The organism is Kitasatospora sp. NPDC059577 (genome assembly GCF_042735475.1).
In the GTDB taxonomy this organism is placed as follows: Bacteria; Actinomycetota; Actinomycetes; order Streptomycetales; family Streptomycetaceae; genus Kitasatospora.
This window is the reverse complement of record NZ_JBHWBZ010000024.1, coordinates 61208-114104: the sequence shown is the minus strand read 5'-3', so window position 1 is coordinate 114104 and position 52897 is coordinate 61208. Positions and strand designations below refer to the sequence as shown.

The following is a 52897-nucleotide window of genomic DNA, read 5'->3' as shown; positions in this document are numbered from 1 at the left end:
CGCCGGCGCCCCCCCAAATGTAAAAGACCGCCACGGCCACAACAACTAACACAAAAACCCCCCCCCCCCACACAACACCCCACGCCAGGCCCTGCGCCCGGCCAAGGCACAAACCACCCCAACCCCCCACCCCCCCCCAACCCCCGTGCAGGCCCGTGCGCCGACCGGTCTCAGCGCAACAGCACGCCGAGCAGCTCGGCGATGGTCGGACCGGCGTCGGCCGGGTGCCGCAGCTGCTTGCCGTCCATCACGCTGTAGTGGTTGGCGCGGCCGCGCCGCTCGTGCGTGAGGTAGCCGGCCTGCTCCAGGTCGGCGATGATCCGCTGCACGGCGCGCTCGGTGAGCAGGCACTGAGCGGCGATGTCACGCACCCGGATGCCGGGGTCGCGCGCGATCTGGACGAGGACGCGGGCGTGGTTCGTCAGGAAGGTCCACTGCCGCGCCGTGGCCGGGCCGTTTTCCACGGTTCAAGGATAGGGGCGTCGGACCGTGCCCCGGATCCGCCGCCGGGGTCGGCCGTCAGGGGCACTCCTCGTGCAGCCCGCAGAGCCAGGCCAGCGCCTGGTGGGCGCCGAGGACGTAGGCGTGGTCCGTTCCCTGGGTCAGGGCCCGGCGCAGTCGTACGGCGGCGGCCTGGCACTCCGTCAGCAGCTGCGCCCGGCAGGGTTCGGCCGTGCCGACGGCGGCGGTGGCGGTGACGGGTGCGGCGATCTGGGCCCCGGCGGCCCACCGGTAGGCCCCCAGCACGCCGTGCTCGAACCCGGTCCACGGCCGGGGGCGCCGGTTGGCCGTGTCGATCGCGGCGAACACCTCGTCCAGCGGGCGCACCCCCACGGCCGGGATCGTCTCGTCACTGGTCATGTGCGCAACCTACGTCCGCCCGGGGCCGCCCGCCCCCGGTGACGCCGCCCGGCCCGGTGCGGCAGCCGTCCGGTCCACCCGAGCGGCGGCGGGCCGTCGCGGCGCGGGGCCGGACCGGCGCGGGGCCCGGCGGGTGCGCCCGCCCCCGCCCGGTAGTCTGACCGGGTCGTGCCCGGCCGGTGAGGTGGCCGGGCCGGATGGACGGTGCGGGCCGGCGGCCCGCCGGTGGAGAACCCTGATGACTCGTCGTTTTGACTGCTCGGACGCGTCCGAGCGCGCAGCCGGGCTGCGCGAGGCCGTGGCCGCGGTGCGCCGCGGCGAACTCGTCGTGCTGCCCACGGACACCGTGTACGGGGTGGGTGCGGACGCGTTCGCGCCGGAGGCCGTGGCCCGTCTGCTCGCGGCCAAGGGCCGGGGACGCAACATGCCCTCGCCGGTGCTGGTCGGCTCCCCGGAGGGCCTGGACGGCCTGGTCGAGGTGACGTCGCGCGCCCGGGACCTGGTGGCCGCGTTCTGGCCGGGCGGGCTGACCGTGGTCGCCCGTCACCTGGCATCGGTCGAGCTGGACCTCGGCGAGACCGGCGGCACGGTCGCGGTCCGGATGCCCGCGCACCCGGTCGCCATCGAACTCCTCGGCGCCACCGGTCCGTTGGCGGTCTCCAGCGCCAACCTGACCGGGCACGACTCCCCGCAGGACTGCGACGCCGCCCAGGGCATGCTGGGCGACTCGGTGGCCGTCTACCTCGACGGCGGCCCGACCGCCGCCGCCGTGCCGTCCTCGATCGTCGACGTCACCGGCGAGGTGCCCGTCCTGCTGCGTGCGGGCGCGATCAGCGCCGAGCGGCTTCGCGAGGTCGTCCCCGACCTGCGGGAGCGCTGAGCCTCCCGGCCGGCGCGCGGCGGCTGATCCCGCCCGCGCCCGGGCCCCGGCCGTCCGGCGGCCGGTCAGTCGTCCGAGAGCAGTCGGATGAGCGCGGACTCGACGTCCAGGTGCTCGGACTCGGATCCGGCGGGCACCAGGGTGAAGGACTCCGAGAGGAAGGCCGTGACGTCCTCCTCCTGGGCGCTGAGGACGGCCTCGCCGGTGGGCCCGCGCAGGGTGATGAGCACCTGGCCGTCATGCCCCGGGCTCACCCGGACGTCACCGCTGCCGGCAGGGGCGTGCCGGCCCTCGTTCAGCAGTTCGCGGCTGAAGTACCAGCACACCCCGGCGTCCACGGCCACGCACTCGCACGGGGCCAGCGGGAACGCCAGGCAGGCCGCGTACGGCAGGTCCGGATCGAACCGCAGCTCAGCGACGACCGGCACGTCGGGCAGTGGGCTGTCGGGGAAGGTGACGGGCACCGAGTGGACGGGCATCTGCATCGAACGACCCTCCTGAGGTCCTGACGCCGGCCCCGCGCGGGCCGGCGCCCCTGTTCGGCGCCTACCCGGCACCCCCCTGCGCAGTCCGCGGTCGTGGAACTTCCACAACTTCCCCGCACACCGGCGTGCATCACCCGGCGCGGAGCGTGCCGACGGGCGCGTCGGCAGTGGCAGTGGCAGTGGCAGTGGCAGTGGCAGTGGCACCGGCACCGGCACCGGCAGTGGGCGGTCAGGCCCCGCAGAGCCTCCCGAGCTGCGCCGAGTCCGCGTCGATGTCCGTGATCACCGGGTCGGGGTCGGCCATGACCATGCCGTTCAACCGGAAGCCCAGCTCCTGGAACTCGGCGGCCAGGCGGCGGATCGTCGCGCCGACCGCGCCCTGTGCGTCCAGGCCGGCGCCCATCAGGTCCTGGTAGGCCTGGCCGGCCGCGGCCGCCCGGCTGCCGCGGCTGCTCCCGGCGTTGCGGCGGTACGCGGCCAGCGCCGCCTCCGCCACGTCGCAGCCGCCGGGCCGGACCGCCGGGAGCGGCGGCTGGGAGACGGGGTCGGGGGTAGGGCTCCGGACCGGTGTCGGGCTCGGTGCCGGGGAGGGGGTGTCGGGCTCCGGTGACGCGGTGGGCGTCGGGACCGGGGACGGGACCGGTGTCGGGCTCGGGTCCGGCCGGGGTGCCGGGGCGGGGAGCGGGTCCGGTGGCGTCGGGTCCGTGGTGGTGGCCACCGGGGTGGCCGGGGGCGGCGCCGGTGCGTCCGGCGGCATCAGGTAGGCGACGAGGGCCACGACCGCGGCCACCGCGCCCGCGATCGCCCCCACCGCTCCCCAGTCCGGGCGCGGGGTCCGCGCGGGGCCCGGGCCGGGCGGCCGCGCGGGTGGCTCCGTCGTTTCGCTGTCCGTCATGTCCTCATCGTGGGGCGCCGCTCCGGGCCTCGTCCAGGACACCGCGCGCTGACCTTCCTGAACCCGAACTCCTGCTCGTGCCGGGTCCGTTCGTCGCGCCCAGGCGCGGCGGCGCACGGTCACGGCGGCGCCGGGGGGGCTCAGACGGTGACGGCCGCGGGCCGGGCCAGCCACTCCTTCCAGGACACCTGGTGGCCGATCAGGCAGGGCTCCCGGAACGGCCACTCCTCGGCGATCCAGCGCGGGACGAGCGCGTCCAGCGCCCGCTCAAGCTCGGTGCCCACCCGGTCGTCCACCACCCACCAGGAGATCTCGGCGTCCGCGCCGGCCTTCTGCGGCGGGTCGATGTAGACGCAGCCGAGCAGGACCGTCTCCGCCTCGTCGAACAGCGCGTAGTTGAACGACTCGTGGGCGGCGATCTCCCGCTCGTGCCGGATCAGGTCGTCGAGGTCCTGCTGGTAGGTCATGGTGGCGGCCGGCCAGCCCCAGGCCTCGCCGTAGACGGACCAGAGGCGCTCCCGGGAGCCCATCACGGCGGGGTAGTCGAGCTCGGTGTCCGTCCCGGCGATCGGGCGCAGGTGGTGGCCGCCGCCGGGGAGCGGCACGTGGACGGGGTGGACGAAATCGGCAGGCAACCAAGTCATGGGGCCGGAGACTAGCCCAGCGGGGCCGTCGCCCGCCGCGAATATCGTGACGTGCACGAGCGGCCGGGGTGACGCCGGGTCGGCCGCCGGGGCATCATCGCCGGATGACGACGATCAGGACCAGGTGGGGGCGCCTCGGGATGCCGGCGGTGGCGGCCCTGGCCGTACTGGCGGCGGGGTGCGGGACGGAGCACGTGGACGCGCCCGGCGGGGCGGGCGCGCCGCCGCCGACGAGCGCGGGCGCGGTGCCCGGCGGGGCGGCCGACTTCCCCTGTCCCGGGGAGACCCCGACCAGGACCCCGGCGCCGAGCACGAGCAGCGCCGCCCCGACCGGCCCGCCCCTCGACCACTACGCCGAGAACCACGCCTTCAAGGCGCCGCTCCCGTTGCACGGTCGGTACCGCTGCGACGGCTTGGCGGCCGTGCGGCGGATCGAGGCCGCCCTCGAACCCGTCCGGGCCGGCCGGCGGGCCGACCCGGAGACGATCCGCGGGGCGCTCGTCGGCCTCGGCTATCCGGCCGGGAAGGTGAAGGTCCAGCCCGGGGGCGACTTCCTGGTCGACGCCACCGGGCTCTGTCTGTCGGGCTCGACGAGCGGCGGGAGGACGACGGTGCAGGCCTTCGCGGGCTACGCGGACGGCACCGGCTGCGAGGAGCCGCGCGGCGGCCACTGACCGGAGCCGTCCGACCTCTCAACGCCCCTGCGGCGGAACGCCGTTGTCGCCTGCGCCTGCGCCCGCGCCCTTGTCCAGCGACAGCGGCGGCCGCACGTCGGTGTCGGCAGCCTCCGCCTCGACGGCCGGCGTCGCTTCGGGATCGGTCTGCTCGATGCGCCGCAGCAGCCGGGCGACGGAGTCGGTGCGTTCGCGCAGGACCACGACCCGGGCGGCGTCGGTGGGCTCGGCGAGCTCGTCGACGGGGAGTACCGGGATGCCGCGGCTGCGGGCGGTGGCGATGAGGCTCTCGCCGGCCCGGTCGCTCACGACGAGTGTCGCGGCGGCGAACGCGCCCGCGTCCAGGGTGCGCTGCCGTCCGAGCAGGCCGCGGTACACGATGCGTGCCGGGACGGTCAGTTCGTCCAGGCGCTGGTCGGCCGCGCCGCGTTCGAGGGCGGCGAGGACGACGGTGGCCAGCGCCTCGGCGGCCTTGGTGACGACCCATTTGCGGCCGGGCACCGGCGGGAGGAACTCGCGGATCCGGTCCACCTCGTGCTCCAGGGCGGTGGTGGTCAGCACCTCGAAGGCGTTGCGGGTGCGGATCTCGGCGACCTTGTCCCACTCGACCTCCTCGCCGTCGAAGCCGACCTTCGACGGCCCGAGGTGGACGGCGCCGAGGCCGTCGAGGAGCCCGAGCAGCTTGTGCACGACCGCCGGGGTCAGGGGGTGGCGCCCGATCAGGGTGCCCACCGACAACTTCCACGGCTCGGTGGCGGGCACCAGGGGCGGCGGGACGGACGTGAGGGCGGTGTGCGCCCACCGCCCGCCCGCCGCCGCTCCGCGTCCGCCCCGCAGCACGGCCTGCCGGCCCGCCTCGCCCAACCCGGCCGCCGCCCCCGTCGCCGCCCCGACCAACCGTCCCAGACCGCCCACCAGCTCGCCCCCGCGCACGTCCCGTTCCTCTCCCCGTACCGCTGTTCCGGAGCTCGATGCTACGGGTCGCGCGGCCCCGTCCCGCCCCGGCCGTCGACGGTGACGTTTGTCATGCGGTTCCGGCCACAGAACTCACTGACACCGGGTCGGTGCCCTGCGGCAGGCTCGACCCGTACCGGGAGGACCGGCGGGACGCACGAGCGGACGCACGGCCGGGCGCAGGACCGGACGGAATCAGGGGAGCGGACATGAAGGTACTGGTGGCCGGGGCCGGACTCGGCGGGCTCTGCCTCGCACACGGGCTGCTGCGGGCGGGCGTGGACGTCCGGGTCCACGAGCGGGAGGACGGCCCGCACAGCCGCTACCAGGGCTTCCGGATCGCCCTGAACGCACACGGCCTGGCCGCTCTGCACGCGTGCCTGCCGGAGCGGCTGCACGCCCTGCTGGCGGCCGTCTCCGGTCCGATGGCGGGCGAGCGGCGCGTCGTGGACGGGCAGTTGCGGGAGATCCGCCGGCTCGGCGCGGTGGACGAGGGCACGGCCACCGACCGGTACGTGCTGCGCCAACTGCTGCTGGCCGGCCTCGGCGACCGGGTCGAGTTCGGCAAGCCCGTGGTCGGCTACACCGAGCGGGCCGACGGTACCGTCGAGGCGCACTTCGGCGACGGCACGGGCGCGGTCGGCGACCTGCTCGTGGGTGCGGACGGCGTGGGCTCCGCGGTGCGCCGGCAACTGCTGCCCGGGGCCGAGGTGGTCACCGTCCCCGGCAACGCCGTCCTCGGGCGCACCCCGCTCACCGAGCGGTCCGCCGCGCTCGTCCCGGGCTTCGGCACCGTCGTGCACGGCACCGGCGCGAGCATGCTGCTCGGCCGGATGGAGTTCCGCCGCCCGCCCCGGCTCGCGGCCGCCGAGCTGGCGCCCGACGTCCGGCTGCCCGACACCGGGAGCTACCTGCGCTGGGTGCTGATGCTGCCCGGCGCCCTGCCCGCGGGCCCGAGGGCGTGGGACGCGGTCCGGGACGACCTGCTCGCCGTGCTCGACGGCTGGCACCCGGACCTGGTCGACCTCGTCCGCCGCGCCGACGTCGTCAACAGCTCGCCCCTGACCGTCCGTTACGCCGAGCCCGTGCCGCACTGGGACGGCAGTCGCCGGGTCACCCTGCTCGGCGACGCGATCCACACCATGCCGCCGAGCGGCGGCCAGGGTGCCAACACCGCCCTGCGCGACGCGGCCCTGCTGGCCCGCACGCTCACCGCCGTCCAGCACGGCACGGCCGAACTCCCGGACGCCGTCGAGCAGTACGAGCAGCGGATGCTCGAATACGGCTTCGCCGCCGTCGCCGAGAGCCTGGAGCGTCTGCCGGACTTCACCCCCGCGCGCTGAGCCCGCCGGGGCGGCCCCCTCGCCGGGCCCGCGGGCTGACCGCCGCTCGGGTGAACGGGCGGCGCGGCACGCGGCGCCGACCGGGGGACCCGCCGGAGCGGGGGCGATGATCTGCGGGTTCCCGGCCGCCCGCACCCCGGAGGCAGACATGCGGATCCTGCTCCTCGCCAGCGCGTTCAACAGCCTCAGCCAGCGCCTCCACGCCGAACTGCGGGACCGGCGGCACACCGTGGACGTCCTGATCGCCGGGGACGGCGAGGACCTGGGGGAGTCGGTCCGCCGACTGCAGCCGGACCTGCTGCTGGCGCCGATGCTGCGCACCGCGATCCCCGAGGACGTCTGGTCGACGCTCACCTGCCTGGTCGTCCATCCCGGCCCGCCCGGCGACCGGGGCCCCTCCTCGCTCGACCGGGCGGTCCAGGAGGGCGTGGCCGAGTGGGGCGTGACGGTGCTGCAGGCCGAGGCGGAGATGGACGCCGGGCCGGTCTGGGCGCACGAGCCCTGCCGGCTCGCCGAGCGCGGCAAGAGCGACCTGTACCGCAACGAGGTCGCCGACGCCGCCGTCCGGGCCGCCCTGCTCGCCGTCGAGCGCTTCGCCTCCGGTGCGTACGCGCCGCAGCCGCAGCACGGCCCCTCCTGGTGGGAGCCGGTCCGGGTCCGCCCCTTCCTGCGCCAGGCGGAACGCCGGATCGACTGGGCGGCCGACTCCACCGCGACGGTCCTGCGCAAGCTGCGCGCGGCCGACTCCCAGCCCGGGGTGCTCGACGTGCTGGGCGACGGTGACTGGTACCTGCACGGCGGGCACCCGGAGCCGCTGCTGCGCGGCCGCCCGGGCGAACTGATCGCCACCCGCGCCGGGGCGGTGTGCCGGGCCACCTCGGACGGCGCGGTGTGGATCCCCGAACTCCGGCGCCGGCGCGCGCCCGGCGGGCCCGCGACCTTCAGGCTCCCGGCGGTGACGGCGCTCGGCGCCCTGCTGCCGCCGCTGCCGGAGGTGGCGGCGCCGCTGATGGCGGACGAGGGCGGGCAGCGGCCCGGCTGGGCGGACATCGAGTACCGCGAGGAGGGGCCGGTCGGTTTCCTGCGCTTCTCCTTCCCCGGCGGCGCGATGGCCACCGACCACTGCCGCCGCCTGCTGGAGGCGTACCGCTTCGCGCTGCGCCGGCCGACCTCGGTGCTGGTGCTCGGCGGCGGCCGGGACTTCTTCTCCAACGGCATCCACCTCAACGTCATCGAGGCCGCGCCGGACCCGGCCGACGAGTCCTGGGCCAACATCACCGCGATGGACGACCTGGTCGGCGAGGTGCTCACCACCACCGACCGTCTGGTGGTCGCCGCCGTCGGCGGGAACGCTGCGGCCGGCGGGGTGATGCTGGCGCTGGCCGCGGACGAGGTGTGGTGCCGCCGGGGTTCCGTCCTCAACCCGCACTACCGGCTGATGGGGCTGTACGGCTCGGAGTACTGGACCTACAGCCTGCCGCGCCGGGTGGGCGCGGCCCGGGCCGCACGGCTGACCATGCAGGCGCTGCCGGTGTCCGCCGAGGCGGCCGAGCGGATCGGCCTGGTCGACCGCGTCCTCGACTGCGGGCCGGGGGAGTTCGGGCCGGGCGCGGCCCGGCTGGCCGGGCTGCTCGCCGCCTCGCCCACGACCCAGCGCCGGATCGCGGCGAAGAAGGCCGCGCGCGAGGCCGACGAGCTGGTCAAGCCGCTCGACGCCTACCGGGAGGAGGAGCTGGCGGTGATGCACCGGCAGTTCTTCACCCCCGAATCGCCGTACCACGCGCTACGGGCCGCGTTCGTCCGCAAGCGCCCCGTGCCCGCAGGCCTCCTCGCCACGACGTGACCCGAACGGTCCCGTCCGGCTTGCGCGGCCAGGGCGCCCCCGGCGGCCCTCCGGACCGGCGCCCGGACCGGACTGTTGCTATGACTGTGTTCGAGCCATTTCGTCCGGCTCCCATCCCCGAGGAGGCATCCTCATGGGTGCTGCAACAACCGACACCGACGTGGTGCACATTCTCTGGATCAACGCCGGCCTCAGCTGCGACGGCGACTCCGTCTCGCTGACCGCCGCGATGCAGCCCAGCATCGAGGAGATCGTCACCGGCGCGCTGCCCGGCCTTCCCAAGGTCGCGGTGCACTGGCCGCTGATCGACTTCGAGTGCGGCCCGGTCCAGGGCGCGGACAACTTCGTCGAGTGGTTCTTCAAGGCCGACCGCGGCGAGATCGAGCCGTTCGTGCTGGTCGTCGAGGGGTCCATCCCCAACGAGAAGATCAAGGAGGAGGGCTACTGGTGTGGCTTCGGCGACGACCCCGCCACCGGCCAGCCCATCACCACCAGTGAGTGGCTGGACCGGCTCGCCCCCAAGGCGACCGCCGTGGTCGCGATCGGCACCTGCGCCACGTACGGCGGGATCCACGCGATGGCCGGCAACCCGACCGGTGCGATGGGCGTGCCGGACTACCTGGGCTGGAACTGGAAGTCCAAGGCCGGGCTGCCGATCGTCTGCGTGCCGGGCTGTCCGATCCAGCCCGACAACTTCGCCGAGACGCTCACCTACCTGCTGTACCAGCTGGCCGGCTCCGCGCCGATGATCCCGCTGGACGACAAGCTGCGGCCGGCCTGGCTGTTCGGCGCCACCGTCCACGAGGGCTGCGACCGCGGCGGCTACTACGAGCAGGGCCAGTTCGCCACCGACTACGGCACGCCCGAGTGCCTGGTGCGGCTCGGCTGCTGGGGACCGGTCGTCAAGTGCAACGTCGCCAAGCGCGGCTGGACCAACGGCATCGGCGGCTGCCCCAACGTGGGCGGCATCTGCATCGCCTGCACCATGCCGGGCTTCCCGGACAAGTTCATGCCCTTCATGGACCCGCCGCCCGGCTCGCGCGTCTCGACCAACGCGAGCAGCGCGTACGGCTCGCTGATCCGCCGACTGCGCGAGATCACGCTGAAGACCGTCGACAAGGAACCGAAGTGGCGCCACAGCGGACGCCACCTGACCACGGGCTACCGCCCGCCCTGGTGACGGCCGGAGGGCCGCACACCACCCGGTGTGCGGCCCGCCGCCCGCCGCCCCCGCCCCCGTTCAGAGAAGGACACGACAGACACGATGGCAACACCGACGACCAGGGCGGCCGGCGACGGCAGCGGCCTGACCGAGATGTCCTGGGACCCGATCACCCGGATCGTGGGCAGCCTCGGCATCCACACGAAGATCGACTTCAAGCAGAAGCGCGTCGCGGAGTGCTACAGCACCTCCTCGGTGTTCCGCGGCTACAGCGTCTTCATGCGCGGCAAGGACCCGCGCGACGCGCACTTCATCACCAGCCGGATCTGCGGGATCTGCGGCGACAACCACGCCACCTGTTCGGTCTACACCCAGAACATGGCGTACGGGGTGAAGCCCCCGCACCTCGGCGAGTGGATCATCAACCTCGGCGAGGCCGCCGAGTACATGTTCGACCACAACATCTTCCAGGAGAACCTGGTCGGGGTCGACTACTGCGAGAAGATGGTCCGCGAAACCAACCCCGGCGTGCTCGAACTCGCCGAGCGCACCGAGGCGCCGCACGCCGGCGACCACGGGTACAAGACCATCGCCGACATCATGCGCTCGCTCAACCCCATCGAGGGCGAGTTCTACCGCGAGGCGCTGCAGGTCAGCCGGTACACCCGGGAGATGTTCTGCCTGATGGAGGGGCGCCACGTGCATCCCTCCACGCTCTACCCGGGCGGCGTCGGCACCGTCGCGACGGTGCAGCTGTTCACCGACTACCTGACCCGGCTGATGCGCTACGTCGAGTTCATGAAGAAGGTCGTGCCGCTGCACGACGACCTCTTCGACTTCTTCTACGAGGCCCTGCCCGGCTACGAGGAGGTCGGCCGGCGGCGCGTCCTGCTCGGCTGCTGGGGCAGCCTCAACGACCCGGACCACTGCGACTTCACGTACCGCAACATGACGGACTGGGGTCGGCGGATGTTCGTCACCCCGGGCGTCGTCGTGGACGGCAAGCTCGTCACCAACGACCTCACCGAGATCAACCTCGGCATCCGGATCCTGCTCGGCAGCTCCTACTACGAGGACTGGCAGGGCAAGGAACTCTTCGTCACCCACGACCCGTTGGGCAACCCGGTCGACCCCCGGCACCCGTGGAACCAGCACACCATCCCGCAGCCGCAGAAGCGGAACTTCGACGACAAGTACAGCTGGGTGATGTCCCCGCGCTGGTTCGACGGCAAGGACCACCTCGCCCTGGACACCGGCGGCGGCCCGATCGCCCGGCTCTGGTCCACCGCGCTGTCCGGGCTGGTCGACATCGGCTACGTCAAGGCCACCGGGCACAGCGTGCTGATCAACCTGCCCCGCTCGATGACCAAGCCCGAGGTCACCTTCGAGTGGAAGATCCCGCAGTGGAGCAACGCCCTCGAACGCAACCGCGCCCGCACCTACTTCCAGGCCTACGCGGCCGCCGCCGCCCTGCACTTCGCCGAGAAGGCGCTCGACGAGGTCCGCGCCGGGCGCAGCCAGACCTGGGAGCGCTTCGAGGTGCCGGACGAGTCGATCGGCTGCGGCTTCACCGAGGCGGTGCGCGGGGTGCTCTCGCACCACATGGTGATCCGTGACGGCAAGATCGCCAACTACCACCCGTACCCGCCCACCCCGTGGAACGCCAGCGTCCGCGACAGCTACGGCACACCCGGCCCGTACGAGGACGCGGTGCAGAACACCCCGATCTTCGAGGAGAACTCCCCGGAGAACTTCAAGGGCATCGACATCATGCGCGCGGTGCGCAGCTTCGACCCCTGCCTGCCCTGCGGCGTGCACATGTACGTCGGCGGCGGACGCACCGTGCAGACCATGCACGTGCCCACCGGCCTCAGCGGGCTCACCGCATGACGGCCGAGCAGACCGGGCTGCGGATCCAGGAGGCCCTGGACGCCCTGGCCGGCAGCGGAGCCGAGCAGGCGGGCGAACACCTCGTCCGCGACCTGATGGACTTCTACGGCGAGGGGCTGGCCAGGATCGTGCCGGCACTGCCCCCGCCCACCCTGGGCCGGATGCTGGACGACCCCGCGGTGGCCGCCGTCCTGCTCCTGCACGACCTGCACCCCGAGGACGTCACCGCGCGGATCGACCGGGCGCTCGCGACCCTGCCCGAGCGGGTCGAGGTGCTCGGCTTCGACCCGGGCACCGGCGTGCTGCGGCTGCGCCGCACCGCCTCCGGCTGCGGCTGCGCGGAGGGGGACGTCGAAGCCGTCCTCGCCTGCCACGCACCCGAGGTGACGGCCCTGGTGCTGGAGCGCTCCCCGCAGCTGCTGCAGATCGGCACCCACCCGCCGCAGACCGCGGAGGTGCGATGAACACCCGCCGGATCTCCCGCGACGGGACCGCCCTGCTGCGCCGACTGCGCGAGCCCGCGCCACCGCGACCCGAGCAGTGCGGCTTCTGCGGCCACGACCTGCCCGCCGGCCACCGCCACCTGGTGGACGTCGAGGAACGCGCCCTGGCCTGCACCTGCACCGCCTGCGGCCTGCTGTTCCAGCAGCCCGGCGCGGCCGGCGGCCGCTTCCGCACCGTGCCGGACCGCTACCTCGCCGACCCCGACGGCGGGCTGGACGAGCGGGCCTGGTCGGTGCTGGGCATCCCGGTCGGCACCGCGTTCCTGTTCCGCAACGCGCTGCTGGACCGGCTGCTCGCGTTCTACCCCGGGCCGGCCGGCGCCACCGAGAGCGAGGTGGACGAGGACGCCTGGGACCGCGTCCTCGGCGACAGCCGGCTGGCCGCCGCCCTGGAACCGGACGTGGAGGCGCTGCTGCTGCGCCGCACCGACGGGCAGGTCGCATGCTTCCTGGTGCCGATCGACGTCTGCTACGAGCTGGTCGGCCGACTGCGGCGGTGCTGGCACGGCTTCGACGGCGGCGCCGAGGCGCGGGCCGAACTCGACGCGTTCTTCGAGCGGTTGGCCGACCGGGCCCGCCCGCTGCCCTCGGCGGTGACGGCGTGACCGCACTCGCCTTCGCCTGCACCGGAGTGCGGTCCGACCCGTACGCGGCCGCGCCGACCCTGGTCTTCCGGCTGCGGATCACCGCGCCGGCCGGGACCCGGGTGCACGCCCTCGCCCTGCGGTGCCAGCTGCGGATCGAACCTGGTCGCCGGTCCTACGCCGAGCCCGAGGGCGAGCGGCTGGCCGACCTGTTCGGCGAACGGGAGCGCTGGTCGAACACGCTCAACCCGATCCAGTTCGCCACCGTGCCGCTGCTGGTGCCCGGCTTCACCGGCGAGACCGAGACCGACCTGGTGGTGCCGTGCAGCTACGACTTGGAGGTCGCCTCCGCCCGCTACTTCCGGGCGCTCGACGGCGGGGACGTGCCGCTGCTGCTGCTCTTCTCCGGCACCGCCTTCGCCGGCCCCGGCGGTTTCCAGGTCACCCCGGTGCCCTGGGACAAGGAGGCCGCGGTGCGGATGCCGGTGCGGGTCTGGCGGGAGGCGATCGACCAGCACTTCCCCGGCTGCGGCTGGCTGCGCCTGCCCGACGACGTGATGGACGAGCTGCTGGCCTACCGCTCCCGGCGGGCCCTGCCCTCCTGGGAGGCGACGGTGCGTGAACTGCTCGCGGCGGTCGCGGTCGAGGAGGTGGCCCGGTGAGCGGCTTCCCGGCCGGGATCGAGCGCGGCTTCGCGGCGGCCCGGCAGATCGCCGACGCGGTGCTGCTGGAGGGCTACGTGCTCTACCCGTACCGCGCCTCGGCGGCCAAGAACCGGCTGCGCTGGCAGTTCGGCGTCCTGGTGCCGCCCGAGTACACCGCGCAGGGCGGCGAACACTCGCACCAGCGCACCGAGTGCGTCATGGAGGCGCGCGGCGAGGACCGGCTGGCGGTCGAGCTGCGCTTCCTCCGGGTGCAGCGGCGCACCGTCGAACAGGCCACGCCCACCGGCGGGTTCGAGCCGGTGGAGCGGCTCGAACTCGCCGACCGGGTGCTCGTGGAATGGGACGAGGGCGTCGAGGAGCGGGTCGAGGTCCTGGTGTCCGTGGAGGAGCTGGCCGGCGCCGGGGTGCAGCGGGCGTTCCGGCTGCCGGGCGTCGGCGAGACCGAGCTGCTGCGGGAGCACGGCACCGCCGTCGGACGGCTGGTGCGGCGCCGCGAGCAGGTCGACGGCCTGGTGCGGCTCACCGTCGAGGACCTGCCCGGCCCGTACCGGGCGCAGCGGCTCACGGCGGTGGTGGAGAACGTCTCCGCCTGGATGCCGCCGCGGCGGGCGAGCCGGGAGGAGGCGCTGCCGCGCTCCCTGGTCTCCGCCCACCTGCTGCTCGGCCTGGAACACGGCCGGTTCGTCTCGGCCACCGACCCGCCCGAGTGGGCCCGCCCGGCCGTCGAGCGCTGCCGCAGCCGGCACACCTGGCCCGTGCTGGCCGGGCCGGAGGGCGAACGCGGAGTCGTGCTGTCCTCGCCGATCATCCTGGAGGACCACCCGAAGGTCGCCCCGGAGAGCCTCGGCACCCTGTACGACGCCACCGAGATCGACGAGATCCTGGCCCTGCGCACCGCGGCCCTGACCGAGGAGGAGAAGCGGGAGGCCCGGGGCACCGACGAGCGGGCCGCGGCCGTGATCGACCTCGCGGACTCCATGCCGCCCGAGGTGCTGGAACGCCTGCACGGCGCGATCCGCGGGCTGCGCGACCTCACCGGCGGCGCCGACGCGGACCAGCCCTGGTGGGACCCGGGCAACGACCCGGAGGTCGACCCCGAGCGGGACCGGGTCCTGGTCGGCGGCCACGCCGTCGGCGCCGGCAGCCGGGTCGTGCTGCGGCCCGGCCGACGGCGCACCGACGCCCAGGACCTCTTCCTGGACGGACGCACCGGCGTGGTGGAGGCGGTGCTGCACGACGTCGACGGCTCGGTGCACCTGGCCGTCACCGTGGAGGACGACCCGGGCGCCGACCTGTGGCGGGCGCAGGGGCGGTTCCGCTACTTCCAGCCGGACGAGGTCACCCCGCTGGACGCCGACGACCGGGTGGAGGAGTCGTGAAGCGCGCATCGGTGCTGGTCGCCGGGGTGGGCAACATCTTCCTCGGCGACGACGGGTTCGGCGTGGAGACCGTGCGGCGGCTCGCCGCGCACCCGCTGCCGGACGGCGTCGAGGTGGTCGACGTCGGCGTGCGCGGCGTGGACCTGGCGTACCGGCTGCTCGACGGCCACCGGACCGCCGTCCTGGTGGACGCCACCTGCCGCGGCGGCGCGCCCGGCACCGTCTACCTCATCGAGGCGGACGGCGAGCAGCCGGAGGCTCCGCTGCTGGACGGCCACCGGATGGGGCCGGACGCCGTGCTCGCGCTGCTCGCCACGCTCGCGGCCGGAACCGGCGGCGAGCCGCCCGGGCGGGTGCTGGTGGTCGGCTGCGAGCCGGCCTCGCTGGAGGAGGGCATCGGGCTGAGCGCCCCCGTCGCCGCCGCGGTCGAGGAGGCGGTCCAAGTGGTCCTGCGGGTCGTGGACGAGGCCACGCAACCGGAGAGGGAGACAACACCATGCTGAGGAAACTGTTCTGCACGGCCCTGCTGGTGGGGATCGGCGCACTGGTCTGGCAGAGCCTGCCGGACCTCAAGCGGTACCTGCGGATCTCGCGGATGTGAGCCGCGCCTTGTAATGGGGCGCGCCTCGCAACGCCACCCGTCGCCGACCGCCGTGGGAAGGGAACCGATGCACGAGATGTCGATCGCCGCCGCCGTCGTCGAACAGGTGGACGCGGCCGCGCGCGACCACGGCGCCCCCGGGGTGGCGCGGGTGCGCCTGCAGGTGGGCGAGCTGGCGGGCGTCGTCCCGCAGGCCCTCGACTTCTGCTTCGAACTGGCCTGCGCCGGAACGCTGGTGGAGGGTGCGGTGCTGCACACCGAGGCCGTCGAAGCCCGGGCCCGGTGCACGCCCTGTGACACCGAGTGGGCCGTCGGCATGCCGCCGGACCTCGGCTGCCCGAGCTGCTCCGGCGGCGGCGTGGAGCTGCTGTCCGGACGCGAGCTCCAGATCCTCGACGTCGAGTGGGCCGAGCGCCCGGACGTCCCGGCCGAACAGAAAGGCTGATGCCGATGTGCCGCACGGTCGACCTCCGGCAGGCGGTCCTCGCCCGCAACGACGACAGCGCCCGCGAGCTGCGGGCGGCCCTGGCCGCCCGGGGGACGGTCGCGGTCAACCTGCTCTCCAGCCCCGGCAGCGGCAAGACCGCCCTGCTGGAGGCCGAGTTGGGGCTGGCCCGGCAGCGCGGGGTGCCGGTCGCCGCGCTGACCGCCGACCTCGCCACCGAGAACGACGCGCTGCGGCTGGCCCGTTCGGGCGCGCCGGTCAAGCAGGTGCTCACCGACGGGCTCTGCCACCTGGAGGCGCGGATGCTCGCCGGGCACCTGGACGGCTGGCTGCCGCAGGACTGCCGGCTGCTCTTCGTGGAGAACGTCGGCAACCTGGTCTGCCCGGCCTCGTACGACCTCGGGGAGTCCCTGCGGGTCGTGCTGGCCTCGGTGACCGAGGGCGAGGACAAGCCGCTCAAGTACCCGACCGCGTTCGGGCTGGCGAACCTGGTGCTGGTGACCAAGACGGACCTCGCCGCAGCGGCCGAGTTCGACGAGGCCGAGTTCACCGCGAACGTCCGACGGGTCAACCCCGGGGTGGAAGTGGTGCACACCTCCGCCCGTACCGGTGACGGCGTCGGGTCGCTGCTGGAGCGGGCGCTGGCCGTGCTGGACGGTGCCGAGCCGCACCGGCCGGTGATGGCCGCCGCGGCCCCCGGGCACGGGCACGGGTACGACCACGACCGCGGGCATGGGCACGGGAACGACGGCCACGACCACGGGCACGCGGTGGTCGGGGAGGCCCCGTGACGGTCGGGCGTCCCGAACCCGTCCGGGAACGGCGGCGGGTCGCCGTCCGCGGCCTCGTCCAGGGCGTCGGCTTCCGGCCCTTCGTCTTCACCCTGGCCGACGAACTCGGCCTGGCCGGCAACGTCACCAACAACGGCGAGGGCGTGCTGGCCGAGGTCGAGGGCAGCCGCGAGGCCGTCGAGGCGTTCTGCCGCCGGGTGGCCAGCGACGCGCCGCCGCTCGCCCAGGTGGCCTCCGTCGAGCACGCGCCGCTCGCCGCCACCGGCGCCACCGGCTTCGCCATCACCGCGTCCCGGACCGACGGACCTCGGGCCACCCTGATCCCGCCCGACGTCGCGATCTGCGCCGACTGCCTCGCCGAACTCGCCGACCCGGCCGACCGCCGCCACCGGCACCCGTTCATCAGCTGCACCAACTGCGGCCCCCGGCACACCATCGTCACCGGCCTGCCGTACGACCGCGCCAACACCACCATGGCCGGCTTCCCGATGTGCGCGGACTGCGCCCGGGAGTACACCGACCCGCGCGACCGCCGATTCCACGCCCAGCCGGTCGCCTGCCACGCCTGCGGGCCGCGGCTCGCGCTGACCGTGCCCGGGCGCACCCGCCTCGCGGGCGAGGCCGCACTCACCGGAGCCCGTCGGCTGCTCGCCGCCGGCGCGGTCCTCGCTGTCAAGGGCATCGGCGGCTACCACCTGGCCTGCGACGCCCGCGACAGCGGAGCCGTCGCCCTGCTGCGCCGCCGCAAGCGGCGCGGTGACAAGCCGTTCGCACTGATGGCCCGTGACCTCGCCACGGTCGAGGCGCTGCTGCCGCTCGGCCCGGTCGAACGGGAACTGCTCACCGGACCGGTCCGGCCGATCGTCCTGCTGCGCCGCGCCGGCACGCCCTCGCCCGCGTTCGCGGCGGTCGCCCCGCGCAGCCCCGACCTCGGGGTGATGCTCCCGTACACACCGCTGCACCACCTGCTGCTCGCCGCGCCCGGGCCCGACCTGCTGGTGATGACCAGCGCCAACCTCTCCGGCGAACCGATCGTCACCGACGACCGGGAGGCGCTGGACACGCTCGCCCCGCTGGTCGACGGCTGGCTCACCCACGACCGGCCGATCCACGTGCCCTGCGAGGACTCGGTGGTGCGGGTGGTGGACGGCGAGCAGCTGCCGCTGCGCCGCTCGCGCGGGTACGCCCCGCTGCCGCTTCCGCTGCCGGTGCCCGTCCGCCCGGTGCTGGCGGTCGGCGGTGACCTGAAGAACACCTTCGCGCTGGCCCGCGACGGCTACGCCTGGCTGTCCGGCCACATCGGGGACATGGACGACCTGGCCACGCTGCGCGCCTTCGACCGCGCGGTGGACCAGCTCGGCACGGTCAGCGGGGTGCGGCCCGAACTGCTGGTCACGGACCGGCACCCCGGCTACCGCTCGGTCCGGCACGCCGAGCGCGCCGCCGCCGGCCGGCCGGTGCGCCGGGTGCAGCACCACCACGCGCACATCGCCGCGGTGATGGCCGAGCACGGCCTCGACGGCGGCCGGCCGGTGCTCGGCCTGGCCTTCGACGGGACCGGCTACGGCGAGGACGGCGCGATCTGGGGCGGCGAGGTGCTGCTGGCGGACTACGACGGGTTCCGCCGCCTCGCCCACCTCGCCTACGTCCCGCTGCCCGGCGGGGACGCGGCGGTCGAGCGCCCGTACCGGACGGCGCTGGCGCACCTGCGCGCCGCCGGTCTGCCCTGGACCGCCGGACTGCCGTCGGTCCAGGCTTGCCCGGCGGAGGAACTCCGCCTGCTGGAACGACAGTTGGAGCGCGGTCTGAACACCGTGCCGACCTCCAGCATGGGCCGTCTCTTCGACGCCGTCTCCTCGCTCGCCGGGATCTGCCAGCGGGCCGGGTACGAGGCCCAGGCGGCGATCGAACTGGAGGCGGCCGCAGTCGGGTCGCGGGCGGCGGAGGGCTACCGGTTCGGGCTGCTGGTGCGCGACGGCGGCTGGATCGCCGACCCGGCGCCGGTGCTCGCGGCGGTGGTCGCCGACGTGACCGCGGGCACGCCCGTCGGACTGGTCGCCGCACGCTTCCACACCGCGGTGGCCGAGCTGGTCCGGCGGGTCTGCGCGGCCGTCCGGGAGCGGTACGGCACCACCGCGGTGGCGCTCAGCGGCGGAGTCTTCGCCAACGCCCTGCTCTCCTCGGCCTGTGCGCGCGGCCTCGGGGAGGACGGCTTCACCGTGCTGCGGCACCGCCGGGTGCCGCCCAACGACGGAGGGCTGGCACTCGGCCAGCTGATGGTGGCCGCCCGCGCGGCGGACACCCGGGAGGAGTGAGAGCGGATGTGCCTGGCGGTGCCCGGCAGGGTAACGGAGATCGGGGAGCGCGACGGGACCCGGATGGCGGTCATGGACTTCGGCGGGGTGGTCAAGGACGTGTGCCTGGAGTACCTGCCCGACCTGGCGGTGGGCGACTACGCCATCGTCCACGTCGGCTTCGCGCTGCAACGGCTGGACGAGGAGTCGGCCCGGCGCACCCTCGCCCTGTTCGAGGAACTCGGGCTGCTGCAGGAGGAGTTCGGCGACCCGTGGGAAGCGGCGGGGGAATGGCGGGACCCGGGGGAGCGGGACCGGGAGGCGTCGGGGGAACCGGGCGCGGGGCGAGCGGCTGAGGAGGCCGGACGGTGAAGTACCTGGAGGAGTTCCGCAACCCGGAGCTGGCGGAGGGCCTGCTCGCCGACATCAGGGCCACGGTCACCCGGCCGTGGGCACTGATGGAGGTGTGCGGCGGCCAGACGCACAGCATCATCCGGCACGCCATCGACCAACTCCTGCCGGAGGAAGTCGAGTTGATCCACGGCCCGGGGTGCCCGGTGTGCGTCACCCCGCTGGAGATGATCGACCGCGCGCTGGCGATCGCCGCCCGGCCCGGCGTGATCTTCTGCTCCTTCGGGGACATGCTGCGGGTGCCCGGCACCGACCGGGACCTGTTCCGGGTCCGCGGTGAGGGCGGCGACGTCCGGGTGGTCTACTCGCCGCTCGACGCGCTGCGGATCGCGCGGGAGAACCCGGACCGGGAGGTCGTCTTCTTCGGCATCGGCTTCGAGACCACCGCGCCGCCGAACGCGATGGCCGTCCACCTGGCCCGCAAGGAGGGCCTGCGGAACTTCAGCATGCTGGTCTCGCACGTCCGGGTGCCGCCGGCGATCGACGCGATCATGGAGTCACCGGACTGCCGGGTCCAGGGCTTCCTCGCCGCCGGGCACGTGTGCAGCGTGATGGGCACCGACGAGTACCCGGCGCTCGCCGACCGCCACCGGGTGCCGATCGTGGTCACCGGCTTCGAACCGCTGGACATCCTGGAGGGGATCCGGCGCACCGTACGGCAGTTGGAACGCGGCGAGCACACCGTCGACAACGCCTACCCGCGGGCCGTCCGGCCCGAGGGCAACCCGGCGGCCCGCGCCATGCTGGAGGACGTCTTCGAGGTGGCCGACCGCGCCTGGCGCGGCATCGGCGTCATCCCGCTCAGCGGCTGGCGGCTCGCGCCGCACTACCGGGACCACGACGCCGAACACCGCTTCGACGTCGCCGGGATCACCACCCGCGAACCCGCCGCCTGCCGGGCCGGCGAAGTGCTGCAGGGCCTGCTCAAGCCCCACCAGTGCGAGGCCTTCGGCACCGCGTGCACCCCGCGCACCCCGCTCGGGGCCACCATGGTCTCCAGCGAGGGGGCCTGCGCCGCCTACTACCTCTACCGGCGGCTGGGCGCGCCGGCCGCACCCGCCCCGGCCCAGGAGGCGACCCCCGTTGGCTGACACCGAGATCCTCAACGGGACGGCTCCCGACGCCCCGGCCGCCCCCGACTTCTCCGGCTGGAGCTGCCCGCTGCCGCTGCGCGACCACCCCCGGGTGGTGATGGGGCACGGCGGCGGCGGGGCGCTGTCCGCCGAACTGGTGGAGAACCTCTTCGCGCCGGCCTTCGGCGGACCGGCCCTCGCCGGGCTCGGCGACTCCGCCGTCCTGCGGCTCGGCGGGGCCAGGCTCGCCTTCTCCACCGACTCCTACGTCGTACGTCCGCTGTTCTTCCCGGGCGGCTGCATCGGGGACCTCGCCGTCAACGGCACGGTCAACGACCTCGCGATGAGCGGGGCGCGGGCGGCGTACCTGTCCTGCGGGTTCATCCTGGAGGAGGGCGTGGAGATGGCCGTGGTGGACCGGGTGGCACGGGCGCTCGGCGCCGCCGCCCGGACCGCCGGGGTCGAGGTGGTCACCGGGGACACCAAGGTGGTCGAGGCCGGGCGCGGGGACGGGATCTACCTGAACACCGCCGGCATCGGACTCGTCCCCGCCGGGGTCGACATCCGGCCCCAGCGGGCCGTCCCCGGCGACGTGGTGATCGTCAGCGGGCCCATCGGGCTGCACGGGATCGCGATCATGAGCGTCCGGGAGGGCCTGGAGTTCGGGGTCGAGGTGCGCAGCGACTGCGCGGCGCTCGGCGGCCTGGTCGACACGATGCTGGCCGTCACCCCCGACCTGCACGTCCTGCGCGACCCCACCCGGGGCGGGCTGGCCGCGGCGCTCAACGAGATCGCCGCGGCGTCCGGGGTCGGCGTGACGCTGGACGAGCGGGCCGTCCCCGTCCCCGACGCGGTGGCCAACGCCTGCGCCCTGCTGGGCCTGGACCCGATGTACGTCGCCAACGAGGGCAAGCTGGTGGCCTTCGTGCCGCGTGGCGAGGCGGACGCGGTCCTCGCCGCCATGCGCGCCCACCCGCTGGGCGCGGAGGCGGTGGTGATCGGCGAGTGCGTCGAGGACCATCCCGGGATGGTCGTCGCGCGCACCGGCTTCGGCGGCACCCGGGTGGTGGACCTGCCGATGGGCGAGCAGCTGCCGCGGATCTGCTGACGACGCGGCGCACGGCCGCAGGGCTGCACGGCCGCTCGGCCGCCTCGGGAGGCCGCCTCCGGGGCGGCCGAGCGGGTCCGGGAGCGGCCGGAGCCGTGCGGCGTCAGCGGCGGCCGAAGAGCCTGGCGAGCCAGCCCCCGCCCGTCCGCTCCTGCGCGGTGCAGGCGCACCGGGCCGACGCGGGCACGCCCGCCAGGACCTGCTCCACGTGCATCCCGCATCCGGCGTAGGTCGGCTTCCCGCAGCGTCGACAGGCGACTCGTCGGCACATGCCGCTCTCCTTCGTTCTGGCTCCCCGGGTGGGAACGCCCTGACCAATATACCCCCCGGGGTAATTTTCCCGCAGTGCCGGCCCGCGTGCCCGCCGGTGGGCCCCCCGCGTGCCCGCCCGAGCGGCCGCCGCGGCCCGAGCCCGGCCGGGTCCGCGGAATCCCGATACGCTGAGCGAGGAGGCCCCGGCGCGTCCGAGACCGGCGACCGGGCCGTCGCGGCATGGTGCGGAGGTGCGAGGTGCCGGAAGGCGACAGGGGGCGACGGCGCTGGGTCCGGCGTTCCGGAGCGGCTGCCGCGCACGGCGGCTGACGGGACGGCGCGACGGTGAGCTCCGCGGACCCCACGATCGAGGTGAACCTCACCGTGCCCAACCACGGCATCGGCCTGTGGATGGTCGGCGCGTTCGTCCTCACCTTCGTGGGCACCCGCGTGATCACCCGACTGATCCGGGCCGGCCGCGGCCCCTTCCGCAACGTCGAGGTCGGCGGCACCCACGTCCACCACCAGGTGTACGGCATCCTCGCCATGCTGATCGCCGGCGCCATGGAGTTCGCCTACCGGCCGGACACACCCGGCGCGCAGATCCTGGCCGCGCTGTTCGGCGCCGGTGCCGCGCTCACGCTCGACGAGTACGCGCTCTGGCTGCACCTGGAGGACGTCTACTGGACGCACGAGGGGCGCAAGTCCGTCGACGCCGCCTTCCTGGCGGTGGGGGTCGGCCTGCTGCTGGTGGCCGGGTTCAACCCGTTCTCCGACGTCGGCCACGGCGCCGCCGCCCACCTGGCCTTCGCGGTCGTGCTGCTGGTCGACCTGGTCTTCTCCGTCGGGGCGATCCTCAAGGGCAAGACGGCGCTCGGAGTGATCGGACTGCTGGTGCCCCTGGTCGCGCCGGTCGCCTGCCTGCGCCTGGCCAAGCCCGACTCGCCGTGGGCCCGCTGGCGCTACCGGCCGGGCTCACGCCGGGCCGAACGGGCGCTGCGCCGCTACCCGGCCGGGCGGCGGACCCGGATGGACGCCCTGAAGGACTTCGTCGGCGGCGTCCCCCGGCAGTGAGGGACCGACGGTGAGGTCCCGGCGGTGCGGGGTCAGCCCAGGAACCGGCGCAGCGAATCCGCCAGGGACCGCACGAAGCGCTCCCGGACCCGCTCGGGGACCAGGTCGAGCGACAGGTAGGGGTTGAGGTCCTCCAGCTCGACGAGGAGCAGCCGCCCGTCCGGCGCCCGGCAGGCGTCCACCCGCTGGATCCCGTGGTCGAGCGTGTTCCACGCGACGAAGCGCCGCGCGAAGTCGAGGTCCGCCGCGGTCGGCTCGTACGGCTCCAGCACCCAGCGCCGGTCCGGGTCGGGTGCGTGGAGGGCGTACTGGAACTCGTCGTCCACGAAGTAGAAGGAGACCTCGTAGGCGAAGTCGATCCGCGGCTGGACCAGCAGGCCGCCCCACTCGACGCCGCCCAGCTCGGCGCGGGTGAGGAAGCGCAGGCCTATGCTGTCGGCGCCCTCCTCGGGCTTGACCGCGTAGTGGTCGACGACGGGCAGCAGGGGGAGGTCCTGCGGGCGGTCGACGGTCGGGATGACCGGGTGACCGGCCGCGGTGAGGTCCAGGAGGTACCGCTTCCCGGCCATGTCGCCCCGCCCGGTCAACGGGTTGTAGACCCGCACGCCGCCGGACAGGGCCTCGGCGCGGAACCGGTCGTACTCCTCCCGGTAGTGCAGCACCGGCCCGCTGTTGCGTACCACGACCGCGTCGAAGCGCGCCATCAGGGCCCGCGCGTCGAGCGGGTGGCACAGCGCGAGGTCGAACCACTCCCGCAGCCGGGAGGTCAGGAACACGTCCTCGTCGCCGTAGCGCCGCCCGGCGGCCGGGTAGGCGAGGTCGGTCACGTACAGCAGGCTGGGCCGGTCGGGCACGGGGAACTCCGTCGGTCGGTGGCGGGGGAGCGAATCTACCGACCGGCCGGGACGGTCACCGTACCGGCCCGCTGCACCGGGGCCTCAGCCCTCGAAGGACCGCTCCTCCAGCAGGTCGAGGTTGCGGAACGACGGCGGGCCCTCGCACAGCGCCGCGACCTGCGAAGCGAACTCGGCGGTCTCCGGCCGGGCGGAGTTCTCCATCGCCACCTCGTGCGAGGGGAACTCCACGATGTTCAGGTACACGTCCTCGCCGTCGCGGTCACGGGTCTGCAGGGCCCGCGTCGCCAGACGGTGGCCCGCGTTCTTCTCGACCCAGCTGTCGAGCAGGGCGTTGAACTCGTCGATGCGACGGGTCCGGTACTCGATGATCTGGATGAACCTCACGGCTCGACCTCCTCGGCCTGGCACGGGACTTCGGCTGCCCCCTCCAGCGTCGCCCCGCAGCGCGGGCGCTGCCACCGCGATCGGGGCCGGCCGGGGACCACCGGCGCCGAACCCGGTCAGACGGTGGCGGCGTCGATGACGAAGCGGTAGCGGACGTCGCTGCGGAGGACCCGCTCGTAGGCCTCGTTGACCTGGTCGGCGCGGATCGTCTCGATCTCGGCCGCCACCCCGTGCCCGGCGCAGAAGTCCAGCATCTCCTGGGTCTCCGCGATTCCGCCGATGCCCGAACTGCTCAGGCTGCGGCGGTTCCCGCTGAGGGACTGCAGTTCGACGTGCACCGGGTCCTCGGGCAGGCCGAGGTTGACCAGCGCGCCGTCGGTTCGCAGCAGCGAGAAGTAGGCGGCGAAGTCGAGCGGGGCGGACACGGTGTTCAGGACGAGGTCGAAGCGGCCCGCGAGCTCCTCGAAGGTCGCCGGGTCGGCGGTGGCGTGGTAGTGGTCGGCGCCCAGCCGCAGGCCGTCGTCCTTCTTCCGCAGGGACTGCGAGAGCACGGTGACCTCGGCGCCGAGCGCGTGCGCGATCCGTACGCCCAGGTGACCGAGGCCGCCGAGGCCGACGACGGCGACCCTGCTGCCGGGACCGGCGTTCCAGTGCCGCAGCGGGGAGTAGGCGGTGATGCCCGCGCACAGCAGCGGGGCCGCCACGTCCAGCGACAGGGCGTCCGGGACGCGCACGACGTAGTTCTCGTCGACGACGACGGTCCGCGCGTAGCCGCCGTACGTGGGCCGGCCGTCCCTGCCGACGGAGTTGTACGTCCACACCGGGCCGTCGGCGCAGTATTGTTCCAGGCCGGCCCGGCAGTTCGCGCACAACCGGCAGGAGTCGACCATGCAGCCGACGCCGACCCGGGCACCGACGTCGAAGGCCGTCACGCGGGAGCCCCGCGCGGCGACGACCCCGGCGATTTCGTGGCCGGGCACCATCGGGAAGATCGCGGCGCCCCAGCCCTCGTGGACCTGGTGGATGTCGGAGTGGCAGATGCCGACGAAGGCGATGTCGATCAGGACGTCGTGCTCGCCGACCGCGCGGCGCTCGATGGTCGTCGGGCCCAGCCGGGCCCCGGCGGCGGGGGCGGCGTAGGCGGCAACGGTCGTGGTCATGGCGGCTCACACCCTTCGGTGGGGATCCCTCCGCGGCGCCCGGCGGAGACGGGCCACCGGGTGGGCGGACTCCCGTCGGGCCCCTTGTCGGCGCCCGGGCACCGGGCGGCTCCCGCACCGGTGCCCGGGCGGCCGACCGGCCTCAGGGCCCGGCGGCCGGGGCGGGGGCCGGGACCGTTCCCCGGCCGTGCGGGTCGGTGCGGGACCGGGCGAGCAGCCAGGCGTAGACCTCGGGGTCGTCGTACGTCCGGGTCCAGGAGTCGTGGCCGACCCCCGGGTAGCGGGTGAAGCGCACCGGGGCGCCCAGCTCCCGCAGCGCGTCGACCAACCGCTCGGTGTGCGCGAACGGGATGACCTCGTCCTCCTCCCCGTGGAAGGTCCACACCGGCACGGTCGCGAGGCGGGGCGCGGACTCGGGCAGCCAGGAACCGCACACCGGCACGGCGGCGGCGAACCGGTGCGGGTACCGGGCGGCGAGCGCCCACGAGCCGGTGCCGCCCATGCTGAGGCCGGTCACGTACCGACGGTCCGGGTCGATCCGGAACTCCCGGCCCACCTCCTCCACCAGCCCGGCGAGGGCGCTCAGCTCCGCCACCCAGGAACTGTGGGCCGGGCACTGCGGGGCCACCACGACGAACGGCAGCCGCGCCCCCTCGGTGATCTGCCGCACCGGTCCGTGCGTGGCCAGGACCGCCGGGTCCTCCCCGCGCTCCAGCGCGCCGTGCAGGAAGAGCAGCAGCGGCCACGGCCCGGGCCCGTCCCGGTACCCGTCCGGCAGGGACACGACGTACCCCAGGTCGTTTCCGTCGTCGTCGACGGCGAACCGGCGGTGCTGGAACGGTGCGGACATCGGTTTCCTCCCGAACGGCCGGGTGACGGGGCGGGACCGCCCCCCACAGCCCTACCCGGCCGGAGCCCCCGGCCCTCCCGGGCGTCGGGGGGAAGTCGGGGGACGTCTGGGGAAGTCGGCGGGAGGTCGGCGGGGCGGGCCGCACGGCGGGGCTGCGCGGCGGCGCGGATGCGCGTTGCGCCGTCGGAGTGCAGGGTGGACGGGTACGCCGCGGCCTCCGGTGGATTTCCGGGGCAGCCGAGAACGATCGAAAGAGGCCCCCATGCCGACCACGAAGCTCCTCGGCCGGGCTCTGGCCCTGACCGCCCTCGCCGTCCTGCCGGCCGCCGCGTTCACGCTGCCCTCGTCGGCGGCCGCCGCGGTGGCGTCCGCCCCGCAGGCGCCGGCCGTCGCCGTGCCGGTCTCCTTCGTCGACCTGCCCGGCAGCCCGCTGCCGACCGACCACGCCGCGCACCGGATCACCGTCACCTACCGCAACGGCACCGGGGCGGACCAGACCGTCGCCCCGCAGATCCTGGTCGAGTCGCCGGACCGGGGGCCCTTCCTCAGCCCGTCGGACGTCCGGCTGGAGGTCCTGAGCGGCGGCCACTGGAGGACCGTGCCGCTGGCCAGCCAGACCGGGACCCTGTACACCGGTCTCACCTCGGCGAAGCTGGTCCTCCACAGCCACCACACCCTCACCCAGCACTACCGGCTCACCGTGCTCCGGACCTCGCCGGGCACGGTCCAGCCCCGGGTGGCGCTGTACGCCTGACGGGCGACGGACCGTGCACTTACGGACCGGGCGATTACGGACCGTGCACTCACCAGCCGCGGCGGTCGGCCGGGGTGCCGTGGCCGGCCCGCAGGTGACGGACGAGGGTGCGGCGCAGCTCCCGGTCGTGGTCGGTCTCCACCGGGAGGTCGAGCTGGACGATGTCCACGCCCGCCGACCGGAGGAGCCCGATGCGGGCGGCGACCGTGGCCGGGGAGCCGGTGTAGGCGGCGGTGAGGGAGCGGCGCACGTAGGCGGCGACCTGCTCGTCGCCGTGGGCCGGGTCGGAGCGGCCCCGCTCGCGGTCCCGGTCGAGTTGGACGGCCTCCCGCCAGCGACCGCCGGCGCCGCCGGAGGTGAGGCGCAGGGCGTCCCGGCGCAGGCGGCGGACGCGGTCGCGGGCCTCCTCGTCGGTGTCGGCGAGGACGACGGTGATGTGCCGCCAGATCCGCAGGGACCGGCCGTGGGCGGCGGCCGCGGCGCGGGCCTGGGCGATCCGCCGCCGGGTGTCGGGCAGCGGCAGGGGGCTGACGGCGTACACCTGCGCGTAGCGGGCCGCGAGGTCGAGGCCCTGCGGTGAGGACCCGCCGAAGGAGAGCAGTTCGCCGCCCGGCCGCGGGTGCAGGCCGGGGCGGGCGTCGGCCACGGTGTAGAACTCGCCCTCGTGGTCGATGTCCCGGTCGGCGGCGAGGTAGCGGGTGAACAGGTCGAGGTACTCCTCGGCGCGGCGGTAGCGCTCGGCCTTGTCGAGGAGGTCGCCGTCGCGGGCCGTGTCGCGGTCGCTGGAGCCGATGACGACGTGCGCCGCCGCCCGTCCGCCGGACAGGCGGTCCAGGGTCGCCAGGGAGCGGGCCGCCACGGTCGGCGCGGTGGTACCGACCCGGTGGGCGACGGCGACGCGCAGCCGGGTGGTGGCGGCCAGCGCCCAGGAGGCCACCAGCCAGGGGTCGGGCCACGAGCTGGACTGCACCACCAGGGCGCTGTCCAGCCCGTCCTCCTCGTTCTCGCGTGCGGTGCGGGTGACGTACGCGGGGTCGGCGGTGCGGTCGCGGCCGTCGGGGGCCCAGCGCAGGGCCTGGCGCTCCTGCGGGGTGCTGCCGGGCACGGGGGCGGCGCGGACCCCGCCGCGGATCTCCAGGGGCACGGACTCTCCTCGGATGGGAATCGGGACGGAACGGCGGCGGGGCGGGTGGTGGTGATGGGCGGTGGTGGGGTGGGGCGGTGGTGGGTCAGCGGGCGGCGGGGCCGAGCCGGGCCAGGGTGTCGAGCAGCTTCGCCCGGCTGACGAACACCTCCGGCGGCAGCGACACGTACAGCTGGATCGTGGTGACGCCCGGGCGGTGGTAGGCCAGGATGCGCTCGCGGCACTCCTCCGGGGAGCCGCTGACGAACAGCCCGTCGACCACCTCGTCCGGCAGGGCCTTCTGGGCGCCCTCCGGGTCCCCCGAGGTCCACAGGCGGTGCGTCTCGGCGAGCAACTCGCCGTGGCCCAGCCACTCGTGGAACTTCCGGTACGGCTCGCGGTTGAGGATCCAGGCCAGGAAGGGCCGGGTGGCGCGGTGCGCGTAGTCGGTGTCCTCGGTGGGGCAGACGAAGACCTTCACCACCAGCTCCTTGCCGGGCGGCTGCGGGCCGACGGTCTCCAGGATCTTCGGCACGTCGTGCGGGAACAGCAGGTTGGTGATGGCGCCGTCCCCCTCGGTGAAGCCGAGCCGGAGCATGTTGGGCCGCAGGGCGCCCAGGATCACCTTGACCGGCTCGGCCGGCGGGTGCGGCAGCCGGTAGCCGGTGATGTCGAAGGTGTCGAACCCGCCGGTGACGTACTCGCCGCGCAGCGCCCGGGTGACGAAGCGCAGCACGTCCCGGGTGCGCTTGAACGGTTCGTCGAACGGAATGCCGTTGATGTCGGTGACGTGGGCGGGGACCGAGGCGCCGATGCCCAGCAGGAGCCGGCCGGGGGCGAGTTGGGCGAGCGTTGCGGCGGTCTGGGCGAGCACCGCCGGGCCGCGGGTGTGCACCGGGACGATGCCGGTGGCGATCCGCAGCGACGGGGACCACGCCGCCGTGGCGGCCAGCGGGGTGAAGGCATCGGTGCCGCCACCCTCGGCGCTCCACACGTCGGTGTAGCCGAGGTCGGGCAGCCGCTCGACCAGGAAGCGGTGCCGGTCGATGGTCAGTCCCGGCAGGGGCAGCGTGATGCCCCACTTGGGTGGCTCGGCCTCGGGGTGGTGGTGCGGCGGGTACGGGGTGGTCATCGGACGGGTGTCCTTCCTGGGCGCTCTGTGCTTCGGTGCTTCGGTGCCGGGGTGCTTCGGTGCGGGGGTGGGGGCGGGGTGGGATGTCGTGCGGGCGGGGCTCAGCCGACCCAGACCGTGGTGAGGTCGAGGAACCACGACTGCGGCTGCACCAGCCCGTGGACCTTCGGCGAAAGGGCCCGCGGGTTGCGGTCGTTGACGACGAACAGCCAGGGCGCGTCCTGGGTGACGAGCGTGAGGGCCTTGCGGTACCCGGCCTGCCGGGCGGCTTGGTCGGCGTCGGCGGCCGAGGCCGCCAGCAACCCGTCGACCTGCGGGTTCGCGTAGTGGCCCGTCCAGAACGGGCTCCCGGAACCGATGAACAGCGGCAGCAGCGCCTCGGACTGGAACAGCGTGGTGGACTGGGCGACGGCATCGGAGCCGAGTGCCACCTGGCCCTTGGCCTCGGCGCCGATCAGGGTGGTCCAGTCGGTGGTGCGCAGTTCGACCCGGATGCCGACGGCGGCGAGGTCCCGCTGGAGGGCCTCGGCGATCGGCACCGGCAGCAGGTTGCCGCTGCCGCCGGTGGGCACGGTGACGGAGGTGGCGAAGCCGTTCGGGACGCCGGCCTCGGCGAGCAACTGCCGGGCCTTTGCAGGGTCGTAGGAGTAGGTGTCGCCGGCGGGGTCGTAGGCGGCGGTGGCCCGCGGCGCGGCCTGGTAGGCGGGGTCGGCGGTGCCGTGCAGCAGCTTGTCGGCGATGGCCTTGCGGTCGATCGCGTAGTTGGCGGCCCGGCGCACCAGCGGGTTGTTCCAGGGTGCCTTGGACGTGTCCAGGATCCAGTACCAGAGGTGGTCGTAGCTGTTGGTGGCGATCGTGACGCCGTCCGACGTCAGGCTCTCGATGTCGTCCGGGTTCGGGTACTCGATCCAGTTGGCGCCGCCGGAGCGCAGGGCCGCGGTGCGGGCGGCGGCGTCCGGCAGCGCCTTGATCACCAGCCGATCGAGCCTGGGGGCGCCACGCCAGTAGTCCTTGTTGGCGGCGAGCTCGATCTGCTGGCCCTCGGTCTGTGAGACGAAGCTGAACGGGCCGGTGCCGACCGGGTGTTGGGCGAAGTTCGCCGAGCCGGACCTGCGGACGGCGGTGGGGCTGGCGATCAGGACGTGCGCGAGGTCCTCGGGGAAGTGGCCGTTGGGCTCCTTGGTGACCAGTTCGACGTGCTCGGCGTCGGTCTTGCGGTAGGAGACGATGTCGCCCGCGTACTCCGCGGCGGCGGCGCCCAGGGCGTCGGTGTACTCGGGGCTGCCCTTGTCGAGGTAGCGCGCCAGGTTGAAGACCACGGCGTCGGCGTCGAAGGGGGTGCCGTCCTGGAACTTCACGTCCTTGCGGAGGGTGAACGTCCAGGTCCTGCGGTCGGCCGCGACCTGCCAGTCGGTGGCGAGGGCGCCGGTGACCACCGGCGGCTTGTCGGTGCCCTTGAGCAACTCGTAGCGGGTCAGGCCCTCGTAGAGCTGGAAGGAGACCAGGCGCTTGCCCTCGAAACCCGCGCCGCCGATCACGGTGTCGGTGTTGGGCAGCTTGCCGGTGGCGCCGATGACCAGTGTCCCGCCGCGGCCGTCACCGCCGCCCGCCCCGGTCGAGCCGCCGTCGGACCCCGCGCAGCCGGCGGCTGCGGCGAGCAGGGCGACGGCGGCCGGCAGGGCGACGGCTCTGGAGCGGATGCGGGCGGTGCGGTTCATGGTGATTCCTCGTCGGTTCGGTGGTGCGTCTGCGGTGCGTCTGCGGTGCGGCTGTGGTGCGGCTGTGGTTCGTCGGGGGAGGGCGGTCGCGTGGGCGTGGGCGTGGGCGTCAGGGCGCGGACGGGGCGGCGCCGGTGGCGGCTTCCAGCAGGGCCCGGGTGTACGGGTGCGCGGGGGAGTCCCAGAGACGGTCGGCGGGGCCCTCCTCGACCACCCGGCCCGCCCGCAGCACCAGCACCCGGTGGGCGAGATGACGGACGACGGCGAGGTCGTGGGAGATGAACAGGTAGGCCAGGCCCGTGCGTTCACGCAGACCGGTGAGCAGGTCGAGCAGCCGGGCCTGCACGCTGCGGTCCAGGGCGGACGTGGGCTCGTCGCAGACCAGCAGCTCCGGCCCGGTGGCCAGCGCCCGGGCGACGGCCACCCGCTGCAGCTGCCCGCCGGACAGCTCCCGCGGGTAGCGGGCGGCGAGTGCGGGCTCCAGACCGACCTGGGCGAAGAGCCGGGCGACTTCCGCGGCACGCTCGGCGCGCGGCGTGCCGTGCAGCCGCAGGACGAAGGCGACCGCCTCCCCGGCCCGCAGGCTCGGGTTGAGCGAGCCGCGCGGGTGCTGCGGGACGAACTGCAGCCGGCCCCGCAGCGCGCGGTCGGCGCGCCCGCGCAGCCGGTACGGGTCGCGGCCCGCGAAGCGGACGCTGCCGGAGTCGGGGGAGAGCAGGCCCAGGGCGAGGCGGGCCATGGTGGACTTCCCGGAGCCGGACTCGCCGACCAGGCCGACGGTCTCGCCGGGGGCGACGCGGAGGCTGACCCCTGCCAGGGCCGTCCGGTCGCCGAAGCGCTTGCCGACGGCGTCGAGGGCGAGCAGGGGGGCCTCGGTGGTGGGTGCGGGCCGGTGGTCGGCCGCGGTGTGGGGGCCGGTCGGGCGCTGGTCGGTCGCGGTGTGCAGGCCGGCGGCGGTGCGGGGGTCGGTGCTCATCGGCGGGCTCCCGGTTCGGCGGCCACCAGGGCGGCGGTGAAGGCGTGGTCGGGCTCGCGGAGCACCCGCTCGGCCGGGCCGAGTTCGACGACCCGCCCGGCCCGCATGACCGCCACCGTGCCGCCGATCCGCCGGGCCACCGCGAGGTCGTGGGTGACCAGCAGCAGCGCGATGCCGCAGTCGGCGCGCAGGGTGGTGAACAGGTCCAGGATCCGGCCGCGGACCAGGGCGTCCAGCGCGGTGGTCGGCTCGTCGGCGATCAGCAGCTCCGGCCCGCAGCAGATCGCGAGGGCGATCGCGGCGCGCTGGCGCAGGCCGCCGGAGAGTTCGTGCGGGTACGCCCGGGCGACCCGCTCCGGATCCGGGACGCCGGCGGTGGCGAGCAGCCCGGGGACGGCGGCACGGGCGGCCCGACGGCCGTCGGCTACCCCGTGCCGGCGCAGCACCTCGGCGAGCTGCGGGCCGATCCGGCGCAGCGGGTCGAGCGAGGAGCTCGGGTCCTGCGGCACGTAGCCGATGCGCCGGCCGCGGACGTCGGAGAGCGCGCGTTCGTCGAGCGTCCGCAGGTCCGTCCCGGCGAGGCGGACGGTGCCGCTCACGGCAGCGCCGCGCCCGGGCAGGCCCAGCACCGTCCGGGCGACGGTGGTCTTGCCGCTGCCGGACTCGCCGAGCAGCACCAGGGCGCCGCCGGCCCGCAGCGCGAGGGACACCCCGTCGACGGCCCGGACGCCGCTGGGGTACGTGACGCCCAGACCGTCGATCTCCAGCAGTGCGCCCGTCCGGTCACCCGATGCGCGGTTCGTCGGGCCGGCCGATCCACCGTTCGTCGGGCCACCCTTTCCGTGGCTCATCGGGTCACCTGCTTCGCGGCTCGCCGGGCCGCCGCCGGGGTGGCCCGTGGCAGGTGGGCGGCGGCGTCGCCGATGCGGGTGCGCAGCGCCTCGCCGAGGGTGTTGAACACGACCGAGACCGCGAGGATGACGAGGGCCGGCAGCACCGCCACCCAGGGATGGGTGAGCAGGGCGGGCCGCAGCTCGTCCAGCATCGCGCCCCACTCGGCGGTGGGCGGGGCGACGCCGAGCCCGAGGAAGGACAGCCCCGCGGCGTACACGACGGCGAGCCCCACCAGCGACGAGGCGTACACGAGCACCACCGGCGCCACCACGGGGACGACCTGACGGAGCACCAGCGCGCCCCAGCCGGCGCCGCTGACCCGGGCCGCCTCCAGGTACTCGGAGCTGCGGATCCGCCGGGTCTCGGTGAACGCGACCCGGGCGACCGCGGGGGTGAGCACCACGGACAGCGCCAGCACCGTCGCGCCCAGGCCGGGGGTGAGCAGCGAGGCGACGGCGATCGCCAGCAGCACCCCGGGGAACGCGTAGAGCACGTCCAGCGTGCGCAGCAGGGCCTGCTCGGTGAGGCGGCCGCCGAGCCCCGCCGCGATGCCGAGCAGCGTCCCGGCGACGGTGGCGACCGTGACCGGCACGAGCCCGCCGGTGAGCGAGGCACGCCCGCCCCAGACCAGACGGCTCAGCAGGTCGCGGCCCTGGCCGTCGGTGCCGAGGAGGTGGCCCGGGCTGCCGGGGTCGAGCAACCGGTCCGCGAGCCGTCCGGCGGCCGGGTCGTACGGCGCGACCAGCGGTGCGGCGAGGGCGAGCAGGAGCAGCAGTACGGCGAGCGCACCGGAGAGAACCAGGCCCGCGTTCCGCCCGGTCCACCGGGTCGGTGTCATGTCAGACCCTCACCCTCGGGTCGATCGCCGCGTGCGCCGCGTCCACCAGGAGGTTGACGCCGACGAACGCGACCGCCACCACCAGCACCCCGCCCTGCACCAGGGGCAGGTCGCGGGCGGTGAGCGCGTCGTACAGCAGCCGGCCGATACCGGGCCAGGCGAACAGGGTCTCCACGAAGACCACCCCCTCCAGCAGGTAGGCGAGTTGCAGGCCGCCGATGGTCAGCAGCGCGGGCGAGGCGTTGTGCACGCAGTGCCGCAGCACGGCGGCCGGGCGCAGACCGCGGGCGCGCAGCGAGTCGGCCAACTCGCCGGCCAGGACGGTGCCCAGCGCGGCCCGGAACACCCGGGCGGTGAGGCCGAGCGGCACGAGCGCGGCCGCGACGGCGGGCAGCACCAGGTGCCTGGCCAGGTCGGCCGGGCCGCCGGAACCGAACACGTCGTGCGTGCCGCCGGCCGGCAGCCAGCGCAGGCCGACCGCGAAGACGGCGATCAGCAGCAGCGCCACCGAGTACTGCGGCGCGGACACCGCGAGGGTGGACAACGCCCCGGAGATCCGCCCACCGGGGCCGCGCGGGCGCAGCGCACCCACCGCGCCGAGTGCCACCCCGCCCGCCAGCACCAGCAGGAACGCGGCCCCGGTCAGGGTGAGGGTCCGGCCGAGCGCGGGGAGCAGGAGGTCGGCGACCGGGCGCTGTCCGGAGACGGACGTACCGAGGTCGCCGGTGAGCGCGTGGCCGAGCCAGTCGACGTAGCGGACGGGCAACGGCTGGTCCAGGCCCAGCCGTTCGGTGAGTTCCCGCCGCGCTCCGGGCGGCGCTCCCGGGCCGAGGAAGGCGGCGACCGGGTCGCCGGGGACGAGCGCGACGGTCGCGAAGACGACGGCGGTGACGCCGAGCAGCGTGGGGACGGCCAGCAGGAGCCGGCGCAGCAGGAACCGGGTCACCCGTCGGCCCTCCGGGGCGGGGCGCCGGACGGGCCGGCGGTGGGCCGGTGGGGCGGTGCGGGCATGGTCCTGCTGCTCCTTCGGGAGTCGGGCGTGTCGGGAGTCGGGCGCGTGTCAGGGATCGGGCGCGTGTCAGGGATCGGGCGTGTCAGGGGTCGGGTGTGCGGAGGGGAGAGGGCCGAGGGACGGGTGTGTCAGGGGTCGGGTGTGCGGAGGGGAGAGGGCCGAGGGTCGGGTGTGCGGGCGGTCCGGTGGGCCGGGCCGTCGGTTCGGCCCCGGGGCGGGGGCGGTCGGCGCGTGTCCGGGGTCGTCAGCGGAACTCGGGTGCCGTCAGCGGGAGTCGGAGCACCGCCGCGGCGGCCGCGGTCGCTTGGAGGAGCGTTGCGGATGCACGGCCCGGACAGCCAGTCAGTTCCTGGTGCTGTTACTCCCGGTCACAGGATCCGTGGGTGGCGGGAGTGCCGCTGCCCGGGCCGCCGGGGCCCGGTCCTGTCCTTGACCAGCACAAGGAACCGGACCTAGGGTTCCCCGCATGGCTATTCGGCGGACCGGCTTCACCTTGGTCGGGATCGGCGGCTCGTGGCACCGAAGGTGTTTCGACGAGTCCTGTCGATCGCGCTCCACGCGCTGACCGCCCCGGTCCACACCCGCCGCGGTCGGCGCCCCCTCCTCACCCGGAATCCATGCCCGACGCCCGTCCGCGTCGCCGGCGGAGCCCTGTCGCAGCACACCGCGTCCACGGGGCCGACCAGCCACCAGCTAGGGGGACCGCATCGCCATGCCACGCCACAGACGTCCGACCTCCGTCCCCGGAGGTGCCCGATGGCAGCAGTGAGCACCTTCGCCGCCCCGGCCGGCCCTCGGGGCCGCCGGCTTCCCGCCCGCCGCGGCGCCTGCGGCGGCCCCGGCCCGGGGGACGCCCCCGGAACCGGGCCGGCCCGGCCGCGGGCCGAGATCGACAACCCGCTGGACCTGATCGCCGGTCACCAGCTGCTGGCCGAACCGGCACCGCCCGCCCCCGGCCGGGCCGACGCCGGCTGCGGCTGCGGCCACCCGATGTGCGTGGACGAGGACCGCGACCGCACCGCGCTCGCCCGGGTGTTCCTGGTCGAGCGGCACTCGGTGGCCAGCGCCGGGCTGCGCAGCGTGCTGGCCACCGCGCCCGGACTGGCGGTGGTCGGCTCCACCGGTGACCCGCTGCGCGCCGTGGCGGCCGTGCACCGCATCGCCCCCGACGTCGTCCTGCTCGGCCGCGGGGCGAGCCTGGAGGAGGACCTGGCGGCCGTGGTGGCGCTGCGCGGACCCGACGGGGCACCCGACGCCCGGGTCCTGCTGCTGCGCCGGGCCGAGTCGACCGCCGAGGCGAGCCGGATGCTGCTGGCCGGAGCCAGCGGGTGCTTCCCGCTCGACCTCGCGGGGGAACGGATCATCGGCGCGGTCCAACTCGTCGCGGCCGGCGGGTCGGTGTTCCTGCCGGCGCCGCCGCCCGCCCGGACCCATGCGGCGGCACCCGCCCGGCACCTCGGCGAACTGCCGCCGCAGCAGGCCGGGCTGACCGAGCGCGAGCGCGAGGTGCTCGTCGAGCTCGGGCACGGGCTGAGCAACGCCGAGATCGGGCGTGAACTCGCCCTGGCCGAGGCCACCGTGAAGAAGCACCTCACCCAGGCCATGCGCAAGATCGGGCAGCCCGACCGGCTGCGCGCCGCGCTCTACGCCCACCGCCACGGGCTCGCCGGATAGGTCCGGCTCCCACGCACGCACCGCCCGAGGGCGGGTCCCGCCGGTACGCGGGGCCCGCCCTTCGTGGTGTCCGCCCTTCACGGTCTCCGGCTTCGGCCGTGCCGCAGTGTCGCCGTGTCGCCGTGTCGTCGTGCCGTCGTGCCGCCGTTCGCCGTGTCGCCGTGCCGTCGTGCCGTCGTGCCGCCGTGCCGCCGTTCGCCGTGCCCCGGCTCCCGGAGGGCGGGGCGCCGGGCGACCTTCGGAGCATCCGCACGGCGACGATCGGCGCCCTGACCGGCGCCGTTCGGGGCTACCGAGCCGGTCGGGCCGCTTCGTAGCGTGGCGGGAACGACGACGACACGACGGTCCGAAGGATCGTTCAGCCGAAGGGAGATGGCCCGATGGGGGGTGTGTCCGACGGGACGGGCGGTGCGACCGGCTCCGGTGGCCGGGCGGGCGGCGAGGCCGGGCCGCGCACGGCGGTCCTGGCCGCCGGCGCGGGCCGACGGCGCCCCGGTGCGGAGCAGCCGAGGTCGCCGTACCGCGCGATGCCGGACGCCGAGCGGTCCGCGCTCTGGCGGCAGCGGCTGCACGAGGCCGAGGCCGGGTTGACGCGGTACCTGGTGTCCCGCGGGGACGAACTGCACCTCACCGACTGGTTCGTCCTGCAGTCCGAGCTCTTCGCGGACCTGCCCGAGCGGGACGCGCCGGCCGTCGAGTGGCAGCGGGTGTTCTTCCGCGACCAGGCATTGATGGAACGTTTCCTCGTCCTCCGCTACGGCGAGGAGGTGCTCGGCGACTGGGCGCGCTCCAACGCCGAGGTGCACCGCGACGTCGAGCCCGACCACGGCCGGGGCGCCGCTGACCCGATCCACCGGATCGCCCGGCAGGCCGAACTGTACGGCTCGGACTACGAGTTCGACGACGACGCGGAGCCCGGCCCCGAGCACGCCGGGCTCACCATCACGCACTGCGCGATCTGGGACTACCGCGAGAAGGCCCGTCGCTCGGGCGTCCGACTGACCCTCGCCTCGCCCTGCACCTACTGCACCGAGGCGCTGTCCGCCAACATCCGCGCCAAGGGCTACCGGCCCGCGCACCGGCTGACGCACGGTCCGACCGGCCACGGCTGCCGCTGGGAGTGCACCGCCGCGAGCGCGGACGGCTCGCCGGCCGGGGACGTCCGGCCCGGGGGAGCCGCCCGGCCTGCGGAGCCCGCGGAGCCCGCCGCGCCCGCTCCGCCTTCCGGCCCCGCCGGACCCACCGTCACCGACGAACCCGGGGAGTCCTGACATGTGCGGAATCACCGGCTGGATCGACTGGGACACCGACCTGCTCCACCAGGCCCGGGCGCTCCGGGAGATGACCGCCACCCTCGCCTGCCGGGGCCCGGACGCCGACGGCGTCTGGCTCTCCCGGCACGCGGCCCTCGGCCACCGGCGGCTGTCCGTGATCGACCTCGACGGTGGCGTCCAGCCGCTCGCCGACCGACCCGGACCGGACACTGCGGCCGTCCTCTCCTACAACGGCGAGCTCTACAACCACCGCGAACTGCGCACCGAACTGGAGGCCCTCGGGCACGTCTTCCGGACCCGCTCGGACACCGAGGTGGTCCTGCGCGCCCACCTCCAGTGGGGCCGGTCCGCGCCGTCCAGGTTCAACGGCATCTTCGCCTACGCCCTGTGGGACGCCCGGCAGGAGGAACTGCTGCTGGTCCGCGACCACCTGGGCATCAAACCGCTCTTCTGGCACGACCACCGCAGCGGCGTGCTGTTCGGCTCCGAGCCGAAGGCGGTGCTCGCCAACCCGCTGTTCCGCGCCGAGCTGGACGCGGAGGGCATCGCCGAACTGTTCGCGCTGCCCGCCGCACCGAGCGCCGGCCATGGCCTCTTCCGCGGCCTCCACGAGGTGCGGCCCGGCCACCTGGTGGCCGTCACGCGCGCCGCCACCCGCGAGGTCCGCTACTGGCGGCTGGAGTCTGCCGAGCACCGGGACGACGCCGCGACCACCCGGGCGACCGTCCGCGGCCTGCTCGCCGACGCCGTCGGACGGCAGCTGATCAGCGACGTCCCGCTGTGCACCCTGCTCTCCGGCGGCGTCGACTCCAGCGCCGTCACCGCGCTGGCCGCCGCGGCCCGCGAGCGGGCCGGCCAGGGCAAGATCACCAGCTTCTCCGTCGACTTCCCCGGCAGCGCCGACCGCACCCCCGACGCCTGGCGGACCACCCTCGACGCCCCCTACGTGGAGGCCGCCGCCGAGCACATCGGCACCCTGCACACCACCGTCCTGGTGCCCGACGACGACCTGCTGGACGCCCGCGACGCCGTCCTGCGCGCCCGCGACCGCCCCGGGTGGGGCGAGATGGACGCCTCCCTGCACCTGCTCTTCCGTGAGGTGCGGCGGCGCTCCACCGTCGCGCTCTCCGGCGAGGCCGCGGACGAGATCTTCGGCGGCTACCCCTACTTCCACGACGCCGCCGCGGTCGCCGCCCTGACCTTCCCGTGGCTGCACGGCAGGGCCACCCCGGCGGACCTGCTGCGCGCGGACGTCCGGGCCGAGGTGCGCCCCGAGGAGTACACCGCCGCCGCCTACCGCCGCTCGCTCGGCGAAGTACCGCGCCTGGACGGGGAGCCGGCCCGCGACGCGCGGATCCGCGAGGTCTTCCACCTCGCGCTGACCCGCTGGCTGCCCCCGCTGCTGGACCGGGTCGACCGGGTGTCGATGTCGGTGGGCCTGGAGGTCCGGGTGCCGTTCTGCGACCACCGCCTGGTGGAGTACCTGTGGAACGTCCCGTGGGCGCTCAAGGCGCCGGACGGGCGGGCCAAGGGCCTGCTCCGGGACGCCGTCCGGGACCTCCTCCCGCCGCAGGTCACCGACCGGCCCAAGAGCGGGTACCCGTCCACGCCCGCCGTCCGCTACACCGAGGTGCTCACGGCCCGGGCGCAGGACCTGCTGGCCGACCCGAACGCGCCGGTGTTCGAGCTGGTGGACCGCGAGCTGGTCCGCCGGCTGCTCGCCGAGGGCCGGCCGCTGCCCAGCCCGCGCACCGCGCCGAACCCGGTCGGCGGCCTCGACCACCTCGTCCAGGTCGACGAGTGGCTGCGCGCCTACCGGGTGGGGCTGCGATGAGCGGCGCCGCCCCGACCGCCGCCCCGACGGCCGCCCCGACGGCCGCCCCGACGGCCGCCCCGACGGCCGCCCCGACCGCCGCCTCCGACCTGCGGGCGGCCGTCGACGGCCCCGAAGTGCGGGCGGCCGTCGAGGAACCGGACGTACGGACGGCCGCCGAGGACTTCCGGGCCGCCTCCCGCGGCTGGACCAGCGGGGTCGCGGTGATCACCGCCCGCACCGGCGAGGAGGTCTTCGCCAAGACGGTCTCCTCCTTCAGCACCCTCTCCCTCGACCCGCTGCTGGTCACCGTCGCGATCGGCCGGCACAGCCCGCTGGTCGCCGCCGTCCGGGCCTCCGGACACTTCGGACTGTCGATCCTGACGAACCGTCAGATATCCGTCGCCCGGCGGTTCGCCACCCCCGGGGCCGGCCGCGCGCGCGGCGCCTTCACCGCCGTCGGCGCCCACGCCGCCGTACCGATGCGGACGGCCGCAACCGGCGCGCCGCTCGTCGAGGACGCCCTGGCCCGGTTCGACTGCCGGCTGCACGCGGACCTCCCCGGCGGCGACCACACCATCCTGGTCGGCCGGGTCGCCGCCGCCGCCCGCGACGACGGCACACCCCTCCTCTACCACGACGGCCAGTACCGCGTACTGGCCCCGAATCCCCTCACCACCAACGGAGTCGGCGCATGACACTGCTGGACACCCGCACCGGTCGCGGCGCGCCCGCCACCGCCCGAGGCCTCCTCACCGGCGACCGCTACCGGGCCGAACTCGACGACGGCCGTGAGCTGTACCTCGACGGCCGACGGATCGCCAACCCCGCCGAGCACCCCGCGTTCCGCCCGGCCGTGGACGAACTGGCCCGCCTGCTCGACCTCCAGCACGACCCCGACCACCGCGACCTGCTCACCTGGCAGGACCCCGACAGCGGCCTGCGGCTGGCCCGCGCCTACCAGCCCCCGCGCACCCTCGACGACCTCCGGCTCCAGCGCCGCAGCGCCGAGTTCTGGCACGCCGAAGCACTCGGACAGCAGGGCCGCTCGCCCGCCTTCATGGCCTCCATCGCCGTCGGCGTCCACGACTTCCGGCACCGGCTCGCCGAGGCCGACCCCCGCTTCGGCGCCAACGCCGAAGCCTGGTACCGCCACTGCGCCACCAACGACCTCGTCCTCTCGCACGCCCTCGGCGACCCGCAGATCGACCGCTCCGCCTCCCCGGTCGACGACCCCGACCTCGCCCTGCGCGTCATCGAGGAGAACGACCAGGGCATCGTGGTGCGCGGCGCCAAGCAGCTCACCACCCTCGCCCCGCTCGCCCACGAAGTACTGGTCTACCTCTCGGCCTCCTTCACCGAGGGCCGCGGCGAGCAGTTCGTGAGCTGGTTCGCCCTGCCGCTCGACACCCCCGGCCTGATCACCCTCGCCCGCGAACCGCTCGGCACCGCCGCCTGGGGCCACGCCCACCCGCTCGGCGCGCGGTACGACGAGCAGGACGCGATGCTCTTCTTCGACGACGTCCTGGTGCCCTGGGAGCGCGTCTTCCTGTTGCGCGACCCCGCCCTGGCCCGGCTCGGCCTCGCCCGGATCAACGCCTGGAGCGCCTACATCGGCCACGTCCGCTACCGCGAGCGGCTGCGTACCCTGCTCGCCACCGCCACCCTCCTCGCCGAGTCGATCGGCGTGGACGGCTTCCGCAACATCCAGGAGGACCTCGGACGCCTCGCCGGGTACGCCGAGCTGACCGAGTACTTCCTGGACGCCGCCGAAGCCCGCGGCGGCCCCACCGACAGCGGCCTCTTCGCCCCCGGTGACACCGCCGCCTCCCGGGTCTGGTCCGCCGAGGTCGCCGGCAGCGCCGTCGAGATCGTCCGCCGGATCGGCGCCTCGGGACTGCTCATCCAGCCCACCGCCGCCGACCTCGCCCACCCCCGGCTGCGCCCGCACCTGGACCGCTACATGCGCGGGCGCGGCATCGACGCCGAGCGCAAGTCCCGGCTGTTCCGGATCGCCTGGGAGCTCACCGGCGACGGCTTCGGCCAGCGCCAGGACCTCTACGAGTACGTGCACCGGGGCGACCTCGCGCGCAACCGGATCAACATCTTCAAGCGGTACGACCAGAGCGGGGCCCGTGAGCGGCTGCTGCAGCTGGTCGACCGGCCCGCCGACGCCGAGGAGAACCAGAAGTGACCGCGTCCGCCGTCGAGATCCAGGCCCGCACCCTCGCCGGGTACGCCGACGCCAGCCGACTGCGCCAGGTCCAGGACCGCGACTGGGTGCTCGACCAGGTCACCGGCGCCCCCGAGACCCTGATCGACCTCGGCAGCGGGATCGGCCAACTGCTACAGGCCGCCCTCGAACGGTTCCCCACCCTGCGGCGCGCCGTCGGCCTGGAACGCTCACCGCACCGCATCGCCGAGGCCGCCGAGCGGCTCCGGCCGTACGGCGAGCGGGTCGCCCTGCACCGGGCCGACCTCACCGCGCCCGAGCCGCTGCCCTTCCGGGCCGAGGTGATCACCCAGACCTCGGTGCTGCACTGGCTCCACCCGGACGAGGAACGGATCTTCGCCTGGGCCGGCGCCCACCTCGCCCCCGGCGGCACGTTCCTGCTCACCACCTACCACCCCGCCCGGGACGAACACGGGCTCGGCGGCGAGGACGAACTCGTCCGGGACGCCCTGGTCGCCCTCGGTACCCCGTACGACGAGGTGCCCGGCGCCTTCGCCCGCGGCGGCGTCCTGCCCATCGCCACCCGCACCAGGACCGTCGAGGACCTCGCGGCGCTGATCGGCCCGCACCTGCGGGTGGCCGGCCACCTGGAGCGCGACGCCGTCGTCACCGTCGACGGCGCCGCGCAGTACGAGCACTTCCACGCCGCCACCTTCGGCGACTACTACAGCGGGCTCGTGCCGGAGGACCGGCGGGCGGAGTTCTTCCGCGCCGTCGGCGAGAGCGCCTGGCGCCGGCAGCGGGAGCGCGGACACGTCAGCCACATGGCCGTCCGGCTCTGGTCGTTGACGTCCCGTTGACAGTGTGCGGTCGTTGACGGTGTGTGCTGTCGTTAACAGTGTGTGTAGGCCGCCGCTCACCCCTGGGAGGAGCGGCGGGCTCCACCTACGCTGGGACCGAACCCCGGAACCCCCGACGTCCGCAGCAAGTGTCCGAGGAGCCCACCCGTGTCAACTCCCCCCGCCGGACGGGAACTCGGCGCCTTCCTGCGCGCCCACCGCGAACTCCTCAAGCCCGCCGACGTCGGCCTCACCGCCACCACCCGCCGCCGCACCCCCGGCCTGCGCCGCGAAGAGGTCGCCTCCCTCTCCGGCGTCGGCCTCGCCTGGTACACCTGGGTCGAACAGGGGAGGGTCGCCGCCTCCCGACAGGTGCTGGAGGCGATCGCCCGCGTGCTGCGGCTGGACGACGCGGGCCTGCGGCACGCCCTGCGCCTGGCCGGCTACCACGAGCCCGCCCCGGCCGCCGGGCCCGAGGGCACCGGCCGCGTCGCCGAGGCCATCCAGCCCGTCCTCGACTCCTGGCCCACCAGCCCGGCCGTCCTGCTCGACCGCCACTTCGACCTGCGCGGCTGGAACACCGCGTGGGCGGCGCTGTGGGGCCCGCCCGAGTTCGTGCCCGCCGACCGGCGCAACCTCATGTGGGTGATGGCCGCGCACCCGCGGGTACGCGCGGTGCTGCCCGACTGGGAACCGCTCGCGATGAACGTCTTCCAGCACTTCCGCGCGCAGGCCGGCCCCGCCCTCGCCGACCCCCGCACCCGCGAGGTCTACCGGCACCTGGACGAGGACGCGCCGGAGCTCCGCCACTGGTGGGGGTGCCACTCGGTGGCGGAACTGACCGTGCGCACCGTCACCGTCGCGCCGGCCGGCCTCGGCCCGGTCCGGCTGACCCTGTCGTCCTTCCACCCGGTGGACGACCCGTCCGCGACGGTGCTGCTGTTCACCCCGACCGCCGCCGCCGACCGGGCGCGGATGACCGAACTGGTCGAGCATCCGTTGCGCGCGGTCGGCGGCGGCGAGGGGGAGCGCCGGGTCGGCTGAGCCGGTCTCAGGCCTCCGGCGCGGTGGCGGCCGCGGTGGTGGCGCCGGTGGTGGCGGTGGCGCCGGCGGTGGCGGTCGCGTTGTGGCGCAGCCCCGCACTGACCGCCAGCCCGCCGAGCGCGGCCAGCAGCGCCAGCCCGGCGCCGACCAGCAGGGTGCCCTGCGCGACGTCGCCGAACGTCCCCACCACCCAGGCGCCGACGCCGGTGCCCGCGTACATGGTCGAGGTCAGCCAGGCGCTGGAGGTCGCCCGCAGCTCCGGGGCGATGGTGCCCGCCAGCGTCTGCTGGTCCGTCACGAAGCCCCCCGAGGCGAGGAACCACACCGTCACCCCGGCCAGGGCGAGGACCAGGCCCGGCCCCTCGGCCGTCACCGCGATCCCCACCGCCAGCAGGACGCCCCACAGCGGCAGTAGCGGAAGGTCCGAACGCCCGGCGGTCCTGGCCCGGTCGCCGAGCCGACCGCCCACCAGCGAACCGGCCATGCTGCCCGCGCCGACCAGCACGCCCACCAGACCGAGCGCCTGCACCGACAGGTCGAAGCGCTGCACCAGCAGCGCGCCGAGGAAGGTGTAGGCGCCCAGGTTGGCCGTGTTGAACACGGTGTTGACCAGCAGGGCGCGGCGCAGCGTCGGGTCGGCCCAGCCCGCCAGGATCGCCCGGACCGCGCCCACCCGTGGCGCGGGCGCCCCGGCCGGTCCGCCCCCGACCTGACGCAGCAGCAGCGGCACCGCGGCGGCCGTGCCGACCGCCAGCGCCCAGAACGCCGAGCGCCAGCCGGCCAGCCCGGCCAGGAACCCGCCGAGCGGCACACCGATCACCTGGCCGCAGGAGAACAACGCCATGGCGAGGCCCAGTGCCCGCCCGCGCACCGCCTCCGGCGCGGTCTCGGCGATGTGCGCCCAGATCGCCGGCCCGGCCGCAGCCGCCGCCAGCCCAGCCACCGCGCGGGAGACGACCAGCAGGGTCAGCCCGGTGGACAGGGCCGCCGCCGCGTTGGACAGGACGAACAGCAGGGTGCCCACGACGAGGGTGCGCCGACGGCCGAACCGGTCGCTCGACAGCCCGAGGAAGGGCGCCGCGACGGCGTACACCAGCACGTACGCCGTGACGCTGGACGCGGCGGCCGCCTCGCTGGTGCGGACCGAGTCCGCGATGGTCGGCAGCAGTGGCGACACCAGGAACGTCTCCGTGCCGAACAGGAACAGCAGGAGGAACACCCCTGCGTAGCGCCACCGGTCGAAGCCCGGTGCCGGTGCGTCCAGCGGCGGGACCTCCTCGGCCCGGTCGGGCAGGGGCGGGTCGGAGATGCTGCTCACGACGGGGTACCACCTTCTGGTACGAGGCGCGGCCGGCCCTCGGACGGCGGGCGGAAGCGGCCGCGCGACGGCTGACAGGACGTCCGATGCGGCCATCCTGCGGACCGGCCCGGTACCCAGCCAGACAGGCGGTGATCCTGTGACCACGGCTCACAGGCTCGGCGCGGCGTCGTGCGGCGTCGTGCGTTGTCATGCGGCGTCGTGCCGCGTCATGCGGGCGTCGTGCGGTGACGTGCGGCGTGGTGCGCTGTGGTGCCAACTCCGGGGCACGGGGCGCACAGCCGCCCGGCCGGGTCGGCCGTAGCTTCGAGGAGTGCCGAGCCGCCGACCGCGGACTCCGCAGAACGGGCCCGGCCGCGCGCACCCCGACCGGGCGACCGGACCCACCGGACGCCCTTCCGCCCACCGGACCCCTTGCCACCCCCCCGGACCCCTTGCCCACCCCCGGACCCCCTTCCCCGAACAGGAGCACCCGATGGAAACCGTGCACCGGACCGCTGACGAGACCGCGCACCCGACCGGCGGCGGCCAGCCGCTGCTGCACCAGAAGGGCGCCGAGACCCAGGCGTTCGGCACGCTCAAGCAGCTGCCGATCGGCCTCGGCCACGACACCCGCATGTACGGCTGCCAGCGGCTGAACCGCGTCCTCGCCGACACCCAGATCCTCTACTCGCTCTACAAGAAGCACCACTGGCTCATGCGCGGGGCGACCTTCTACTCGCTCCACCTGATGCTGGACAAGCACGCCGACGCCCAACTGGCCATCGTGGACGCCCTGGCCGAGCGGGTGCAGAGCCTCGGCGGCGTCGCCGTCGGAGACCCGCGTCACGTCGCGGAGCTGACGTCCGTCCCCCGGCCGCCGGACGGCGTCGAGAAGGTCCCCGCCATGCTGTCGCGACTGCTCGACGCGCACGAGCGGATCCTGATCGACGCCCGGGACGCCGCCGCCAGGCTCTCCGCGGAGGGCGACGAGGGCAGCGCCGACCTGCTCGTCTCGGAGGTCGTCCGCACCGGCGAGGCCCAGGTGTGGTTCCTGGCCGAGCACCTGGTCGACACCCCGCTGGTGCGCGGCTGATGGCGGACCCGCACGACGTCGCGGCGGCCGCCGCCGGCCCGGCCGAGCAGCCGGACGCCCGGGCGGAACGCCGCTTCGAACCGGACCTCCGGTCGATGACCCGCATCAACCTGCGGCCCATCGCCTCACCCATGCCGCTGGGCTTCTTCACGGTGGCGATCGCCTCCGTGATGACGGGCTGCCTGCAGCTCGGGCTCCTCGGGCCCCAGGCCCGCGGCGCCGTCGCGCTGTGCGTGCTGCCCGCCTTCGTCCTGCAACTCCTGGTGAGCGTCCTGGCGTTCGGCGCCCGCGACGTGATCGCGGCGACGCTCATGGGCGTGTTCTCCGGCAGCTGGCTGGCCTACGCGCTCGTCATGTTCAGCGGCGCGGCGGACGGCCTGCCGGTGCTGGGCGTGTTCAACCTGGCGTTCCTCTGCTTCGGCGCGCTGATGGCCTCCGTGACCAGGCCCAAGCGCGCGCTCTGGTTCGTGCTGCTGGCCTCCCTGCCCCGCTGGGCGGCCACCGGCCTGTCGGGCCTCACCGGCGCCGAGTGGCTGACGCGCACGTCCGGGGCCCTCGGCCTCCTGGTGGCGCTCGTCGCGATGTACGCGGCCTTCGCGCTGATGCTGGAGGACATGCGCAGCGAGGAGGTCCTGCCCGTCGGCCGCAGCGGCCCGGCCCACACCGCCGTGGAGGGCGACCTCACCGTCCAGCTCCGCAACCTGGAACGCCAGGCGGGCGTGCGCCGCACGCTCTGACGGCCGCACTCCGGCCTCTCGCCCCGGTCTCGCACGTCGGTCTCTCGCCCCGGTCTCGCGCCCCGGTCTCGCACCGCGGCAGCCACGAACCCCCAGTCACCCACCGAGGAGTCCTCCTGTGTCCCGATCCGCCCGCCCCACCGTCGTCCTGGTCCACGGTGCTTTCGCCGACGCCTCCAGCTACGCCCGCGTCGTTCCGGAGCTGACCGCCGCCGGCCTGGCCGTGGTCGCTCCGGCGGTGCCCAACCGCGGTCTGGTCGACGACGCCGCGTACATCGCCTCGGTGGTCCGTGCCGTCGACGGGCCCGTGATCCTGGTCGGGCACTCCTACGGCGGCGCCGTCATCACCCTCGCAGGTGTGGAGGACAACGTCCGGGCACTCGTCTACCTCGCCGGGTACGCCCTGGAGCAGGGCGAGAGCCTGGGCGAGTTGCAGGGACGCTTCCCCGACTCGGGCCTCGCCGAGGCGCTGGTCCTGACCCCCTTCCCGGTGGCCGGTTCCACCGAGACCGGCACCGACGTCACCGTGGCGGTCGACCGGTTCCCCGCCCTGTTCGCGGCGGACGTCGACCCCGCGCTCGCGGCGGTGCTCGCCGTCTCCCAGCGCCCCCTGGCCGCACGGGCCTTCACGGAGACGGCCCCGGTCGCGGCGTGGAGGAGCAAGCCGTCCTGGGGCCTGATCGCCACCGAGGACCGGACCATCAACCCCGAGGTGGAGCGCTACGGATACCGGCGCGCCGGCATGACCACCGTCGAGGTCGACTCCTCGCACCTGGTCATGCTCGCCAGGCCTGACGCCGTGGTGGAGCTGATCCGGGAGGCGGTGCGGTCCACGGCCGGCTGACCAGCCTGCCTGGCGGCGCACGGCCGGTCGTCGACGGTCGTGCGCCGCTCCGGGTGCCGGAGCGCGAAGGAGGCGTCGTGCGCCGCGGTGTCGGCGGTCCGGGGCGCGGGCCGGTGTCAGCCCGAGGTGCGCGCCTGCCAGTAGGTGAACTGCTGGATCGGGTCGCCGAGGAGGTTCCACGGCCAGGCGGTGACGGAGTTGTCGATCAGGCGGAAGGTGTCACCGACCTCGTTCGCGCGGCCCGCCTGGATCAGGGCGAAGGCCAGCACGTTGAGGTCGGCGGCGGCCGCCGCGTGGCCGAGTCCGCCGAGCCGGGGCCATCCGTGCAGGGCGGTGTCGAGCGCGGTGATCGCCCGGTTGTGGGTCCACTGGCGACGGACCAGCAGTGCCTCGACGCCGCCGGCGGCCGACGTGCGGGCGTGTTCGTCCACGAGCGCCGTGAGTTCCACCGCGGCGGTCGGCGCGGTCGGCGGCGCGGAGGCCCGGACCGTGTCGACGAAGTTGAGCTGGGCGCTGCGCGACCCGCACTCCTCCGGCGACAGGTACCGCAGCATCTGCAGGTGGGCCTCGCGGTTCCACGGGTCCCGTTCGGCGACCTCGTGCCAGACGGCGACCACGTCGCGCGATTCCGCGCGCATCAGGCGCAGGATCCCGAGCAGGACGACCCAGGGCGTCGGATCCTCGGGCGAGATCTCGGCCGCGCGGTAGCAGGTGTCGGCCGCCGCGCGGGCGTCCTCCATTTGTCCCGCGTGCCGGCCGCGGACGAGTTGGACCCACCCCGCGAACGTCAGCGCGTCCGCGCTCTGGGCACGGCGCAGCACCCAGTTGTGCGCGAGGGAGGACGGTGCGGCCGCTTCGGCGAGGACGCCGAAACGGTGCCCGCGGCGGTCCCAGTCCGTGCCGGTCTCCCGGAGCAGCCGTTCGACCTGGTCGATCTGGATGGCGCTCTGGCCGGGCAGGCCCGGGGACTTGAGCTGGCGCCGGACGCGGCCGAGTTCGACGTCGTCGAGTTCGGGGCGCACGCTGGGGCTGGAGGCGCGAATTCTTCGGAAGAGCGACACGCGCCGCAGCCTAGGCCCATGGGCGATTTTCGGACAGCCCCCGGAATGACACATTCATGTCTCGGTGAATGCGGTGACGCTACCGCTCCGTACGGCGATCGCCCGCTCCGTACGGCCCGGGCGGGTGCCGGCCATGATCGTCCCGGGGGAGTCGTGGAATTCCGGGCCGTGCGACACTGCCCCCCCCTGATCATCGTGATCGGAGAGAGCCGATGCCCCCCGGTAGCTGGTGTCGAGGGTCAACCGGCACGGCCGATTTCCGGCCATTCCTTCACGCTGCGTACGGCCGGGCGGGTGCGGGGGCAGCAGGGCGCACCGCACCTTCGACCTCGTCGTCGGCGCCGACGGACTGCACTCCCGGACCCGGTCCCTCGCCTTCGGACCCGAAACCGACTTCGTCCGGCACCTGGGCCGCTACCAGGGGCACTTCACGATGCCGAACACCCAGGGCCTCGATCGCACCGGTCTGCTGCTGAACCTGCCCGGCCGGACCCTGGGCTGCTACACCGTCCACGACAACCGGGACCTGGTGGTCGGTTGGTTCTTCCGCTCGGCGCCGCTGAGCTACGGCCGGTGCGACACCGCCGCCCAGCAGCGGCTGGTGGCCACCAGGTTCAACGACGTCGGCTGGCAGGTCCCCGGCCTCCTCGACGCCATGCGCCGGTCGACCGACTTCTACTTCGCCCCCATCAGCCAGGTCGTCGTGAACGGCCTGCGCAGTGCCCGCATTGCCCGGTCCGGGCACGTACCTGCGTGGGAGCCGCCGGTCGCCGCCGGCCCTTCCCGTACCTGCACGACCCGTGGCGGGGCCGCGCCGGGTGATCTAGCATGCGCTGCCAGGCGGGCGCGAGGCCGGTGGGCGGCGACGGAAGGCGCGTGGGCAGTGAGCGGACGGCAGACCGGAAGGCCGACCCTGGAGACGGTCGCGGCCCGGGCCGGGGTGGGACGCGGCACGGTGTCCCGGGCGATCAACGGTTCGCACCGGGTGAGCGACCGGACGAGGGAGGCGGCCGGCCGGGCCATCGCGGAGCTCGGCTACGCACCCGACCAGGCGGCCCGGTCGCCGGCCGGCCGCCGGACGGACGCGATCGCGCTGGTCGTGCCCGAGACCGAGGCGCGACTGTGGGCGGAGCCGTACTTCCTGGACGTCATCCGCGGGGTGAGTTCCGAACTCGGCGCGGCAGACAAGCAGTTGCTGCTCACACTGGTCCGCACCGAGCAGGAGCGGCGCCGCTTCGAGCAGTACCTGGCCGCGCAGCGGGTGGACGGCGTGCTGCTGGTCTCCGTCCACCGGGACGACCCGCTGCCGGACCGGGTGCGCGCGCTCGGCCTGCCGGCCGTGCTGAACGGCCGCCGGTCGCCGCAGGAGCCGACGGCGTACGTCGACACCGACAACGTGGGGGCCGCCCGCTCGGCCGTGGAGCACCTGGCCGGGCGGGGGCGGTGCCGCATCGCCACCATCACCGGCCCGCTGGACATGGACGCCGCGTACGGCCGGCTGGTCGGCTACCGCCAGGCGCTGGCTGCGGTCGGCCTGCCCGCGGACGAACGCCTCGTCGCCGGAGGGGACTTCACGGAGGACGGCGGCCGCCGGGCGATGCGCGACCTGCTGGGGCGCTGCCCCGATCTGGATGCGGTGTTCGCCGCCTCGGACGTGATGGCGGTCGGGGCCCTCGCCGTCCTGCGGGCCCGGGGCCTGGACGTGCCGGGCGACATCGCGCTGGTCGGCGTCGACGACTCACCGGTGGCCCGGCTCCTCGATCCGCCGCTGACCACCGTCCGCCAGCCCGTCGAGGAGATGGGCCGTGCGATGGCCGGGCTCCTGCTGCGGCAGATCGCCGGCGAGGACGCGGCGCCCTCTCGGCTGGTGCTGCCGACGGAGCTGGTGGTACGGCGGTCGTCCTGAGGGCCGGCCGTACCCGACCCCGGGCGCCACGAACCCCGGGCACCGGACCCCGGGCACCGGACCCCGGGCGCCACGAACCTCGGGTGCCACGCACCAACCCCCGTCGGCCGTTCGGACGGTCGGCGGGGGCCCGGGGCCCATGGCCCGGTGTCACGGGGCGTCGGGAAGCCGCGGACGCACTGGGGTCAGGCGAGGGGCTTGTCGACGACGGCCTTGGTGTGGCTGAACGTGTCGATCGAGTACTCGCCGTGGTAGCGACCCATGCCGCTCTCGCCGACGCCGCCGAACGGCAGCGCGGGCATCGCCAGGTGGGAGACGGGCAGGCCGAAGCTGAGCGCGCCGGAGGAGGTCTCCTCGGTCAGCCGTCGCTTGGTGTCCTCGGATTCGGTGAAGGCGTACAGGGCGAGCGGCTTGTCGCGCTCGTTGATGAACGCGATCGCCGCGTCGAGGTCGGGGACGCCGAGGACGGGCAGGATCGGGCCGAAGATCTCGGCCTGCATCACCGCGGCGGTCGCCGGGACGTCGGCGAGGACGGTCGGGGCGAGGTAGCGTGCGGCGCGGTCGTGCTCGCCGCCGGTGACCGTGCGGCCGTCGGCCAGCAGGGCGGTGAGCCGGTCGAAGTGGCGCTCGTTGACGATCCGTCCGTAGTCCGGGCTCTCGGCCGGGTCCGCGCCGAACAACTCCTGCACCGCGTCGGCCAGTTCGGCCTCCAGGGCGGTCGCGGTCCCGCCGATTGCGAGGACGTAGTCGGGGGCGACGCAGGTCTGGCCGGCGTTGAGGAACTTGCCGCGGGCGATCCGCCGGGCGGTGACGGCGAGGTCGGCGCCGGGTTCGACCACGACGGGGCTCTTGCCGCCGAGCTCCAGGGTGACCGGGGTCAGGTGCTTGGCGGCGGCGGCCATGACGATCCGTCCGACCGCGCCGTTGCCGGTGTAGAAGATGTGGTCGAAGCGCTGTTCCAGCAGGGCGGTGGTCTCGGGCACGGCGCCCTCGACGACCGCGACGGCCTCCTCGCCGAGGTGGCGCGGCAGCAGCTCGGCGATGGCCGCGGAGGTCGCGGGGGCGAGCTCGCTGGGCTTGACGAGGGCGGTGTTCCCGGCGGCCAATGCGCCGACCAGCGGGGCCAGGGCGAGCTGGAGCGGGTAGTTCCAGGGCGCGATGATCAGCACCACGCCCAGCGGGTCGCGGACGACCCGGGCCTCGGCGGGGCGGAAGATCTCGGGGACGTCCGCCGGTTCGGGCCGCAGCCACTGCGCCAGGTGCGCCGTGGTGTGGTCGATCTCCCTGATCGTGAAGCCGATCTCGGTGCGGTACGCCTCGGCGGCACTCTTGCCGAGGTCGGCGTGCAGGGCCTCCTGGAAGACCTCGGCCCGGTCGGTGAGCAGGGTGCGCAGGGCGGCCAGCTTGTCCAGCCGCCAGGCGAGCGGCCTGGTCCGGCCGGTGGTGAATTCGGCCCGCAGGCGGGCGACCACAGAAGGGATGCTGTCGTGCATGAGGATCTCGCGGTCTTGAGGCGTCGGTGGCGCTTGACACATGGAACTTTCAGTATGTGAAGCAATGGCGACTCTAGGGATGAAAGGTTGAGTTTGTCAAGCATCTGTCGACCCCGGGGTGCCGGCGCCACTCGCGCGCCCCCGGTGAACTCGCCCTCCTGGGGTCGGAGTTCGCCCGCGGGGCGGCCGGGGCCGGATTGGCTCTTCTTTCGACTCCACCCCCTGGGCAGCGGCCCACGCATGTGCTGACATATGCATGTCAAAACGAGGTGGTGCCGAACCGCGCCGCACCGCGCAGAACCGCGCCGCACCGCCTCCGACTCAGACTCCGTGCTCGATCGAAGGGGATGCCCATGCTGCTCCGCGCGCTGGCCGCCGCGACCGCCGTCGCCGCATCGCTGTCCGGCCCGTCGGCCTTCGGCGTCGACTCGCTCCCGACCCCGCCCGACCGGATCGTCATCGACGTGGCGACGGTCAACGGCTCCGGCTGTCCGACGGGAACGGCCGCGGTGGCCGTCTCCCCGGACAACACCGCGTTCACCGTCACCTACAGCGAATACCTCGCTCAGGTGGGGCTCGGCTCGAAGCCGACCGACTTCCGGAAGAACTGCCAGCTCGACCTGCGCGTGCACGTCCCCCAGGGCTTCACCTACGCGATCGCCTCCGCCGACTACCGCGGCTTCGCCCACCTGGAGAAGGGCGCGAACGGGACCGAACGGGCCAACTACTACTTCCAGGGCCAGGCCCAGACCGCCTACTCGTCCCACCGCTTCACCGGCCCGCAGGACGACAGCTGGCAGGCGACCGACACGGTCGACGTCGCCGCCCTGGTCTGGGCGCCCTGCGGCGAGGAGCGCAACTTCAACATCAACACCGAACTGCGGGTCGCGGCCGGCACCTCGGACCCGACCAAGAGCACCAGCTTCATGACGATGGACTCGACGGACGGCAACATCAACACCGTCTACCACCTCGCCTGGAAGCACTGCCCCTGACCCCGCACCCGGCCCCCGGGCCGGGGACAGGCCGGGAGGCGCGCGGTGGGGGGGGGCCCCCGCCGGCGCCCCCCCCCGGGGCCCCCCCGGAGAGGGGGGGGCCCCCGGGCGCCGGGGGCGGGGGCGGCCCCCCGACCCCCCC

53 protein-coding genes are annotated in these 52897 nt (G+C 74.8%); 32 read left to right on the top strand and 21 right to left on the bottom strand.

Annotated elements, in window-relative coordinates; translation table 11 throughout:
• Positions 1-170: 170 nt before the first annotated feature.
• Positions 171-464, bottom strand: coding sequence for a helix-turn-helix transcriptional regulator (locus ACFV0O_RS20535; protein WP_380343596.1), 294 nt, complete (start codon positions 462-464; stop codon positions 171-173).
• 55 nt (positions 465-519) lie between these two features.
• Positions 520-861, bottom strand: a complete 342-nt coding sequence (locus tag ACFV0O_RS20530) for a hypothetical protein (RefSeq protein WP_360255412.1) — start codon at positions 859-861, stop codon at positions 520-522.
• Between the two features lie 238 nt (positions 862-1099).
• On the opposite strand from ACFV0O_RS20530, the gene ACFV0O_RS20525 reads away from it, so the two are divergent.
• A complete protein-coding gene (locus ACFV0O_RS20525; RefSeq protein WP_380343593.1) occupies positions 1100-1741 on the top strand; it encodes an L-threonylcarbamoyladenylate synthase in 642 nt (213 codons plus the stop codon).
• A 65-nt stretch (positions 1742-1806) separates the two neighbouring features.
• Here ACFV0O_RS20525 and ACFV0O_RS20520 read toward each other — a convergent pair whose 3' ends face one another.
• The 3 genes from ACFV0O_RS20520 to ACFV0O_RS20510 form a co-directional block, all read right to left on the bottom strand.
• On the bottom strand, positions 1807-2226 hold the full coding sequence (locus tag ACFV0O_RS20520) for an SsgA family sporulation/cell division regulator (protein WP_360255407.1): 420 nt from the start codon (positions 2224-2226) through the stop codon (positions 1807-1809).
• 229 nt (positions 2227-2455) lie between these two features.
• Positions 2456-3121 carry a hypothetical protein gene (locus ACFV0O_RS20515; RefSeq protein WP_380343591.1) on the bottom strand — a complete coding sequence of 222 codons (666 nt, stop codon included), beginning with the start codon at positions 3119-3121 and terminating at the stop codon, positions 2456-2458.
• 140 nt (positions 3122-3261) lie between these two features.
• Entirely contained in the window at positions 3262-3765 is a 504-nt protein-coding gene (locus ACFV0O_RS20510) for an N-acetyltransferase (protein ID WP_380343588.1), read from the bottom strand.
• Positions 3766-3869: 104 nt separating this feature from the next.
• On the opposite strand from ACFV0O_RS20510, the gene ACFV0O_RS20505 reads away from it, so the two are divergent.
• Positions 3870-4439, top strand: coding sequence for a hypothetical protein (locus tag ACFV0O_RS20505; protein WP_380343586.1), 570 nt, complete (start codon positions 3870-3872; stop codon positions 4437-4439).
• Between the two features lie 18 nt (positions 4440-4457).
• Here ACFV0O_RS20505 and ACFV0O_RS20500 read toward each other — a convergent pair whose 3' ends face one another.
• The gene (locus tag ACFV0O_RS20500; protein ID WP_380343584.1) at positions 4458-5372 is read right to left on the bottom strand and encodes a hypothetical protein; all 915 of its coding nucleotides are present in this window, start codon (positions 5370-5372) and stop codon (positions 4458-4460) included.
• A 230-nt stretch (positions 5373-5602) separates the two neighbouring features.
• Here ACFV0O_RS20500 and ACFV0O_RS20495 point away from each other — a divergent pair, with 230 nt between their 5' ends.
• From ACFV0O_RS20495 to hypE, 16 genes are all read left to right on the top strand, one after another.
• On the top strand, positions 5603-6736 hold the full coding sequence (locus ACFV0O_RS20495; protein ID WP_380343581.1) for an FAD-dependent oxidoreductase: 1134 nt from the start codon (positions 5603-5605) through the stop codon (positions 6734-6736).
• A 148-nt stretch (positions 6737-6884) separates the two neighbouring features.
• Positions 6885-8579 carry an enoyl-CoA hydratase-related protein gene (locus tag ACFV0O_RS20490; RefSeq protein WP_380343578.1) on the top strand — a complete coding sequence of 565 codons (1695 nt, stop codon included), beginning with the start codon at positions 6885-6887 and terminating at the stop codon, positions 8577-8579.
• Between the two features lie 133 nt (positions 8580-8712).
• Entirely contained in the window at positions 8713-9759 is a 1047-nt protein-coding gene (locus ACFV0O_RS20485; RefSeq protein WP_360255392.1) for a hydrogenase expression protein HypE, read from the top strand.
• An 84-nt stretch (positions 9760-9843) separates the two neighbouring features.
• Entirely contained in the window at positions 9844-11631 is a 1788-nt protein-coding gene (locus tag ACFV0O_RS20480; RefSeq protein WP_380343575.1) for a nickel-dependent hydrogenase large subunit, read from the top strand.
• Positions 11628-12095 carry a thioredoxin gene (locus tag ACFV0O_RS20475; RefSeq protein WP_380343572.1) on the top strand — a complete coding sequence of 156 codons (468 nt, stop codon included), beginning with the start codon at positions 11628-11630 and terminating at the stop codon, positions 12093-12095. Before ACFV0O_RS20480 ends, ACFV0O_RS20475 begins: the two co-directional genes overlap by 4 nt.
• Positions 12092-12739, top strand: coding sequence for a DUF5947 family protein (locus tag ACFV0O_RS20470; protein WP_380343569.1), 648 nt, complete (start codon positions 12092-12094; stop codon positions 12737-12739). Before ACFV0O_RS20475 ends, ACFV0O_RS20470 begins: the two co-directional genes overlap by 4 nt.
• Positions 12736-13380 carry a DUF6084 family protein gene (locus ACFV0O_RS20465; RefSeq protein ID WP_360255383.1) on the top strand — a complete coding sequence of 215 codons (645 nt, stop codon included), beginning with the start codon at positions 12736-12738 and terminating at the stop codon, positions 13378-13380. Before ACFV0O_RS20470 ends, ACFV0O_RS20465 begins: the two co-directional genes overlap by 4 nt.
• Positions 13377-14762: a hypothetical protein gene (locus ACFV0O_RS20460; protein WP_380343567.1), complete on the top strand. Its 1386-nt coding sequence runs from the start codon at positions 13377-13379 to the stop codon at positions 14760-14762. The genes ACFV0O_RS20465 and ACFV0O_RS20460 overlap by 4 nt, the downstream gene beginning before the upstream one ends.
• On the top strand, positions 14759-15265 hold the full coding sequence (locus ACFV0O_RS20455; RefSeq protein WP_380343564.1) for a hydrogenase maturation protease: 507 nt from the start codon (positions 14759-14761) through the stop codon (positions 15263-15265). Before ACFV0O_RS20460 ends, ACFV0O_RS20455 begins: the two co-directional genes overlap by 4 nt.
• A complete protein-coding gene (locus ACFV0O_RS20450) occupies positions 15259-15363 on the top strand; it encodes a DUF6893 family small protein (RefSeq protein WP_380343561.1) in 105 nt (34 codons plus the stop codon). The genes ACFV0O_RS20455 and ACFV0O_RS20450 overlap by 7 nt, the downstream gene beginning before the upstream one ends.
• Positions 15364-15430: 67 nt before the next feature.
• Complete coding sequence (gene hypA, locus ACFV0O_RS20445) at positions 15431-15808, top strand: hydrogenase maturation nickel metallochaperone HypA (RefSeq protein WP_360255376.1); 378 nt, start codon at positions 15431-15433, stop codon at positions 15806-15808.
• Positions 15809-15813: 5 nt separating this feature from the next.
• The gene (gene hypB / locus ACFV0O_RS20440) at positions 15814-16599 is read left to right on the top strand and encodes a hydrogenase nickel incorporation protein HypB (protein ID WP_380343557.1); all 786 of its coding nucleotides are present in this window, start codon (positions 15814-15816) and stop codon (positions 16597-16599) included.
• Entirely contained in the window at positions 16596-18914 is a 2319-nt protein-coding gene (gene hypF / locus ACFV0O_RS20435) for a carbamoyltransferase HypF (protein ID WP_380343554.1), read from the top strand. The genes hypB and hypF overlap by 4 nt, the downstream gene beginning before the upstream one ends.
• Positions 18915-18920: 6 nt before the next feature.
• Positions 18921-19265 carry a HypC/HybG/HupF family hydrogenase formation chaperone gene (locus ACFV0O_RS20430; RefSeq protein WP_360255369.1) on the top strand — a complete coding sequence of 115 codons (345 nt, stop codon included), beginning with the start codon at positions 18921-18923 and terminating at the stop codon, positions 19263-19265.
• Positions 19262-20395 (top strand): hydrogenase formation protein HypD, encoded by a 1134-nt coding sequence (hypD, locus tag ACFV0O_RS20425; protein WP_380343551.1) that lies wholly within the window; start codon positions 19262-19264, stop codon positions 20393-20395. The genes ACFV0O_RS20430 and hypD overlap by 4 nt, the downstream gene beginning before the upstream one ends.
• 100 nt (positions 20396-20495) lie before the next feature.
• Positions 20496-21485, top strand: coding sequence for a hydrogenase expression/formation protein HypE (gene hypE, locus ACFV0O_RS20420; RefSeq protein WP_380343613.1), 990 nt, complete (start codon positions 20496-20498; stop codon positions 21483-21485).
• A gap of 103 nt (positions 21486-21588) precedes the next feature.
• Here hypE and ACFV0O_RS20415 read toward each other — a convergent pair whose 3' ends face one another.
• Positions 21589-21756: a hypothetical protein gene (locus ACFV0O_RS20415; RefSeq protein ID WP_380343548.1), complete on the bottom strand. Its 168-nt coding sequence runs from the start codon at positions 21754-21756 to the stop codon at positions 21589-21591.
• Between the two features lie 326 nt (positions 21757-22082).
• On the opposite strand from ACFV0O_RS20415, the gene ACFV0O_RS20410 reads away from it, so the two are divergent.
• On the top strand, positions 22083-22811 hold the full coding sequence (locus ACFV0O_RS20410) for a hypothetical protein (RefSeq protein ID WP_360255364.1): 729 nt from the start codon (positions 22083-22085) through the stop codon (positions 22809-22811).
• A 32-nt stretch (positions 22812-22843) separates the two neighbouring features.
• On the opposite strand, the gene ACFV0O_RS20405 is transcribed toward ACFV0O_RS20410, so the two are convergent.
• The 4 genes from ACFV0O_RS20405 to ACFV0O_RS20390 all read right to left on the bottom strand — a co-directional run bounded on the left by ACFV0O_RS20405 (position 22844) and on the right by ACFV0O_RS20390 (position 26062).
• Positions 22844-23665: a hypothetical protein gene (locus ACFV0O_RS20405; protein ID WP_380343544.1), complete on the bottom strand. Its 822-nt coding sequence runs from the start codon at positions 23663-23665 to the stop codon at positions 22844-22846.
• 84 nt (positions 23666-23749) lie between these two features.
• Complete coding sequence (locus ACFV0O_RS20400) at positions 23750-24052, bottom strand: hypothetical protein (protein WP_380343542.1); 303 nt, start codon at positions 24050-24052, stop codon at positions 23750-23752.
• A 116-nt stretch (positions 24053-24168) separates the two neighbouring features.
• The gene (locus ACFV0O_RS20395) at positions 24169-25212 is read right to left on the bottom strand and encodes an NAD(P)-dependent alcohol dehydrogenase (protein ID WP_380343539.1); all 1044 of its coding nucleotides are present in this window, start codon (positions 25210-25212) and stop codon (positions 24169-24171) included.
• 142 nt (positions 25213-25354) lie between these two features.
• Entirely contained in the window at positions 25355-26062 is a 708-nt protein-coding gene (locus tag ACFV0O_RS20390) for a prolyl oligopeptidase family serine peptidase (protein WP_380343536.1), read from the bottom strand.
• A gap of 262 nt (positions 26063-26324) precedes the next feature.
• On the opposite strand from ACFV0O_RS20390, the gene ACFV0O_RS20385 reads away from it, so the two are divergent.
• Complete coding sequence (locus tag ACFV0O_RS20385) at positions 26325-26816, top strand: signal peptide protein (RefSeq protein WP_380343534.1); 492 nt, start codon at positions 26325-26327, stop codon at positions 26814-26816.
• Between the two features lie 49 nt (positions 26817-26865).
• On the opposite strand, the gene ACFV0O_RS20380 is transcribed toward ACFV0O_RS20385, so the two are convergent.
• The 7 genes from ACFV0O_RS20380 to ACFV0O_RS20350 all read right to left on the bottom strand — a co-directional run bounded on the left by ACFV0O_RS20380 (position 26866) and on the right by ACFV0O_RS20350 (position 34443).
• Entirely contained in the window at positions 26866-27960 is a 1095-nt protein-coding gene (locus ACFV0O_RS20380; RefSeq protein WP_380343532.1) for an LLM class flavin-dependent oxidoreductase, read from the bottom strand.
• Between the two features lie 85 nt (positions 27961-28045).
• Positions 28046-29071, bottom strand: coding sequence for an LLM class F420-dependent oxidoreductase (locus ACFV0O_RS20375; protein WP_380343529.1), 1026 nt, complete (start codon positions 29069-29071; stop codon positions 28046-28048).
• Positions 29072-29172: 101 nt separating this feature from the next.
• Positions 29173-30789 carry an ABC transporter substrate-binding protein gene (locus tag ACFV0O_RS20370; RefSeq protein WP_380343527.1) on the bottom strand — a complete coding sequence of 539 codons (1617 nt, stop codon included), beginning with the start codon at positions 30787-30789 and terminating at the stop codon, positions 29173-29175.
• Between the two features lie 109 nt (positions 30790-30898).
• Positions 30899-31765, bottom strand: coding sequence for an ABC transporter ATP-binding protein (locus ACFV0O_RS20365; protein WP_380343524.1), 867 nt, complete (start codon positions 31763-31765; stop codon positions 30899-30901).
• Positions 31762-32616: an ABC transporter ATP-binding protein gene (locus tag ACFV0O_RS20360; RefSeq protein WP_380343521.1), complete on the bottom strand. Its 855-nt coding sequence runs from the start codon at positions 32614-32616 to the stop codon at positions 31762-31764. Before ACFV0O_RS20360 ends, ACFV0O_RS20365 begins: the two co-directional genes overlap by 4 nt.
• Positions 32613-33497 (bottom strand): ABC transporter permease, encoded by an 885-nt coding sequence (locus tag ACFV0O_RS20355; protein WP_380343519.1) that lies wholly within the window; start codon positions 33495-33497, stop codon positions 32613-32615. The genes ACFV0O_RS20360 and ACFV0O_RS20355 overlap by 4 nt, the downstream gene beginning before the upstream one ends.
• Before the next feature lies 1 nt (position 33498).
• Complete coding sequence (locus ACFV0O_RS20350; RefSeq protein ID WP_380343516.1) at positions 33499-34443, bottom strand: ABC transporter permease; 945 nt, start codon at positions 34441-34443, stop codon at positions 33499-33501.
• 822 nt (positions 34444-35265) lie between these two features.
• Between ACFV0O_RS20350 and ACFV0O_RS20345 the strand changes: the two genes are divergently transcribed.
• The 7 genes from ACFV0O_RS20345 to ACFV0O_RS20315 all read left to right on the top strand — a co-directional run bounded on the left by ACFV0O_RS20345 (position 35266) and on the right by ACFV0O_RS20315 (position 43326).
• Positions 35266-36183, top strand: coding sequence for a LuxR C-terminal-related transcriptional regulator (locus ACFV0O_RS20345; RefSeq protein WP_380343513.1), 918 nt, complete (start codon positions 35266-35268; stop codon positions 36181-36183).
• Positions 36184-36563: 380 nt separating this feature from the next.
• Complete coding sequence (locus ACFV0O_RS20340; protein WP_380343511.1) at positions 36564-37454, top strand: hypothetical protein; 891 nt, start codon at positions 36564-36566, stop codon at positions 37452-37454.
• A gap of 1 nt (position 37455) precedes the next feature.
• Positions 37456-39291: an asparagine synthase (glutamine-hydrolyzing) gene (gene asnB, locus ACFV0O_RS20335; RefSeq protein ID WP_380343509.1), complete on the top strand. Its 1836-nt coding sequence runs from the start codon at positions 37456-37458 to the stop codon at positions 39289-39291.
• Positions 39288-39968, top strand: a complete 681-nt coding sequence (locus ACFV0O_RS20330) for a flavin reductase family protein (RefSeq protein WP_380343506.1) — start codon at positions 39288-39290, stop codon at positions 39966-39968. Before asnB ends, ACFV0O_RS20330 begins: the two co-directional genes overlap by 4 nt.
• Positions 39965-41464: a 4-hydroxyphenylacetate 3-hydroxylase family protein gene (locus ACFV0O_RS20325; protein WP_380343504.1), complete on the top strand. Its 1500-nt coding sequence runs from the start codon at positions 39965-39967 to the stop codon at positions 41462-41464. Before ACFV0O_RS20330 ends, ACFV0O_RS20325 begins: the two co-directional genes overlap by 4 nt.
• Entirely contained in the window at positions 41461-42303 is an 843-nt protein-coding gene (locus tag ACFV0O_RS20320) for a class I SAM-dependent methyltransferase (RefSeq protein WP_380343502.1), read from the top strand. Before ACFV0O_RS20325 ends, ACFV0O_RS20320 begins: the two co-directional genes overlap by 4 nt.
• Before the next feature lie 147 nt (positions 42304-42450).
• The gene (locus ACFV0O_RS20315; RefSeq protein ID WP_380343499.1) at positions 42451-43326 is read left to right on the top strand and encodes a helix-turn-helix transcriptional regulator; all 876 of its coding nucleotides are present in this window, start codon (positions 42451-42453) and stop codon (positions 43324-43326) included.
• Between the two features lie 7 nt (positions 43327-43333).
• Here ACFV0O_RS20315 and ACFV0O_RS20310 read toward each other — a convergent pair whose 3' ends face one another.
• Positions 43334-44644, bottom strand: a complete 1311-nt coding sequence (locus tag ACFV0O_RS20310) for an MFS transporter (protein WP_380343496.1) — start codon at positions 44642-44644, stop codon at positions 43334-43336.
• A 475-nt stretch (positions 44645-45119) separates the two neighbouring features.
• Here ACFV0O_RS20310 and ACFV0O_RS20305 point away from each other — a divergent pair, with 475 nt between their 5' ends.
• The 3 genes from ACFV0O_RS20305 (at position 45120) to ACFV0O_RS20295 (ending at position 47300) form a co-directional block, all read left to right on the top strand.
• Positions 45120-45719, top strand: a complete 600-nt coding sequence (locus tag ACFV0O_RS20305; RefSeq protein WP_380343494.1) for a Dps family protein — start codon at positions 45120-45122, stop codon at positions 45717-45719.
• Positions 45719-46456, top strand: a complete 738-nt coding sequence (locus tag ACFV0O_RS20300) for an acetate uptake transporter family protein (protein WP_380343491.1) — start codon at positions 45719-45721, stop codon at positions 46454-46456. The genes ACFV0O_RS20305 and ACFV0O_RS20300 overlap by 1 nt, the downstream gene beginning before the upstream one ends.
• A 118-nt stretch (positions 46457-46574) precedes the next feature.
• Positions 46575-47300: an alpha/beta fold hydrolase gene (locus ACFV0O_RS20295; protein WP_360255316.1), complete on the top strand. Its 726-nt coding sequence runs from the start codon at positions 46575-46577 to the stop codon at positions 47298-47300.
• A gap of 116 nt (positions 47301-47416) precedes the next feature.
• On the opposite strand, the gene ACFV0O_RS20290 is transcribed toward ACFV0O_RS20295, so the two are convergent.
• Positions 47417-48361 carry a hypothetical protein gene (locus ACFV0O_RS20290; RefSeq protein ID WP_380343488.1) on the bottom strand — a complete coding sequence of 315 codons (945 nt, stop codon included), beginning with the start codon at positions 48359-48361 and terminating at the stop codon, positions 47417-47419.
• A gap of 883 nt (positions 48362-49244) precedes the next feature.
• Between ACFV0O_RS20290 and ACFV0O_RS20285 the strand changes: the two genes are divergently transcribed.
• Entirely contained in the window at positions 49245-50267 is a 1023-nt protein-coding gene (locus tag ACFV0O_RS20285; protein ID WP_380343610.1) for a LacI family DNA-binding transcriptional regulator, read from the top strand.
• Between the two features lie 185 nt (positions 50268-50452).
• On the opposite strand, the gene ACFV0O_RS20280 is transcribed toward ACFV0O_RS20285, so the two are convergent.
• On the bottom strand, positions 50453-51760 hold the full coding sequence (locus tag ACFV0O_RS20280; protein ID WP_380343485.1) for an aldehyde dehydrogenase family protein: 1308 nt from the start codon (positions 51758-51760) through the stop codon (positions 50453-50455).
• A gap of 347 nt (positions 51761-52107) precedes the next feature.
• Between ACFV0O_RS20280 and ACFV0O_RS20275 the strand changes: the two genes are divergently transcribed.
• Positions 52108-52755, top strand: a complete 648-nt coding sequence (locus tag ACFV0O_RS20275) for a DUF4360 domain-containing protein (RefSeq protein WP_380343482.1) — start codon at positions 52108-52110, stop codon at positions 52753-52755.
• Positions 52756-52897 lie beyond the last annotated feature (142 nt).

Bases quoted from the DNA above. Each gene is read 5' to 3' on its own strand.
- ACFV0O_RS20530 (WP_360255412.1), bottom strand. From the start codon at position 861: ATGACCAGTGACGAGACGATCCCGGCCGTGGGGGTGCGCCCGCTGGAC.
- ACFV0O_RS20525 (WP_380343593.1), top strand. From the start codon at position 1,100: ATGACTCGTCGTTTTGACTGCTCGGACGCGTCCGAGCGCGCAGCCGGG.
- ACFV0O_RS20520 (WP_360255407.1), bottom strand. From the start codon at position 2,226: ATGCAGATGCCCGTCCACTCGGTGCCCGTCACCTTCCCCGACAGCCCA.
- ACFV0O_RS20515 (WP_380343591.1), bottom strand. From the start codon at position 3,121: ATGACGGACAGCGAAACGACGGAGCCACCCGCGCGGCCGCCCGGCCCG.
- ACFV0O_RS20510 (WP_380343588.1), bottom strand. From the start codon at position 3,765: ATGACTTGGTTGCCTGCCGATTTCGTCCACCCCGTCCACGTGCCGCTC.
- ACFV0O_RS20505 (WP_380343586.1), top strand. From the start codon at position 3,870: ATGACGACGATCAGGACCAGGTGGGGGCGCCTCGGGATGCCGGCGGTG.
- ACFV0O_RS20495 (WP_380343581.1), top strand. From the start codon at position 5,603: ATGAAGGTACTGGTGGCCGGGGCCGGACTCGGCGGGCTCTGCCTCGCA.
- ACFV0O_RS20490 (WP_380343578.1), top strand. From the start codon at position 6,885: ATGCGGATCCTGCTCCTCGCCAGCGCGTTCAACAGCCTCAGCCAGCGC.
- ACFV0O_RS20485 (WP_360255392.1), top strand. From the start codon at position 8,713: ATGGGTGCTGCAACAACCGACACCGACGTGGTGCACATTCTCTGGATC.
- ACFV0O_RS20480 (WP_380343575.1), top strand. From the start codon at position 9,844: ATGGCAACACCGACGACCAGGGCGGCCGGCGACGGCAGCGGCCTGACC.
- ACFV0O_RS20475 (WP_380343572.1), top strand. From the start codon at position 11,628: ATGACGGCCGAGCAGACCGGGCTGCGGATCCAGGAGGCCCTGGACGCC.
- ACFV0O_RS20470 (WP_380343569.1), top strand. From the start codon at position 12,092: ATGAACACCCGCCGGATCTCCCGCGACGGGACCGCCCTGCTGCGCCGA.
- ACFV0O_RS20450 (WP_380343561.1), top strand. From the start codon at position 15,259: ATGCTGAGGAAACTGTTCTGCACGGCCCTGCTGGTGGGGATCGGCGCA.
- hypA (WP_360255376.1), top strand. From the start codon at position 15,431: ATGCACGAGATGTCGATCGCCGCCGCCGTCGTCGAACAGGTGGACGCG.
- hypB (WP_380343557.1), top strand. From the start codon at position 15,814: ATGTGCCGCACGGTCGACCTCCGGCAGGCGGTCCTCGCCCGCAACGAC.
- ACFV0O_RS20430 (WP_360255369.1), top strand. From the start codon at position 18,921: ATGTGCCTGGCGGTGCCCGGCAGGGTAACGGAGATCGGGGAGCGCGAC.
- hypE (WP_380343613.1), top strand. From the start codon at position 20,496: ATGGGGCACGGCGGCGGCGGGGCGCTGTCCGCCGAACTGGTGGAGAAC.
- ACFV0O_RS20415 (WP_380343548.1), bottom strand. From the start codon at position 21,756: ATGTGCCGACGAGTCGCCTGTCGACGCTGCGGGAAGCCGACCTACGCC.
- ACFV0O_RS20395 (WP_380343539.1), bottom strand. From the start codon at position 25,212: ATGACCACGACCGTTGCCGCCTACGCCGCCCCCGCCGCCGGGGCCCGG.
- ACFV0O_RS20390 (WP_380343536.1), bottom strand. From the start codon at position 26,062: ATGTCCGCACCGTTCCAGCACCGCCGGTTCGCCGTCGACGACGACGGA.
- ACFV0O_RS20385 (WP_380343534.1), top strand. From the start codon at position 26,325: ATGCCGACCACGAAGCTCCTCGGCCGGGCTCTGGCCCTGACCGCCCTC.
- ACFV0O_RS20375 (WP_380343529.1), bottom strand. From the start codon at position 29,071: ATGACCACCCCGTACCCGCCGCACCACCACCCCGAGGCCGAGCCACCC.
- ACFV0O_RS20370 (WP_380343527.1), bottom strand. From the start codon at position 30,789: ATGAACCGCACCGCCCGCATCCGCTCCAGAGCCGTCGCCCTGCCGGCC.
- ACFV0O_RS20365 (WP_380343524.1), bottom strand. From the start codon at position 31,765: ATGAGCACCGACCCCCGCACCGCCGCCGGCCTGCACACCGCGACCGAC.
- ACFV0O_RS20360 (WP_380343521.1), bottom strand. From the start codon at position 32,616: ATGAGCCACGGAAAGGGTGGCCCGACGAACGGTGGATCGGCCGGCCCG.
- ACFV0O_RS20355 (WP_380343519.1), bottom strand. From the start codon at position 33,497: ATGACACCGACCCGGTGGACCGGGCGGAACGCGGGCCTGGTTCTCTCC.
- ACFV0O_RS20345 (WP_380343513.1), top strand. From the start codon at position 35,266: ATGGCAGCAGTGAGCACCTTCGCCGCCCCGGCCGGCCCTCGGGGCCGC.
- ACFV0O_RS20340 (WP_380343511.1), top strand. From the start codon at position 36,564: ATGGGGGGTGTGTCCGACGGGACGGGCGGTGCGACCGGCTCCGGTGGC.
- asnB (WP_380343509.1), top strand. From the start codon at position 37,456: ATGTGCGGAATCACCGGCTGGATCGACTGGGACACCGACCTGCTCCAC.
- ACFV0O_RS20330 (WP_380343506.1), top strand. From the start codon at position 39,288: ATGAGCGGCGCCGCCCCGACCGCCGCCCCGACGGCCGCCCCGACGGCC.
- ACFV0O_RS20325 (WP_380343504.1), top strand. From the start codon at position 39,965: ATGACACTGCTGGACACCCGCACCGGTCGCGGCGCGCCCGCCACCGCC.
- ACFV0O_RS20305 (WP_380343494.1), top strand. From the start codon at position 45,120: ATGGAAACCGTGCACCGGACCGCTGACGAGACCGCGCACCCGACCGGC.
- ACFV0O_RS20300 (WP_380343491.1), top strand. From the start codon at position 45,719: ATGGCGGACCCGCACGACGTCGCGGCGGCCGCCGCCGGCCCGGCCGAG.
- ACFV0O_RS20280 (WP_380343485.1), bottom strand. From the start codon at position 51,760: ATGCACGACAGCATCCCTTCTGTGGTCGCCCGCCTGCGGGCCGAATTC.
- ACFV0O_RS20275 (WP_380343482.1), top strand. From the start codon at position 52,108: ATGCCCATGCTGCTCCGCGCGCTGGCCGCCGCGACCGCCGTCGCCGCA.